The sequence below is a fragment of the Psychrobacillus psychrodurans genome, assembly GCF_050209195.1.
In the GTDB taxonomy this organism is placed as follows: Bacteria; Bacillota; Bacilli; order Bacillales_A; family Planococcaceae; genus Psychrobacillus; species Psychrobacillus psychrodurans.
In genome coordinates this window covers 1-57,671 of record NZ_CP189791.1, presented here as the reverse complement: position 1 = coordinate 57,671, position 57,671 = coordinate 1, and the positions used below count along the sequence as shown (strand labels likewise).

The 57,671-nt window shown below is 38.7% G+C and carries 47 protein-coding genes, 1 tRNA gene, 6 rRNA genes, 1 other RNA gene and 1 other annotated feature (1 of these 56 running past the window's edge); of the genes, 4 read left to right on the top strand and 51 right to left on the bottom strand.

Annotation, left to right across the window (positions count from 1 at the left end):
* From ACQCPR_RS00275 to metG, 14 genes are all read right to left on the bottom strand, one after another.
* Nucleotides 1-145, bottom strand: the start of a protein-coding gene (locus tag ACQCPR_RS00275) for a 50S ribosomal protein L25/general stress protein Ctc (protein ID WP_241600581.1). 455 nt of this gene lie to the left of the window's left edge; only the first 145 of its 600 coding nucleotides appear in the window; the start codon lies at nt 143-145; the stop codon falls past the left edge of the window.
* A gap of 76 nt (nt 146-221) precedes the next feature.
* Nucleotides 222-1,181: a ribose-phosphate diphosphokinase gene (locus ACQCPR_RS00270; RefSeq protein WP_093496472.1), complete on the bottom strand. Its 960-nt coding sequence runs from the start codon at nt 1,179-1,181 to the stop codon at nt 222-224.
* 22 nt (nt 1,182-1,203) lie between these two features.
* Nucleotides 1,204-2,574, bottom strand: coding sequence for a bifunctional UDP-N-acetylglucosamine diphosphorylase/glucosamine-1-phosphate N-acetyltransferase GlmU (glmU, locus tag ACQCPR_RS00265; RefSeq protein WP_427137892.1), 1,371 nt, complete (start codon nt 2,572-2,574; stop codon nt 1,204-1,206).
* A gap of 285 nt (nt 2,575-2,859) precedes the next feature.
* A complete protein-coding gene (gene spoVG, locus ACQCPR_RS00260; RefSeq protein WP_427137891.1) occupies nt 2,860-3,147 on the bottom strand; it encodes a septation regulator SpoVG in 288 nt (95 codons plus the stop codon).
* A gap of 178 nt (nt 3,148-3,325) precedes the next feature.
* Nucleotides 3,326-3,697, bottom strand: coding sequence for a RidA family protein (locus ACQCPR_RS00255; RefSeq protein WP_427137890.1), 372 nt, complete (start codon nt 3,695-3,697; stop codon nt 3,326-3,328).
* The gene (purR, locus tag ACQCPR_RS00250) at nt 3,675-4,526 is read right to left on the bottom strand and encodes a pur operon repressor (protein ID WP_090570782.1); all 852 of its coding nucleotides are present in this window, start codon (nt 4,524-4,526) and stop codon (nt 3,675-3,677) included. Before purR ends, ACQCPR_RS00255 begins: the two co-directional genes overlap by 23 nt.
* Nucleotides 4,527-4,581: 55 nt before the next feature.
* Nucleotides 4,582-5,448, bottom strand: a complete 867-nt coding sequence (gene ispE / locus ACQCPR_RS00245; RefSeq protein WP_427138883.1) for a 4-(cytidine 5'-diphospho)-2-C-methyl-D-erythritol kinase — start codon at nt 5,446-5,448, stop codon at nt 4,582-4,584.
* Nucleotides 5,449-5,919: 471 nt separating this feature from the next.
* Nucleotides 5,920-6,093 carry a small, acid-soluble spore protein, alpha/beta type gene (locus tag ACQCPR_RS00240; protein WP_090570780.1) on the bottom strand — a complete coding sequence of 58 codons (174 nt, stop codon included), beginning with the start codon at nt 6,091-6,093 and terminating at the stop codon, nt 5,920-5,922.
* Between the two features lie 131 nt (nt 6,094-6,224).
* Nucleotides 6,225-6,488, bottom strand: coding sequence for a biofilm formation stimulator Veg (gene veg / locus ACQCPR_RS00235; protein WP_090570777.1), 264 nt, complete (start codon nt 6,486-6,488; stop codon nt 6,225-6,227).
* Nucleotides 6,489-6,641: 153 nt separating this feature from the next.
* Nucleotides 6,642-7,520, bottom strand: coding sequence for a 16S rRNA (adenine(1518)-N(6)/adenine(1519)-N(6))-dimethyltransferase RsmA (rsmA, locus tag ACQCPR_RS00230; protein WP_090570774.1), 879 nt, complete (start codon nt 7,518-7,520; stop codon nt 6,642-6,644).
* Entirely contained in the window at nt 7,505-8,083 is a 579-nt protein-coding gene (gene rnmV / locus ACQCPR_RS00225) for a ribonuclease M5 (protein ID WP_090570771.1), read from the bottom strand. The genes rsmA and rnmV overlap by 16 nt, the downstream gene beginning before the upstream one ends.
* A gap of 89 nt (nt 8,084-8,172) precedes the next feature.
* Nucleotides 8,173-9,384, bottom strand: a complete 1,212-nt coding sequence (locus ACQCPR_RS00220) for a ubiquitin-like domain-containing protein (protein WP_427137889.1) — start codon at nt 9,382-9,384, stop codon at nt 8,173-8,175.
* Between the two features lie 118 nt (nt 9,385-9,502).
* A complete protein-coding gene (locus ACQCPR_RS00215; RefSeq protein WP_427137888.1) occupies nt 9,503-10,273 on the bottom strand; it encodes a TatD family hydrolase in 771 nt (256 codons plus the stop codon).
* Between the two features lie 184 nt (nt 10,274-10,457).
* The gene (metG, locus tag ACQCPR_RS00210; RefSeq protein WP_427137887.1) at nt 10,458-12,404 is read right to left on the bottom strand and encodes a methionine--tRNA ligase; all 1,947 of its coding nucleotides are present in this window, start codon (nt 12,402-12,404) and stop codon (nt 10,458-10,460) included.
* A 342-nt stretch (nt 12,405-12,746) separates the two neighbouring features.
* Between metG and ACQCPR_RS00205 the strand changes: the two genes are divergently transcribed.
* The gene (locus ACQCPR_RS00205; RefSeq protein WP_090570759.1) at nt 12,747-13,022 is read left to right on the top strand and encodes an AbrB/MazE/SpoVT family DNA-binding domain-containing protein; all 276 of its coding nucleotides are present in this window, start codon (nt 12,747-12,749) and stop codon (nt 13,020-13,022) included.
* A 40-nt stretch (nt 13,023-13,062) separates the two neighbouring features.
* On the opposite strand, the gene rsmI is transcribed toward ACQCPR_RS00205, so the two are convergent.
* From rsmI to ffs, 19 genes are all read right to left on the bottom strand, one after another.
* On the bottom strand, nt 13,063-13,941 hold the full coding sequence (gene rsmI / locus ACQCPR_RS00200) for a 16S rRNA (cytidine(1402)-2'-O)-methyltransferase (RefSeq protein ID WP_090570886.1): 879 nt from the start codon (nt 13,939-13,941) through the stop codon (nt 13,063-13,065).
* On the bottom strand, nt 13,941-14,204 hold the full coding sequence (locus ACQCPR_RS00195) for a GIY-YIG nuclease family protein (protein WP_427137886.1): 264 nt from the start codon (nt 14,202-14,204) through the stop codon (nt 13,941-13,943). The genes rsmI and ACQCPR_RS00195 overlap by 1 nt, the downstream gene beginning before the upstream one ends.
* Nucleotides 14,191-14,937 carry a tRNA1(Val) (adenine(37)-N6)-methyltransferase gene (locus tag ACQCPR_RS00190; protein WP_241600585.1) on the bottom strand — a complete coding sequence of 249 codons (747 nt, stop codon included), beginning with the start codon at nt 14,935-14,937 and terminating at the stop codon, nt 14,191-14,193. Before ACQCPR_RS00190 ends, ACQCPR_RS00195 begins: the two co-directional genes overlap by 14 nt.
* Before the next feature lie 63 nt (nt 14,938-15,000).
* On the bottom strand, nt 15,001-15,354 hold the full coding sequence (yabA, locus tag ACQCPR_RS00185; RefSeq protein WP_241600587.1) for a DNA replication initiation control protein YabA: 354 nt from the start codon (nt 15,352-15,354) through the stop codon (nt 15,001-15,003).
* A gap of 12 nt (nt 15,355-15,366) precedes the next feature.
* A complete protein-coding gene (locus ACQCPR_RS00180; RefSeq protein ID WP_090570747.1) occupies nt 15,367-16,197 on the bottom strand; it encodes a PSP1 domain-containing protein in 831 nt (276 codons plus the stop codon).
* A complete protein-coding gene (gene holB, locus ACQCPR_RS00175) occupies nt 16,190-17,197 on the bottom strand; it encodes a DNA polymerase III subunit delta' (RefSeq protein WP_093496465.1) in 1,008 nt (335 codons plus the stop codon). Before holB ends, ACQCPR_RS00180 begins: the two co-directional genes overlap by 8 nt.
* Nucleotides 17,198-17,318: 121 nt before the next feature.
* Entirely contained in the window at nt 17,319-17,759 is a 441-nt protein-coding gene (locus tag ACQCPR_RS00170) for a YaaR family protein (protein WP_090570741.1), read from the bottom strand.
* A gap of 24 nt (nt 17,760-17,783) precedes the next feature.
* Nucleotides 17,784-18,113 carry a cyclic-di-AMP receptor gene (locus tag ACQCPR_RS00165; RefSeq protein WP_090570738.1) on the bottom strand — a complete coding sequence of 110 codons (330 nt, stop codon included), beginning with the start codon at nt 18,111-18,113 and terminating at the stop codon, nt 17,784-17,786.
* A gap of 45 nt (nt 18,114-18,158) precedes the next feature.
* Complete coding sequence (gene tmk, locus ACQCPR_RS00160) at nt 18,159-18,800, bottom strand: dTMP kinase (RefSeq protein ID WP_090570736.1); 642 nt, start codon at nt 18,798-18,800, stop codon at nt 18,159-18,161.
* A 2-nt stretch (nt 18,801-18,802) separates the two neighbouring features.
* Nucleotides 18,803-20,224 carry an aminotransferase class I/II-fold pyridoxal phosphate-dependent enzyme gene (locus ACQCPR_RS00155; RefSeq protein ID WP_427137885.1) on the bottom strand — a complete coding sequence of 474 codons (1,422 nt, stop codon included), beginning with the start codon at nt 20,222-20,224 and terminating at the stop codon, nt 18,803-18,805.
* 1,250 nt (nt 20,225-21,474) lie between these two features.
* Nucleotides 21,475-21,590: ribosomal RNA gene (gene rrf, locus ACQCPR_RS00150) — 5S ribosomal RNA — on the bottom strand.
* A gap of 185 nt (nt 21,591-21,775) precedes the next feature.
* Nucleotides 21,776-24,704, bottom strand: a 23S ribosomal RNA gene (locus tag ACQCPR_RS00145).
* Between the two features lie 234 nt (nt 24,705-24,938).
* Nucleotides 24,939-26,493 (bottom strand): 16S ribosomal RNA (locus ACQCPR_RS00140).
* Together the 16S, 23S and 5S rRNA genes form the textbook arrangement of a ribosomal RNA operon.
* A gap of 223 nt (nt 26,494-26,716) precedes the next feature.
* Nucleotides 26,717-26,974 (bottom strand): pro-sigmaK processing inhibitor BofA family protein, encoded by a 258-nt coding sequence (locus ACQCPR_RS00135; RefSeq protein ID WP_090571073.1) that lies wholly within the window; start codon nt 26,972-26,974, stop codon nt 26,717-26,719.
* Nucleotides 26,975-27,033: 59 nt separating this feature from the next.
* A complete protein-coding gene (locus ACQCPR_RS00130; RefSeq protein WP_090571071.1) occupies nt 27,034-27,249 on the bottom strand; it encodes a YaaL family protein in 216 nt (71 codons plus the stop codon).
* 14 nt (nt 27,250-27,263) lie between these two features.
* Nucleotides 27,264-27,860, bottom strand: a complete 597-nt coding sequence (gene recR, locus ACQCPR_RS00125; RefSeq protein WP_090571068.1) for a recombination mediator RecR — start codon at nt 27,858-27,860, stop codon at nt 27,264-27,266.
* A gap of 12 nt (nt 27,861-27,872) precedes the next feature.
* On the bottom strand, nt 27,873-28,193 hold the full coding sequence (locus ACQCPR_RS00120) for a YbaB/EbfC family nucleoid-associated protein (RefSeq protein ID WP_090571065.1): 321 nt from the start codon (nt 28,191-28,193) through the stop codon (nt 27,873-27,875).
* A 14-nt stretch (nt 28,194-28,207) separates the two neighbouring features.
* On the bottom strand, nt 28,208-29,956 hold the full coding sequence (gene dnaX / locus ACQCPR_RS00115) for a DNA polymerase III subunit gamma/tau (RefSeq protein ID WP_090571062.1): 1,749 nt from the start codon (nt 29,954-29,956) through the stop codon (nt 28,208-28,210).
* 150 nt (nt 29,957-30,106) lie between these two features.
* An RNA gene (ffs, locus tag ACQCPR_RS00110) (signal recognition particle sRNA large type) lies at nt 30,107-30,374 on the bottom strand.
* Nucleotides 30,375-30,598: 224 nt separating this feature from the next.
* On the opposite strand from ffs, the gene ACQCPR_RS00105 reads away from it, so the two are divergent.
* A tRNA-Ser gene (locus ACQCPR_RS00105) sits at nt 30,599-30,691 on the top strand.
* Between the two features lie 179 nt (nt 30,692-30,870).
* Here ACQCPR_RS00105 and ACQCPR_RS00100 read toward each other — a convergent pair.
* The 3 genes from ACQCPR_RS00100 to ACQCPR_RS00090 form a co-directional block, all read right to left on the bottom strand.
* Complete coding sequence (locus tag ACQCPR_RS00100; RefSeq protein ID WP_090571059.1) at nt 30,871-31,539, bottom strand: deoxynucleoside kinase; 669 nt, start codon at nt 31,537-31,539, stop codon at nt 30,871-30,873.
* A 3-nt stretch (nt 31,540-31,542) separates the two neighbouring features.
* Nucleotides 31,543-32,175, bottom strand: coding sequence for a deoxynucleoside kinase (locus ACQCPR_RS00095; RefSeq protein ID WP_090571056.1), 633 nt, complete (start codon nt 32,173-32,175; stop codon nt 31,543-31,545).
* A 105-nt stretch (nt 32,176-32,280) separates the two neighbouring features.
* Nucleotides 32,281-33,417, bottom strand: a complete 1,137-nt coding sequence (locus tag ACQCPR_RS00090; RefSeq protein ID WP_090571053.1) for a glycosyl hydrolase family 18 protein — start codon at nt 33,415-33,417, stop codon at nt 32,281-32,283.
* A gap of 91 nt (nt 33,418-33,508) precedes the next feature.
* Between ACQCPR_RS00090 and tadA the strand changes: the two genes are divergently transcribed.
* Complete coding sequence (gene tadA / locus ACQCPR_RS00085) at nt 33,509-33,967, top strand: tRNA adenosine(34) deaminase TadA (protein WP_427137884.1); 459 nt, start codon at nt 33,509-33,511, stop codon at nt 33,965-33,967.
* Between the two features lie 22 nt (nt 33,968-33,989).
* On the opposite strand, the gene serS is transcribed toward tadA, so the two are convergent.
* From serS to pdxS, 3 genes are all read right to left on the bottom strand, one after another.
* On the bottom strand, nt 33,990-35,264 hold the full coding sequence (serS, locus tag ACQCPR_RS00080; RefSeq protein ID WP_093496792.1) for a serine--tRNA ligase: 1,275 nt from the start codon (nt 35,262-35,264) through the stop codon (nt 33,990-33,992).
* Nucleotides 35,265-35,319: 55 nt separating this feature from the next.
* Nucleotides 35,320-35,538, bottom strand: a binding site (T-box leader).
* A 23-nt stretch (nt 35,539-35,561) separates the two neighbouring features.
* Nucleotides 35,562-36,155: a pyridoxal 5'-phosphate synthase glutaminase subunit PdxT gene (gene pdxT, locus ACQCPR_RS00075; protein ID WP_427137883.1), complete on the bottom strand. Its 594-nt coding sequence runs from the start codon at nt 36,153-36,155 to the stop codon at nt 35,562-35,564.
* Between the two features lies 1 nt (nt 36,156).
* On the bottom strand, nt 36,157-37,050 hold the full coding sequence (gene pdxS, locus ACQCPR_RS00070; protein ID WP_427137882.1) for a pyridoxal 5'-phosphate synthase lyase subunit PdxS: 894 nt from the start codon (nt 37,048-37,050) through the stop codon (nt 36,157-36,159).
* Nucleotides 37,051-37,151: 101 nt separating this feature from the next.
* On the opposite strand from pdxS, the gene ACQCPR_RS00065 reads away from it, so the two are divergent.
* Nucleotides 37,152-38,564, top strand: a complete 1,413-nt coding sequence (locus ACQCPR_RS00065) for a PLP-dependent aminotransferase family protein (RefSeq protein ID WP_427137881.1) — start codon at nt 37,152-37,154, stop codon at nt 38,562-38,564.
* A gap of 30 nt (nt 38,565-38,594) precedes the next feature.
* Here ACQCPR_RS00065 and ACQCPR_RS00060 read toward each other — a convergent pair whose 3' ends face one another.
* The 12 genes from ACQCPR_RS00060 to dnaA all read right to left on the bottom strand — a co-directional run bounded on the left by ACQCPR_RS00060 (nt 38,595) and on the right by dnaA (nt 57,671).
* The gene (locus ACQCPR_RS00060) at nt 38,595-39,929 is read right to left on the bottom strand and encodes a serine hydrolase (RefSeq protein WP_090571036.1); all 1,335 of its coding nucleotides are present in this window, start codon (nt 39,927-39,929) and stop codon (nt 38,595-38,597) included.
* A 142-nt stretch (nt 39,930-40,071) separates the two neighbouring features.
* Nucleotides 40,072-41,538, bottom strand: a complete 1,467-nt coding sequence (gene guaB, locus ACQCPR_RS00055; protein ID WP_090571033.1) for an IMP dehydrogenase — start codon at nt 41,536-41,538, stop codon at nt 40,072-40,074.
* A 660-nt stretch (nt 41,539-42,198) separates the two neighbouring features.
* Nucleotides 42,199-42,314: ribosomal RNA gene (rrf, locus tag ACQCPR_RS00050) — 5S ribosomal RNA — on the bottom strand.
* Between the two features lie 185 nt (nt 42,315-42,499).
* Nucleotides 42,500-45,428, bottom strand: a 23S ribosomal RNA gene (locus tag ACQCPR_RS00045).
* Nucleotides 45,429-45,662: 234 nt separating this feature from the next.
* Nucleotides 45,663-47,217: ribosomal RNA gene (locus ACQCPR_RS00040) — 16S ribosomal RNA — on the bottom strand.
* A 264-nt stretch (nt 47,218-47,481) separates the two neighbouring features.
* The gene (locus ACQCPR_RS00035; protein WP_427137880.1) at nt 47,482-48,588 is read right to left on the bottom strand and encodes an HD-GYP domain-containing protein; all 1,107 of its coding nucleotides are present in this window, start codon (nt 48,586-48,588) and stop codon (nt 47,482-47,484) included.
* 133 nt (nt 48,589-48,721) lie between these two features.
* Nucleotides 48,722-51,247, bottom strand: coding sequence for a DNA gyrase subunit A (gene gyrA, locus ACQCPR_RS00030; RefSeq protein WP_427137879.1), 2,526 nt, complete (start codon nt 51,245-51,247; stop codon nt 48,722-48,724).
* Between the two features lie 28 nt (nt 51,248-51,275).
* Complete coding sequence (gene gyrB, locus ACQCPR_RS00025) at nt 51,276-53,198, bottom strand: DNA topoisomerase (ATP-hydrolyzing) subunit B (protein WP_241598651.1); 1,923 nt, start codon at nt 53,196-53,198, stop codon at nt 51,276-51,278.
* Nucleotides 53,199-53,290: 92 nt separating this feature from the next.
* On the bottom strand, nt 53,291-54,406 hold the full coding sequence (gene recF, locus ACQCPR_RS00020; protein WP_427138970.1) for a DNA replication/repair protein RecF: 1,116 nt from the start codon (nt 54,404-54,406) through the stop codon (nt 53,291-53,293).
* Between the two features lies 1 nt (nt 54,407).
* A complete protein-coding gene (gene yaaA / locus ACQCPR_RS00015; protein ID WP_427138969.1) occupies nt 54,408-54,635 on the bottom strand; it encodes a S4 domain-containing protein YaaA in 228 nt (75 codons plus the stop codon).
* Nucleotides 54,636-55,016: 381 nt separating this feature from the next.
* On the bottom strand, nt 55,017-56,153 hold the full coding sequence (dnaN, locus tag ACQCPR_RS00010) for a DNA polymerase III subunit beta (protein WP_090567291.1): 1,137 nt from the start codon (nt 56,151-56,153) through the stop codon (nt 55,017-55,019).
* A gap of 174 nt (nt 56,154-56,327) precedes the next feature.
* The gene (dnaA, locus tag ACQCPR_RS00005) at nt 56,328-57,671 is read right to left on the bottom strand and encodes a chromosomal replication initiator protein DnaA (RefSeq protein ID WP_090567294.1); all 1,344 of its coding nucleotides are present in this window, start codon (nt 57,669-57,671) and stop codon (nt 56,328-56,330) included.

Sequence of the window (57,671 nt, the reverse complement as noted above, 5' to 3'; positions counted from 1 at the left end):
GTGTTTTTACGAAGTCTTTTTCATTAACTGCAATGGACTGGGATTCTAGTTCAAAGCCGTATACAATCGCTGGGATAAATCCACTGTTTCGAAGCTTTGCATTCTCTTTTTTATCACGCTTTTGTGTTTTTACAACTGTACTCATAATATTCTCAATCCTCCCGAAGTGTGTTCTATAAATATAAATACCCATCTTCGGCAAAATTCAAACATTTCTGAGATCAATCAAATAACGTGCTAACTGATTTCTCTTCGAAAACTCTTACAATTGCATCGCCCAATAATTTAGCAACAGACAATTCTTTAATCTTTGGTGACATTTTATCATCCGCTAATTGAATAGAGTTTGTAATTACTAGCTCTTTAATAACTGAGTTATCGATACGTTCAATAGCCGGTCCAGATAAAACCGGGTGTGTACAGCAAGCATAAACTTCTTTTGCTCCGCTTTCCATCAATGCAGCAGCTGCGATAGAGATTGTTCCAGCTGTGTCAATAATATCATCGATTAAAATAGCCGTTTTTCCTTCTACATTACCTACAATATTCATAACCTCTGCCACGTTTGGTCGTGGACGACGTTTATCAATAATCGCGATCGGTGCCTTTAAACGATCTGCCATTTTACGGGCACGCGTTACTCCACCATGATCAGGAGAAACAATTACTAACTCCGCTGGATCAAAGTTCTTACCTAAGAAGTAATCGGATAATATTGGAGCAGCAACTAAATGATCTATCGGAATATTAAAGAATCCTTGAATTTGAGGAGCATGTAAATCAAGAACGATCGCACGAGTTGCACCTGCAGTTGTTAGTAGATCCGCTACAAGTTTAGCTGTAATTGGTTCACGAGCACGTGCCTTTCTGTCTTGGCGTGCATATCCATAGTAAGGGATTACCACACTAATTGTGCGAGCTGAAGCTCGTTTTAGTGCATCAAGCATAATTAATAATTCCATTAAATGCTCATTAACAGGACCTGAAGTTGATTGAACAATGAATACATCACATCCGCGGATACTTTCTTCGATATTAATCTGTACTTCACCATCACTAAATCTAGTTACTGTACTTTTACCTAGAGGTACTCCTACTTCTTTTGCGATTTCTTCTGCTAATTCCTTATTGGAATTTAGTGTAAAAATTTTCAACTTCGAATTTGCATATTGTTCTGGCATGATAATCCTCCTGGATAATGGGTTATTTTAGATTTAGTTTGTTAACGTAACCATCTTTGTTTTCCTGTCGTGCTCTACCAATTGCAAGTGCTTCACCAGGTACATCCTTTGTAATAGTTGAGCCTGCAGCTATATATGCTTTTTTACCAATCGTTACTGGTGCTACTAAGTTAGAATTACAACCAATAAAGGCATCGTCTTCAATCTTTGTGATAAATTTATTTTTTCCATCATAATTCACTGTAATAGTTCCACAACCAACATTGACGTTTGCTCCAATCGAAGCATCTCCCATGTAGCTTAAATGAGAAATTTTACTTCCATTGCCTACTGTGGACTTTTTCACTTCTACAAAGTTACCAATCTTCACATCATCTCCAACATCGGATTGAGGACGAATATGGGCAAACGGACCAATAGAGGTATGGGCTCCAACTTCACTAGATAATACAACTGATGAGTGTATCGTTGTTTCATCACCAATTACACTTGATACGATATGGCTATTCGGACCAATCGTACAGTTCATGCCAATCGTTGTTTTTCCTTCAATGATAACTCCAGGTTGAATAACTGTATCTGCTCCAATAACAGCTTCACTACTGATGTATGTATTTCTCGGGTCGATGATTGTGACGCCTTCACGCATATGATGCCTTGCAATACGTAAACGCATAGTCTCTTCTGCTTGAGATAAAGCAATGCGATCATTTACGCCTAGAATTTCCTCGAAGTCCCTTGCAGCATATGCTGAAATAATTTCATTTTCTTTTTGTAAGATTTCAATTACATCTGGTAAGTAATATTCACCTTGTGCATTATTATTATTAACTAACTTTAATGATTTAAATAGTGCTTCATTGTCAAAACAATACGTCCCTGAATTAATCTCACGTACAAGCTGTTCCTCTGTAGTAGCATCTTTTTGTTCAACAATACTTTGAACATTTCCATCCACAGAACGAATAACTCTACCGTAACCATTTGGGTTTTCTGCAATTGCTGTTAAAATAGTTGCTTTTGCTCCAGTTGCGTTATGATGTTCTAACAAATCATTCATTGTTTTTGCCGTGATAAGTGGCGTATCTCCACAGATAACAATAGTTGTTCCTGTTAGATTTTTTAGGACTTCTTCAGCCTGTAAAACAGCATGTGCTGTTCCTAGCTGTTCTTCTTGAAGAGCATATTCACTTCTCGTCCCTAGTCCACGTTGCACTTCTTCCGCTCCGTGTCCTACGATTGTTACGATTTTTTCCACACCAAGCTGTTCCATATTTGCTACAACATGTTCTACCATTGGCTTCCCACATACAGGATGTAATACTTTATACAAACTAGACTTCATACGTGTACCTTTACCGGCAGCTAATACAACCGCATAAGTATTTGTCATTTTTCAAGTTCCCTCCCGTGGGCTAATTTACTCTTTTGACTATAGCCGAAATGAGGAAAGATTTCAAGGAAATATCTCTTGACAAATACATGACAAAACAAGTACTATAGTTGAATTTCTTGAAGAATCGTCTAAATTATACTTGTTTTTTTAAAGTTCTAGAAAAACCCAGCTTTTTTGGTGTTATAATTTTTATTTTTATTAAATAATTTGACAACAAAAAAAACCATCCCTTTTAAAGAAATGGTTTTTACTTTTCCTTTTCCTTTTCCTTTTCCTTTTCCTTTATACAGTAGCTTCTCCGACTTTTTCTTCAACCTCACTACTTAAATGATAGGCATATAGAATAGCTTCTTGAATTTTCGTGCGTGTTCCAACATTAATCGGGTGAGCGATATCTCTAAATTCACCTTCTGTCGTTCTTTTACTCGGCATCGCTACAAACAAACCATTATTTCCATCTATTACTCGAATATCATGCACAACAAATTCGTTGTCCAACGTAATGGAAGCGATAGCCCTCATACGGCCATCAGTCACTACTTTACGTAATCTTACGTCCGTTACTTCCATTCTCTCACCACCCTTTTTCAAAGTTACAAATATCTCTATCTATTTGTTATTCCACAAAAACTTCTTAATTCCTTCTTTTAAATAAGAATATTTTTAATATTTTAAATAATTTATTCTTGCTTGTTAAGTAGACAAATAAAAAAGGCGTTCTCCGAGGAAAACACCTTTAAGCTAATCTTTACACTTCTGCGATTACTTCGATTTCTACCTTAACATCTTTCGGTAGTCTTGCAACTTCTACCGCAGAGCGTGCGGGTTTGTGACCTGCAAAATGTTTTTCATAAGCGTCGTTAAATTCAGCGAAATCATTCATATCTTTTAAAAACACCAAAGTTTTTACTACTTGATTTAAAGACGAGCCAGCTTCTGTCAGTACTGCCTCTAAATTAGCAAAAACCTGCGCAGTCTGTTCTGTAATAGAGCCTTCCACCACTTGTCCTGCTGGAGTTAATGGGATCTGACCTGAACTGTAGAATATTCCATTCACAATCATTCCTTGTACGTACGGACCAATTGCTGCAGGTGCATTAGTTGTTGATACTGCTTTCATCTAAGTTACCACCTTTCTCAAAATAATTCCCTTGTGTTAAAGCAATTGTACCATCTTTTTCATTGACCTCGTGAAGCTTAACTAGAGATAAATGATCATTTACCAATTGTTCCCCTTGATGCTCTGCTTCTACCAGCACAGCAATTCCAGCTAACTCACAATTAAATTCCTCTAATAAACTTTTCATCCCATTAATCGTTCCTCCAACTTTCATGAAGTCGTCAGTGATTAAAACACGTTGTCCCTTCTCCATACTTCTTTTAGAAAGAACCATCGTTTGGATGCGGCGTGCCGAGCCTGATACGTAATTTATACTAACTGTCGGTCCCTCTGTTACTTTACTATCTCTTCGCACAATGACTACAGGAACATTTAAATGTCTCGCTATTGCATGTGCTATTGGTATACCTTTAGTAGCTACCGTCATAATCGCATCAATTTTTGCATTAGCAAATGCAGATGCGAATACTTTACCGATTTTATTCATCAGCGATGGATTTCCTAATAGGTCCGTCATATATAAATACCCACCAGGTAATAAGCGATCCACTTTTGAAAGCTGTTCCATCAATTCTTGCGCTATTTCTACGATATCTTCTTCTGTCATTGTTGGTATAAACTTGACTCCACCTGCGGCTCCGGGAACAGTAACAAGTAAACCTCTGCCTCTCTCTTCAAAAGTTTCCTTTACAATAGTTAAATCCTCACTTATCGAAGATTTAGCAGATTGATATAAAGAAGCAAAGAATGTCAAAGGGATTAATTTATGCGGATGCTCCATAAGATATTGAGTCATATCTACAAGCCGTTCACTTCTTTTCCATTTCATAGTTTCACCTCCAAATACGAATGTTTTATAGAAAACTTACCACAAACATCCGGATTTAAGCAAGTGGTTCTCTATCACCCATTAAGCGAACTGCATATACCTCGTCGCAAAATCCACGAAGACCATTATATATTCTTTGGACTCTTGTCTCATGATCGACTATCCCAAACACAGTTGGACCGCTTCCACTCATCAATACAGCGTCCGCACCAAATTTTTTCATTTGGTCTTTTAAACCTGCCACCTCTGGATATAGTTTTAGAGTTACATCTTCCAATACGTTTCCGACAGAAGAACACATTAGATCAAAGTCTTTCTGTTGAATAGATTCAACCATTAGAGCAGTGTTTGGATGTTTTATTTCATTTATTTTTAGATTTCCATAGATGTCTGCAGTTGATACCCCAAGTGTCGGCTTCGCAAGGACTATCCAACAATTAGCTGGAGAAGGGAGTTCTTGTATCTTCTCTCCTCTTCCTGTTGCTAAAGCAGTTCCTCCGTACACACAAAACGGTACGTCCGAACCTATTTTAGAACCTATTTCAGCAAGTTCATCTAAAGAAAGCCCTAACTCCCAAATTACATTTAATCCTTTTAACGTGGCTGCTGCGTCACTGCTACCTCCAGCTAGCCCAGCCGCTACGGGAATGTTCTTTTCGATTGTAATAGAAACTCCTTGTTTCACTCGATAGATGTCTTTTAGAATCTTAGCGGCCTGATACGCTAGATTCCGATGATCATTTGGAACAAAGCGATCCACAGATAAAATATGTATAGCTCCATCTTCTCTTACCTCTAATCCTATACGGTCTGCTAAATCCACAGTAGTCATAATCATTTCTACTTCATGGTAACCGTCCGGACGTTTATGTAGTACATCTAGTGTTAGATTTATTTTAGCAGGTGCTTTTACGTAATACATTCCATCTGCTCCTTTTCCCAAATATGTTGTCCCCTATTTTAACACAGTGCATCAGGTATGCGGAAGTGAGATTCAGCTTCCCTAACTGGTAAAATAATTGAACAATTACAGAGATAAAGCATAGCTTATTAATAATCTATAATAGTAGTCTATATTATTAATCTATAAGATTACCTCTCCATAGCCTTCTACAACTTTCAGAAACTGGTCAGGACCTTAAAAAAGTAAGTAGAGAAGAGATAATCTTGAAAACAGAAGTAAAAATTTGTTCCGCCTTAAAATAATTAATTATGGCGATAAGCTATGCTAGATTTTATTAGGTTACTACACATTATATGGATCCAAATTCCACGCACAAATATTTAAAAAAGAGAAGACGGATTGCTCCGTCTTTTCTTTGTGCTAGTTGTTCTTTAGTTTTGTCTCTCGTGTGCATTAGTACATCAATGAATAATTATGGTATATGCTTCTTTACTTTGGTGATTTCATTTGCTGTTCAGCCATTTCAATTGCTCGTTTTACCATATTACCTGCATCACGTGATTTAATTCCTCCCCAGCCCTCGGTTTTGACTACCTCATAAAATCCAAGATCTTTGGCTATCTCTTCTTTTAATTCTTTAGACATTATCCCTTTTCTAGACATAGGTGAATCCTCCTTTGGAACAACTAGCTTTTTTAGTATGTCCGCAATCCAAAAGAAAACCCCTATTCTAATAAAAAATTAGAAAAGAGGTTTTTAAAATTATAAAAATAAGAAATAAAAGTTCTAAAAAATCATTTTACAACTATCAAATTATTTGCTTCATCAAAAATAGTGATTTCTACTGCTTCGGTCAAAACATCTGCATAACTATAAGATACACGTTCAAAAGAGTTTTCATCTTGATCCAAATCGATAACAAATACTGCATGATATGTCTCTCTAAGTACACCTGCACGCTCTATTGTTTTCTTCCGTCCTCCGTTTGCTTTTAATTGCAAACGTTTGCCTAAATGATGATCTAATGACTTCTTAATATCAGCTAAAGTTTTTGGCATTTCGCATACACCTCACTGATTACTATCTTACCACCGTTTTTAAATTTTGTCAAACAAAATATTTTATCAATCATTCTATACAGTTGTCAACGTTTTTATTTAATAGCTATGCTCACTTTTTTATAAATATTACTTATTTTGTAACAAGTAAAATTAATGGAATTCTTCATATAGTTCATTAGATAATTTTCCGAACTCTTCTATACTTAATGTTTCTCCACGTCTTGTTGGATCAACGCCTACTTTTCCTAAAGCTTGTATGATAATATCTTTTTTCGCTTTCCCGTTAGGTAGTGATGATTGTAGATTATTAATAATTGTTTTTCTTCTTTGAACAAAAGAACCACGAGAAACTTTAAATAGGAATTCTTCATCGATTACTTGAATTGGCGGTACTTCACGGCGAGTAAGTTTAATAACAGCTGAATCTACGTTTGGTTGTGGCATAAACACTGCTTTAGGAACAATCATTGCTATTTCTGCCTCCATATAGTACTGAATAGCAATAGACAAAGAACCATATGCTTTAGTTCCGGGGGATGCAGTGATTCGGTCTGCCACCTCTTTTTGCATCATAACAACCATACCACGTATAGGTAGACGATCCATCAACAGTTTCAACAATATCGGTGTCGTTACGTAGTATGGTAAATTTGCAACTACCATAACATCCTTATAGTTTTGAAGCTGACTTTCAAACATTTGTTGAACATCCACTTCTAAAATATCCGCATGAATAATTTCTACGTTGTCGTAAGGTGATAAAGTATCTGCTAAAACAGGTAACAGTCTTTGATCAATTTCAAAGGCTACTACTTTTCCTGCGGTTCTCGCTAAATGCTCCGTTAATGCTCCAATACCAGGTCCAATTTCAATTGCAGCAGATTCTACCGTAAGTTCCGCATGGCTTACAATATTACGTAAGATATTCGGGTCAATTAAGAAGTTTTGCCCTAAGCTTTTTTTGAATGAGAACCCGTATTTCTTTAGTATCTCTTGTGTACGTATTGGTGTTGCTATATCTTTTTGCATATATTATTTTCCTCCAAATTGAGTTGTGCAATTGCTTCTTCCACTTGTTGTTGACTAATTTGAAAAATAGATAGTCTTTTCTGTAGCTGTTTTCCATTGGTATATCCAATTTTCAATAGTTCTCCCAATCTTGTTCGTCTTTCCTTCGAATGGGGATGGCCAATTAATTGCCCATCAACTAATATCGAAAGAGGTATTTCGATAAACGTTTCTTTGTCTGATTTTGGGGTATAAACATTAGAAAGAGCAGCGCGAATATCTTCGTCCTTTGCGTGTTCGATTCCTAATCCTTTTCCATTTTTTGCTATTGTTTTTTCTTTGGACAAAAATGCGTGTTTCACACCCGGAACCTGCTCTTCAATAATAGCGCGAATTCGTCTTCCTGGGTAATCTGGATCAGTAAATACAATGACACCACGTTTATCTTGAGCATGTTGGATTTTTATAAGTGTTTCTTTAGATATAGCTGAACCATTCGTTTCAATAGTATCTGCTTCTACAGAACGTTTTATAGCTGTTGTATCATCTTTTCCTTCAACAACTATTATTTCTTTTATTTGCAACTGGTTTTCCTCTTTTCCGTTTTTCCACCACTATATCTATAATAACGCAAAAAAGCTTTCCCAATCAACGAAAGGGAAAGCTATTAAAGTTAGTTTAAAACTTTCACGCGTACTTTTTGACGACCAAAGTCATATGCCTTCGATTTAGAGGGCATAAATACGTCAATCTTATTTCCTTTGATAGCTCCACCAGTATCTCCAGCTACCGCATAACCATAGCCTTCTACCCATACTTTTGACCCCAGTGGAATAACACCAGGATCTACTGCAATAATCTTCAAATTTGGATTAGATTTCAAGTTAACCCCTGTTGCAGTTACGCCAGAACAACCGTTACAACTAGCAGTATAAGCAGTTGCTGTGACATAAAATTCTTTCCCTGTGGATGGAGTTGCTGACGAATTTGCTCCACGTGAAACACTAGCAGTCACGACTTTCGTTCCGACTGCCACCACTTTTTTGGTTGGCTCTTTAATAATCTTTTCGTTCACCATATTACGAGAGACCTCTTTACCGTTTTCTTTCACTACTTCATAAGTCCGTGAAACAGTTCCATTTACACCATCTTGTACTACTTTTTCTTTCCCTTTTAGTAGTGAGTCTTCTTTTTTCGTTTCTACCGCAAATTTTGTTTCTTCCTCAACTACATCGGTGACCTTTTCTACTCGCACTACTTGTATTTCAGAATTCGGGACTACTAATTCATCCATTTTCTGTTTTACTCGGTCGAATTCACTCAATTGAATGTTATATAGTTTTAAAAAGTCAGCGACCGTAGTCGAAGTGGACCATACCTTCTTCTCTTCATTACCATCTAAAAGCGTTACTTCAAATGCTTTTTCAATAGCAATTTTGTTTTTAGGTCCAACCTCTGCATCTGCAGCAGGTGTTATCGCATCATGTTCAGTAACTGAAACATTTGCCTTTGCGAGTATTTCTGAAACTAAGTCATCAGTAGTTGTAAGTGTTTGAATTTCACCATCTACTGTGATTTCTATTTGTCTTGCCTGCTCCCACTCAATCGACAAATTATTTTCGATTGATGTGTTCACTGAGGGATGTAAAAAGTCTTCCTTGGCTACTACTATTTGATGACTATCTAATAATTCACCAACTGTATTTGCATGCGTTAATATATCTTGTTGTTCACCATTAACTGTTAAAGCAACAGTTTTCTTTGTTCCTTCGAATAAAACGAAAGAAACTACTGCAAGAAACAATAGTAAAGATACTACAGTTACTATGGTTTGCTTGCTCCTCAATGAATGAAAGAACAGGTTTTTCATGGAATTATTTGACATGAAAAACGCCTCCTTGTTCACTGAAGTGATTATATAGAGTCCCAAAGAGGTTGTCAACAGTTAAGGTTTTTTTTGAAATTTAGGACATATAAAATATCTTCTTAATATTAGTACTTTTTTATTCCGTTATACCAAAGAATAATTCCGCATTTTTAGTAGTTACTTCTGCCACCTCTTCAATTGAAATTCCTTTTAGACGTGCTATTTCTTCCGCAACTAGTGTCACAAGAGCTGGTTCATTTCTTTTTCCTCGATAAGGTTGCGGAGTTAAATAAGGTGCATCTGTTTCAATTAGTAAATTTTCTAATGGAATTTTTGTTGCTACCTCTTTTGGTTTCTTTGCATTTTTAAAAGTTACCGGTCCACCAAGGGAAATCATAAAATTCATCTCTATACATTGCTTTGCCGTTTCAACACTCCCTCCATAACAATGCATGATACCACCTGTAATATGTGCTTCTTCTTCTTGTAGAATACGAATCACATCTTCAGTTGCATCACGATTATGGATAATAATCGGTAATTTTACTTTTTGGGCTAACCGTATTTGTTTTCGAAACAATATCTGTTGAACATCTTTAGGAGATTTGTCCCAATGATAATCTAGGCCCATTTCCCCTATACCAACAACCTTTTCGTGTGCTGCAAGTTCTTCAATCCATTTTAAGTCCTCTTCTGTACAATCAATTGCATCCACAGGATGCCATCCCACTACAGCATAGATAAAAGAATACTGCTCTACTAACTTCATAGCTCTTTCAATCGTGATACGATCAAAACCAATAACGACCATTTTTTTTACATTAGCTTCTAGTGCACGATTAATCACTTCTTGCAAATCTTCCTCGTACTGATCTGCATTTAAATGTACATGTGTATCAATAAACATTTTATCTTCCCCTTACCTATTAGTGGTTATTTTATATTCTTTGCAATACTATTAAAAGAATACCTATTTGAATTTATTCAACTTTGATAAGGTTTAGTTTTATAAATGACCTCTAAAATAGTATTTGAAAATATTATTTTAAATCAAAAGACCTGTCTGTAATACGACAGGTCTATTTTAACGATTATTTCACTTGAGCACCATTTTCAAGTTTTTCATCCACTGTAGCAAGTGTCAAATATCCATCTTTTTCACCTGCAAGAATCATTCCTTGAGATAACTCTCCTCTTAACTTCACAGGTTTTAAATTTGCTACTACAATTACTTTTTTACCAATAACGTCTTCAGGCTTGTAATGTTGGGCAATCCCAGAAATTACTTGACGCTTTTCATATCCCATATCTAGTTGCAGCTTTAGTAATTTATCTGCTTTAGGTACGGCCTCACACGATAAAACAGTTGCAACGCGTAAGTCCACCTTGAAAAAGTCATCGATTGAAATTTCTTCTGTTTGAGATTCTTCCTCTTCCTGAGGTGTTTGAACAGAGCCCCTCATTTGTTCACGAATATAAGCAACTTCTACATCTACATCTAACCGTGGGAAAATAGGAATTCCTGTTTTTATTACTGAAGTACCATCTTTAATAACATTAAATGAACCTAAATAGTCCCATTGCAAATAATCTACTGTAAAACCAACTTGCTCTGCAATTTGTTTCGGACTATTCGTCATAAATGGTTGGGCAAGAGTTGCAATTTGTCGAAGACTTTCTGCTAAATGTGTCATAACTGAAGCCAGTTGCCCTTTAGTTGCTTCGTCTTTTGCAAGTACCCATGGTTGAGTTTCATCAATATACTTATTTGTACGTGATACTAAAGCCCATAAATCCCCAAGCACTAAACTAAACTGCATTTTTTCCATATTTGCTTCATATTTATCAATTGTTTCCTTTGTAAATCCCTGTAACGTTTCATCAAACTCTGTCGGTTCACTTTGACTTACTGGAATTTTACCATCGAAATATTTATTAATCATAGAAACAGTTCTATTCAACAAATTCCCTAAATCATTTGCAAGGTCAAAGTTTGTTCTCTCTACGAACGATTCAGGGGAAAATACTCCATCTTGACCAAAAGGAAGTTCACGCAGTAGGAAATAACGTGTTGCATCTATTCCATAACGTTCTACTAACATTTCTGGGTATACAACGTTTCCTTTCGATTTAGACATTTTACCGTCTTTCATCATGATAAATCCATGAGCAAAAACCTTCTTAGGCAATGGTAAATCTAATGCCATTAGGAATATAGGCCAATAAATTGTATGGAAACGGACGATGTCTTTCCCTACTACATGGACATCTGCAGGCCAAAACTTTTGGAATAGAGAATCATCATCTGATAAATAACCAAGTGAGGTAATATAATTAGTCAAGGCATCCACCCATACATAGATTACATGCTTAGGATCTCCTGGAACTTTGATACCCCAATCAAAGGACGTTCTTGATACTGACAAATCTTCTAAGCCCGGTTTAATGAAGTTATTGACCATTTCATTTTTTCTAGATTCTGGCTCTATAAATTCCACGTTTTGCTCATAATATGCCAATAAACGGTCCGCATATTTTTTCATATTAAAGAAGTATGATTCTTCCTTCACTTTTTGAACAGGACGACCACAGTCTGGACAGTTTCCTTCTATTAACTGCGTTTCAGTAAAGAAAGACTCACAAGGTGTACAATACCACCCTTCATATTCTCCCTTATAAATGTCCCCATTATCCAAGAATTTCTGGAATATTTTCTCTACTATTTTTGTATGACGTTCTTCTGTAGTTTGGATAAAATCATCATAAGAAATATCCATTAAAGCCCATACCTTTTTGGCCGCTTCTGCAATTTCATTTACATAAATTTGAGGCTCTTTTCCTGCCTCCTGTGCTTTTTCTTGAATTTTTTGACCGTGCTCGTCCATTCCTGTTAGGAAACGAACTTCATATCCCCTAAGTCTTTTATATCTGGCCATTGCATCGGAAGCAACGGTTGTATACGCGGTTCCAATGTGAAATTTTCCACTCGGATAATAAATAGGCGTTGTTAAATAGAATGTTTTCTGTTGATCTTTCAATGTAAAGATGCCTCCAATGTTGATTCTCTTTATTCTTTATTCTATCGAAATGAAGAGTTTGTTTCAATCAATTCATTTATTCATGTTTGTCGAATGAAAATTACCAAACAGCAAACTTCAAAAAACTAGATAATATATCAAAATAATTCCTATTTTCCTTTAAAAGAATGGATTTTTTATTAAAAACTAATTTAAATATCAAAATAATATTATATTACTCTCTTTCGCTAAAGCATTAATTATTGACGAAAATGGCAGTACTTGGTATGATATATTACATAAAAGAGGTTTATGTCGAATCTTGGCGAAAAATATGCACTCTTGAGGGGAGAATAATTTTTTATGAAATCTACAGGTATTGTACGTAAAGTTGATGAATTAGGTCGTGTAGTTATTCCAATTGAATTACGTCGCACGCTGGGTATTGCTGAAAAAGATGCATTAGAAATTTATGTAGATGATGATAAAATCATCCTAAAAAAATATATGCCAAATATGACTTGTGCTGTAACTGGTGAAGTATCAGATGACAACCTACGTCTAGTTGGCGGAAAACTGATTCTAAGTGCAGAAGGTGCAGAATTACTAATTAAAGAGATTCAAAGTAACTTAAAATAATTAGAAAAAAAACCGTAAACTTTATAAGTTTACGGTTTTTTTACTCTACATGATAATTTTGATAAACTTCTCTTTTAGATAAACCTCTTTGGATGGCTACTTCTTTAATAGCTTCCTTTGACGTACACTGTTTTTCTTCTATTAAATGGTCCACATGTTCTTCTAGTGTTAGTTCTGACCACCATGGTGTTTCTTCATTCGATTCTACCGCATCTTCGTTTCCTTCTAATACTATACAGAATTCTCCCCGAATCTCAGCCTGCTCCACCCACTCTACAGCTTCGTCAATCGTACCTCTTAAAAACTCTTCAAATCTCTTTGTTATCTCACGTGCTAGTACAATTTTACGTGTCCCTTCAATAATAGATTGTAAATCACGTAATGATTCCTTTAAGCGATGTGGTGACTCATATAAAATAATGGACTCCTGTCTATTTTGAAGTTTTTCAATTTCCAGTTTTCTTTCTTTTTTATTGCGACTTAAAAAGCCGTAAAAGAAAAATGGCTGTGTTGAAAGTCCAGATGCAATTAGAGCACTTAGTGCAGCGTTTGCTCCAGGGATCGGTACAATCGCAAATCCTTCTTTTACTGCTTTAGCAGCAATATCTGCACCAGGATCAGATATACAAGGGAGACCCGCATCACTTACTAATGCTATTTGTTTACCCTCTCTTAACAATTCCATCAGCTTTTCTCCGCCTGACTGCAGGTTATGATCATGATAACTAATAAGAGGGGTAGAAATCTCGAAGTAGTTACACAATTTTTTTGTATTTCTTGTATCTTCTGCTGCAATAATATCAACTTCTTTTAGTATTCGAATAGCCCTCATCGTCATATCTTCTAGATTCCCAATGGGCGTTGCAACTAAATACAAGCAGCTGCTTTGTTCATGCTCAATTGATTTCTGAGATTTCATCATTTACTTGTCCCCATATAATTTATTTTTTGTTTTCTTGTTAGCTGTTTAAAAGCGTACTCTGCTTGCATTGCCTCTTGCTTTGTTTCGTACAGTTCACTATATATACAATTAACTGGTCGCTTGGCACGTGTATACTTTGCTCCCTTTCCTGCATTATGTACATTTATTCTTTTAACTAAATCATTCGTATAACCCGCGTAATAGGACCCATCCTTACATTCTAACACGTAAAAAGTATGCTGTTTTTCATTCTTTTCCATACAACATCTCTTTTACTTCTTGTGTATATTTACCATCATCTCCGTACACATATAAAGGAGGTAATATCTTCAAGTCTGGCTTTCCATCTTTTATACCTTCAATCAGCAATGTATTTGCTTCCTTTCCTTCTTTTGGATAGACAAAACGAATTCTTTTAGGCTCTAAACGATTAGCCCTCATCGAAGTTACAATATCAAGAAGTCTACCAGGACGATGAACAAAGGAAGCCTTTCCACCTTGTTTTAATAATTCGCTAGCAGATTGAACTGCCTCCTCCAAGGTAAGATGAATTTCATGTCGAGCAATTGCCAAATGCTCTTTTAAATTTTTCTCACTTGCCTCATGAGCTGGAAAATAGGGCGGGTTACAAGTAACAACATCAAATTTTTCAGAACCAAGCTTTTTAGCAATACCCTTTACATCCGCTGTCATCATTGTAATTTGTTCTACAAGGTTATTGAACTGAACACTTCTTGTAGCCATATCTGCTAGCCTTTCTTGTAATTCAACACCTATGATTTCGGCTTTTGTCCGAGCACTTAGAAATAATGGAATTGCTCCATTTCCTGAGCACATATCTACAATTTTCCCTTTTTTAATCGGGACATATGTAAATCTTGATAGCAATACTGCATCCAAAGAAAAAGAGAAGACAGAAGGACTTTGTATGATACGTAAATCTTCTGCCAATAAATAATCAAGTCGTTCGTCATCCTTTAACCATAGTTCCATAATTGTTACCCCCAAGGAAAACAAAAGACTGACCCCACTTATGGAGTGGCATCAGTCAATTGTTTATGTGTTTTGTTTGTTTAAAAACGATAGACAAAATAGACAATCTTCTTCTTTACGAGAACTTCCAAAGTGAACATGACACACATGGTAGCCTTCTTGATAGAGACGAGCGAGATTATCATGGCCCTCTCCTACATCCAACTTGTTCAATTTCTCATCTCGCAATTTTTCAATCATTAATTCTTTTTCATGCATTTCATCGAGTCGTTGTCTTAAATGATTATTCTCTTGTTGTAGCGCTTCACGTTCTTCAACCATTATCGCCACAAATTCTTTTAAAGCGCGAAATTGCAGCTGCGTGGACTCTAATTGTTTTTCAAAATCTATAATTGTATCAAAAAAATTGCGGTCCATCACACATTCACCTCATTGCCCCGACCATTGCACCTGATTTGTTGCATGGTTTGTAATTTCTTCTAAAGTATAATCTAGAACACGTTGTGGATCAGGTAATTCTATACGTAAAATTCGCTCCAAAATATTCATACTTACTACTCTACCTAGCCCATCAGGTGTTTCAACTTTATCACCAATATCCGGCATTTGTTCTCTAGCAGTTTCATATTCATCGTTCTCATACTTTAAGCAGCACATAAGTCGGCCACAAAGTCCAGAAATTTTAGATGGATTCAACGATAAATTTTGATCTTTTGCCATTTTTATAGAAACTGGCTCAAAATCACCTAGAAATGTAGAACAACAAAGCATACGACCACAAGGACCTATACCACCTAACATTTTAGCTTCATCACGAACTCCAATTTGTCTAAGTTCAATTCGAGTTCTAAATACTGACGCTAAATCTTTCACCAAATCTCGAAAGTCTACACGACCTTCTGCAGTAAAATAAAAAATAATTTTGTTTCGGTCGAATGTATATTCAACGTCAACTAACTTCATTTCAAGATTTCTTTCGATAATCTTGTCAGTCCCAAGTGCAAGAGCTTGAGCTGATTCTAATCTATTTTCCTCTACTTGAATACGATCTTTATCCGTAGAAGGTCTTACTACTTGTTTTAAAGGAAGTACAACGTCATGTTCCTCAACTTGCTTGATCGGAACTACTACTTTACCGTACTCCACTCCTCTTGCTGTTTCGACGATTACATAATCATCTTTCTCTAAAGCAAAATCCACTGGATCAAAATAATATATTTTACCCGCTTTTTTAAAGCGGACTCCTACCACATTATACAAAAGTAAATCCCTCCTGCAGGTTAAGCATTAACTGCTCCATCATCAGTGTTCGATTCATATTTTTATGCAAGTTTTGTTTTGCATGTAAAATCATTTCTAATTGCTTCGATAATTGCTCATACGTTGTTTGTAGGGCAACCTGTTTCCAATAAGAATTCATATCTGGAAAAGTACAATCTGCGATGGGACTTGCTTTTATAGCTACTATATCACGATATGCGAATAGTAGTAAATCTAACGCTTGTTCTGCCTGCTCTTTCTCTTTGAGCAAAGTTCCAAAATCTTCATGTATACACATCAATGCATCTTGAACACTTCTTCCATTTGCTTCAACCAATTTTAACACTGATTTCCTTACAAGTCCAAACTGCTCATCTTTCGCTAAATTAATTGCTTCTTCTACTTGATTCGTCATTTTACAAACAGTAGAAGCCATAGATTCAGTGATTCCCTCTTCTATTAACTTCTGCTTTAAAATAGCAGTTGGCATTGGAGATAAAGTTAAGTGCTGACATCTGGATCGAATGGTTGGAAGTAAAGCATGCATTCTATCGGTTAATAGTATGGCCGTAATCTCACTTTGAGGTTCTTCTAAAAACTTCAATAACGTATTTGCAGCACTGGCATTTAATTGGTCTGCATGATGTATTACATATATTTTTCGTTGTTTTTCAATAGTAGTTTTACTTAACGTATGAACCAATTCATCTACTTGTCCCTTTTTTATAAACTGACCATCAGGTTCCAGTTGCATAAAATTAAGGTGATTGAAGGACTTTAATCTTTTACATGATCGACATGTTTCACATGGAACATTATTTACTGGATTTTCACAATATATGAGCTGAACAAAAAATTGCATAACTTTCTTTTTTCCAGTTCCTTTAGCTCCTTCTAGAATATAGGCATGTCCGATTCGATTTTTAGATACAATTGTTTGAATTTGTTTAAATACGTTCGGTTGTAATTTTTCTACGCCTTCAATCGACCAGTTTTCCATCTCCTTCACCTCTTTCTAAGAAAAGTACAAGCATTTAGTCAGTGCAAAAATGATACTGAGTTATAATATATGCTTTTTTTGAAAAATCCCGCGTTTCGCATTATGCGAAAACACGGGAAACTTACGTGTATAAGTTAATAAGTAAGCCTTTTATCTCTCCAATTTTATCTAACAAGTCTATAGAACTTTTTTCTTGATTTAAAATTTCTTCTGCTAATTCAACTAATTTTTCATCAATTGTTTCTACTAGTTTCAACTTTCTTCCTTCACCAAAACGGTTCCATGTATGAGATTGTTTTAATCCCATTCCAAAATCGACAGCTTCGTGTAAGAACTTTCGAATTAGCATTTTAAACTTTGCCATGTCACGTAAGTTTCGTGATCGCGCCAGACGATCCCCTGCTGTAGAAATATCTCCGAGAAGTCGTGTCATCACATCTGTCTGCATGCGCTGTTCCTGTTTTGTAATCATCTGACCAAATTTAACAGACTGATTTCCATTCTGCATAGAGTCTTTTCGAATATTATCTATACCAACGCGCATATCTTGATTTATCTTCAATAGTTACTACTCCTTCCTTCATTTTTAAAAATGATGGAATTGTTCAATTGGAAGTACAAATACAGTAGCTCCTCCTACCTCAACCTCCACTGGATAAGGAATATAAGAATCTGCATTTCCACCCATTGGAGATACTGGTGCTACCATTTGCTCTCTTGCTCTACAATTATCTCTTATTAATTCCAAAGCAGAAGCTACTAGAGCATCATCAGTACCGATTAGAAATGTAGTATTTCCGGAACGTAAAAAACCACCTGTACTTGCCAGTTTTGTTGCTCTAAACTTTGCCTTTGTTAATGCATTAGACAACCGATTACTATCCTGATCCTGCACTACCGCTACTATCAATTTCATCGATACTCACCCCTATTAGTATTTTTTCTTTTATTATACCATGAATTATCTAATAATTTCTAACTCCCGTTTGATGACTCTGTATGTTTCTTCTAATACCTTTTCTAATGGCTGAGAGGCATCTATTACTTGTATACGTTCTGGGTATTTTTCAACTAAAGATAAATAACCAGCTCGTACTTTTTGATGAAACGCTAAATTTTCCACATCTAATCGATTTTTTTCTCTATCCTTATGTGCATTAATTCTTGATAGACCTACTTCAGGATCAACATCAAATAGGACTGTTTTTTCCGGCATCGTTTCACCAATCGCAAACTTGTTAATAGCCCATATTTCCTCTACACCAATACCACGAGCAAAACCTTGGTATGCCAATGAGCTATCAATAAATCTATCGCAAATCACAATTTTCCCAGCTTCTAACGCAGGTAGAATCTTCTCTACTAAATGTTGTCTTCTAGCAGCTGCATATAATAACGCTTCAGTACGGCTTTCCATCATTGTATGCTCGTTATTTAAAATTATGTTACGAATCTTTTCGGAAATCATAATACCTCCGGGTTCTCTTGTCATAACGACATCGTAGCCCTCTTCGATTAGTTGTTCTCCTAATAAATTCATAACAGTTGTTTTCCCAGCACCTTCTGGACCCTCGCTTGTTATAAAGTACCCTCTTTTTTGCACAGTTACTCCTCCACCACATATATTAACTTTTCTTCTAGTCGATGTTCTCCTTGAAACAATGCACCTTTTTCAATCCACTCTTCTAATTCCGTAAGAATGGGAACCGTAATTTTCTCCCCTGGTAAGATTAGCGGAATACCAGGAGGGTAAGGAATAATCATCCCTTTAGCTATCCTTCCAATTGTCCGTACATAAGGAATCCATTCCCCTTGTTTCTCACTCAGTTGCTCCATGCTCATCTGTAAGGTAGAAATAGATCTTTGTTCCATATGAAATACATTATTCTTTAAATCTGGGCTTTCTTTTTTTAATTTATCTACGGCATGTTTTATTCGCTTTCTAATCTCTGCAAATGCATATTCATGCTCCACTTTTAGCAATGGGAGAATTAGTAAGACTTGGTGTGGATCCGCTAGCTCCACATATATATTTTGTTTCTCAAAAGCTTGCTGAACCTGAAACCCAGAATACTTACCAACTCGTATTAATAGTTTTAAATGATCGTCTACTTGAACTACTTTAATTAATGGAATAGTTTCTAAAGCTTGTATAAACACTTCTCTTCTATCCATCAACTGTTTAAAATCCATTGGACTATATCTTTCCACATAACTTCTTGCATCATCAAGAGAAGCTAAAATTAAATAAGAAGGACTACTCGATTGCAACATTCTTAAGTATTTATTTACCTTTTTGCTATCAATAAATTGAGAACGAATATGTAAAAATGAACCCATTGTTAACGCTGGTAACGTTTTATGTGCTGATTGTACGACGATATCAGCCCCATACAATAACGCTGACTTTGGAAATCCTTTATGTGTTTGAAAATGTGCACCATGTGCTTCATCTACTAACACAGGCATTTGTAGTTTATGACATAGTCTAATGATATTCTCTAAATCCGGAGAAGAAACTCCATAATAGTTTGGATAGGTTAAGACAACCGCTTTGACAAAAGGAAATTGTTGAATTGCTTCTTCAATTACCTCTAATGATACATAGGACGCCGTTTTGGATTGTTCATCCCATTTAGGGGATACAAAAATAGGCTCTGCACCAACCAATTCAATAGCGTGAAAAATAGATTTATGAGCATTCCGTTGTACTATAATTTGCTCTCCATACTGGCAGGTTGCATAAATCATAGCAAGGTTTCCAATAGTCGTGCCATTCACTAAAAAGAAACTTTCGTCAGTGTTATATAGTTTGGTCAGTAATTGCTCTGCTTCCTTTATCGCTTCCTCTGGATGATGGTAATCATCCAACCCATTTAATTCTGTCAAATCGTATTGCATTGAATCTCTTATTAGTTCTGGTAAATTCGATAAAAGTCCATTTTTATGTCCAGGTACATGAAAAGAAATAGGGCTATTTTTATGAAATTTTTCTAATGCCTCAACCAACGGTCTTTTCTCTTGCATTATATTACCTCACTATACGTTCTAATATCTTTCTTCTATTATACATGAATAGTATCAAGTACAGGGAGATAGGCAACTTATTTCTGTCTGGTTTTCCTTGAAACTAGAAGTATCTCCTATACAATGGTTGTACAATTTCATCTATGAATGAGCAATTCTAATTTACTGCTAATCAAGGTTTTTAACAAACAATAATCAAAAAACTATATTAAGAAAAACCTCAAAAAAATGCCCGGTCCTTTAAGTTCAAAACCTGTCTCTATAGTTTTCGGAAGGGCTTTGGACAGACTTTTCGCTATATTATTACCGAGTGAATTTTTGGTGATATTATGGCATTTGTCTGTCCGTCGCCCTCTATAACTTTTAGAAACAAGTTAGTGCATTTTGGATAACTAGGGAAAAGATGCTTTCTTATTCATATGGGAAGCCCCCGAAGATACAAGGGGGCTCTAACGCTACTCTTACGATAGAGACCAGCTATTTTTATATCGTATCCTTTTTTACTAGTTGAAGAAATACTTAAGAAATGCCCTTTTAAGATGCTGATAACAAATCCAGAGTCTCTACTTTGCATGCAATATCATAAAGTACCAGGAACACTGACTTTGTGTACGTCAGAAGCATATACATTCCTATCTGTTATGAATGATTTGCCACTATTTTATCTTTACTTGCTCTAACCTATTGATTACTTGCTTCCATCTTTGGCTTACTTGCGGTCATGAATGATTTACTTGCTCTAAGTCTATATTTACTTGCGGTGTATTGCCTTTTACTTGCGAAAAGGATAATTTTCCCAAATCGCTTTATTCTTTCAAAACCTTATTGTGTAGAATTGAATTACTACTATGTTTTCTACTCCTGGGTCGACCGCAATGGATAGTGTCTATAGAAGGTCCTGCATATTCATCTTTCAAAAAAGTCGCTACCGATTAAACTCAGTAACGACTTTTTCTTTGGTGCCCAGCGACGTCCTACTCTCACAGGGGGAGACCCCTAACTACCATCGGCGCAAGAGCTTTACTTTCGTGTCCGGGGCTGCGAAAGCAGATAGGCGGCAGATTTCTTCCTCAGCTGCACTCGTTCAATTCTCGCGTATGTTATACGCTCCGAGTCTCTCTCTCTTGCTTCCTCGAACTCTTTGCCCCTCTACTTTCTCGCATACTTTCTTATAGAGATAGACTGCCTACGGCTTTTATCTAAATACAAAAAAGCCGCTACCAATTGCTCGGTAACGACTTTTCTTTAGTGCCCAGCGACGTCCTACTCTCACAGGGGGAGACCCCCAACTACCATCGGCGCTGAAGAGCTTAACTTCCGTGTTCGGTATGGGAACGGGTGTGACCTCTTCGCCATCATCACTAGACTCATTCGGCTTTCAATATACGGCGCATTGCGTTGTCAACTTCATTCGATCTGTCAGTCACGTACGTTAGTACGTTCCTTCCTTCTCTCACTTGTTTCCTAGCACTACTTGTATCTTGAAACCCTCATATATAGAGTGTTTGTTCACTCAAAACTGGATAAACGACATTGTTACGTTAAACAAATTTGGTTAAGTCCTCGATCGATTAGTATTCGTCAGCTGCACGTGTCGCCACGCTTCCACCCCGAACCTATCTACCTCATCGTCTTTGAGGGATCTTACTTACTTGCGTAATGGGAAATCTCATCTTGAGGGGGGCTTCGTGCTTAGATGCTTTCAGCACTTATCCCGTCCACACATAGCTACCCAGCGATGCTCTTGGCAGAACAACTGGTACACCAGCGGTGTGTCCATCCCGGTCCTCTCGTACTAAGGACAGCTCCTCTCAAATTTCCTACGCCCACGACGGATAGGGACCGAACTGTCTCACGACGTTCTGAACCCAGCTCGCGTACCGCTTTAATGGGCGAACAGCCCAACCCTTGGGACCGACTACAGCCCCAGGATGCGATGAGCCGACATCGAGGTGCCAAACCTCCCCGTCGATGTGGACTCTTGGGGGAGATAAGCCTGTTATCCCCGGGGTAGCTTTTATCCGTTGAGCGATGGCCCTTCCATGCGGAACCACCGGATCACTAAGCCCGTCTTTCGACCCTGCTCGACTTGTAGGTCTCGCAGTCAAGCTCCCTTCTGCCTTTACACTCTTCGAATGATTTCCAACCATTCTGAGGGAACCTTTGGGCGCCTCCGTTACACTTTAGGAGGCGACCGCCCCAGTCAAACTACCCGCCTGACACTGTCTCCTACCCGGGTTACGGGTATGGGTTAGAATTTCAATACAACCAGGGCAGTATCCCACCGACGCCTCCTCCGAAGCTGGCGCTCCGGGCTCTAAGGCTCCTGCCTATCCTGTACAAGTTGCACCAAAATTCAATATCAAGCTATAGTAAAGCTCCACGGGGTCTTTCCGTCCTGTCGCGGGTAACCTGCATCTTCACAGGTACTATAATTTCACCGAGTCTCTCGTTGAGACAGTGCCCAGATCGTTACGCCTTTCGTGCGGGTCGGAACTTACCCGACAAGGAATTTCGCTACCTTAGGACCGTTATAGTTACGGCCGCCGTTTACTGGGGCTTCAATTCGCACCTTCGCTTGCGCTAAGCACTCCTCTTAACCTTCCAGCACCGGGCAGGCGTCAGCCCCTATACTTCACCTTACGGTTTTGCAGAGACCTGTGTTTTTGCTAAACAGTCGCCTGGGCCTATTCACTGCGGCTCTTCTAGGCTATGCACCCAAAAGAGCACCCCTTCTCCCGAAGTTACGGGGTCATTTTGCCGAGTTCCTTAACGAGAGTTCTCTCGCTCACCTTAGGATTCTCTCCTCGACTACCTGTGTCGGTTTGCGGTACGGGCACCTATCACCTCGCTAGAGGCTTTTCTTGGCAGTGTGAAATCAGGAACTCCGGACATACGTCCTCGCCATCACAGCTCAATGTTATAGAATGCGGATTTGCCTACATTCACACCTTACTGCTTGGACATGCATAACCAACAGCATGCTTACCCTATCCTTCTGCGTCCCCCCATTACTCAAACGGTGGTTTGGTGGTACAGGAATATCAACCTGTTATCCATCGCCTACGCCTATCGGCCTCGGCTTAGGTCCCGACTAACCCTGAGCGGACGAGCCTTCCTCAGGAAACCTTAGTCATACGGTGGACGGGATTCTCACCCGTCTTTCGCTACTCATACCGGCATTCTCACTTCTAAGCGCTCCACCAGTCCTTCCGGTCTGACTTCAACGCCCTTAGAACGCTCTCCTACCACTGATACCAAAGGTATCAATCCACAGCTTCGGTGATTTGTTTAGCCCCGATACATTTTCGGCGCAGCGTCACTCGACCAGTGAGCTATTACGCACTCTTTAAATGATGGCTGCTTCTAAGCCAACATCCTGGTTGTCTAAGCAACGCCACATCCTTTTCCACTTAACAAATACTTTGGGACCTTAGCTGGTGGTCTGGGCTGTTTCCCTCTTGACTACGGATCTTATCACTCGCAGTCTGACTCCCAAACATAAATCATTGGCATTCGGAGTTTGTCTGAATTCGGTAACCCGGGATGGGCCCCTAGTCCAAACAGTGCTCTACCTCCAAGATTCTAACGTTTGAGGCTAGCCCTAAAGCTATTTCGGAGAGAACCAGCTATCTCCAGGTTCGATTGGAATTTCTCCGCTACCCACACCTCATCCCCGCACTTTTCAACGTGCGTGGGTTCGGACCTCCAGTAAGTGTTACCTTACCTTCATCCTGGACATGGGTAGATCACCTGGTTTCGGGTCTACGACCACATACTCATTCGCCCTATTCAGACTCGCTTTCGCTGCGGCTCCGTCTTCTCAACTTAACCTTGCATGTAATCGTAACTCGCCGGTTCATTCTACAAAAGGCACGCTATCACCCATTAACGGGCTCTAACTACTTGTAGGCACACGGTTTCAGGATCTATTTCACTCCCCTTCCGGGGTGCTTTTCACCTTTCCCTCACGGTACTGGTTCACTATCGGTCACTAGGTAGTATTTAGCCTTGGGAGATGGTCCTCCCGGATTCCGACGGAATTTCACGTGTTCCGCCGTACTCAGGATACACTCAAGAGAGAATGAATTTTGGACTACGGGGCTTTTACCCTATCCTGCGGACCTTTCCAGATCGCTTCGTCTAACTCATTCCTTTGTAACTCTATGTAGAGTGTCCTACAACCCCAAGAGGCAAGCCTCTTGGTTTGGGCTATTCCCGTTTCGCTCGCCGCTACTCAGGGAATCGATTTTTCTTTCTCTTCCTCCAGGTACTTAGATGTTTCAGTTCCCTGGGTGTGTCTCAGATGCGCTATGTATTCACGCAAATGTACTGCTCCATTACGAACAGTGGGTTTCCCCATTCGGAAATCTCCGGATCAAAGCTCACTTACAGCTCCCCGAAGCATATCGGTGTTAGTGCCGTCCTTCGTCGACTCCTAGTGCCAAGGCATTCACCGTGCGCCCTTATTAACTTAACCTAAAAGTTAAAAAGTCTTACACGTCATGATTACGTAAATAATCACAACAGAATTTCTTGTTGTTTATTGTTTCAATGTCGTTTTATCCAGTTTTCAAAGAACAAAGGTTTGCTCACTTTGCGACGAATAATCGCAGGAGCAAGTATCGAATCTTCATATAAAAATGAACATTCAAAACTGAACTGCAAAACGTTAAGATACGAATAAAGATTCGTATTCCGATATTATCCTTAGAAAGGAGGTGATCCAGCCGCACCTTCCGATACGGCTACCTTGTTACGACTTCACCCCAATCATCTGTCCCACCTTCGGCGGCTGGCTCCCGTAAGGGTTACCCCACCGACTTCGGGTGTTACAAACTCTCGTGGTGTGACGGGCGGTGTGTACAAGGCCCGGGAACGTATTCACCGTGGCATGCTGATCCACGATTACTAGCGATTCCGGCTTCATGTAGGCGAGTTGCAGCCTACAATCCGAACTGAGAACGGTTTTATGGGATTTGCTCACCCTCGCGGGGTTGCGACCCTCTGTACCGTCCATTGTAGCACGTGTGTAGCCCAGGTCATAAGGGGCATGATGATTTGACGTCATCCCCACCTTCCTCCGGTTTATCACCGGCAGTCACCTTAGAGTGCCCAACTGAATGCTGGCAACTAAGATCAAGGGTTGCGCTCGTTGCGGGACTTAACCCAACATCTCACGACACGAGCTGACGACAACCATGCACCACCTGTCACCGCTGTCCCCGAAGGGAAAAGCCTATCTCTAGGCCGGTCAGCGGGATGTCAAGACCTGGTAAGGTTCTTCGCGTTGCTTCGAATTAAACCACATGCTCCACCGCTTGTGCGGGCCCCCGTCAATTCCTTTGAGTTTCAGTCTTGCGACCGTACTCCCCAGGCGGAGTGCTTAATGCGTTAGCTGCAGCACTAAGGGGCGGAAACCCCCTAACACTTAGCACTCATCGTTTACGGCGTGGACTACCAGGGTATCTAATCCTGTTTGCTCCCCACGCTTTCGCGCCTCAGCGTCAGTTACAGACCAGAAAGCCGCCTTCGCCACTGGTGTTCCTCCAAATCTCTACGCATTTCACCGCTACACTTGGAATTCCGCTTTCCTCTTCTGTACTCAAGTCCCCCAGTTTCCAATGACCTTCCACGGTTGAGCCGTGGGATTTCACATCAGACTTAAAGGACCGCCTGCGCGCGCTTTACGCCCAATAATTCCGGACAACGCTTGCCACCTACGTATTACCGCGGCTGCTGGCACGTAGTTAGCCGTGGCTTTCTAATGAGGTACCGTCAAGGTACGAGCAGTTACTCTCGTACTTGTTCTTCCCTCACAACAGAGTTTTACGATCCGAAAACCTTCTTCACTCACGCGGCATTGCTCCATCAGACTTTCGTCCATTGTGGAAGATTCCCTACTGCTGCCTCCCGTAGGAGTCTGGGCCGTGTCTCAGTCCCAGTGTGGCCGATCACCCTCTCAGGTCGGCTACGCATCGTCGCCTTGGTGAGCCGTTACCTCACCAACTAGCTAATGCGCCGCGGGCCCATCCTGTAGTGACAGCGAGATGCCGTCTTTTAACATCTCCCCATGTGAGGAAATGGATTATTCGGTATTAGCCCCGGTTTCCCGGAGTTATCCCAATCTACAGGGCAGGTTGCCCACGTGTTACTCACCCGTCCGCCGCTAAATCAGAAGAAGCAAGCTTCTTCGTCATTCGCTCGACTTGCATGTATTAGGCATGCCGCCAGCGTTCGTCCTGAGCCAGGATCAAACTCTCCATAATAGAGAACTTAAAAAGCTCATTTGTTTTGCTGGCATCATATTAAATGATGTCAAAATTGTTTTGCTATCATACTAACAAAGTTAGTTGATAAGCTGTATGTCTTAACGTTTTGCATGTTCAGTTTTCAATGTTCATGTTGTCTGCCAGAATACTTTACCTCTTGGCGACTTCTACAATATTACTCTCTTTATATTATAAAGTCAACACATTTTAAAAACTTTTTTTATACTAATATAGAAATTGCCACAATGGAGATTACTCCAGGTATACCTAATGCTGCTGCGACGGCACCTGTGAACAGATTTACAGGGATCGCATAACCCATTGAACCAAGTAATAAATGCACTCCGTATAACAAAAGTACAGAAAAACCTAAACGAAATAACAAAATAGATACACCCTCAAAAAACTTAGGAAATGAATTTCGAAATAATAAAAAAGATAAAAGCACTAGCGAACATATAATGATAATAAACTTCATGAGTTATTCCCTCCGTAAAATCATATCTATCATTATATGTGGCTAGGACATCTATTATGCTATTTTAGAACGACATTTCGAATCCTTGCCTCTTTATATAAATAGAAGTGGATACTTTCTGCTATTTTCCTTTTAGCAACTGCTTCTAAATCATAGTCGTTTAAATAATCTTCTATTAATTGAGCTTGTTGCCAATTTTCTTTGGTTTCTATCATGAGTTTTACAAATTGATCATCGAATTCTTTTTTTAATTTTCCTTTTTTAGAAAACATCACACTAACCTATCCCCCTATAACTCTCGGCGACCTTCTAGCGCTTTAGACAGAGTTACTTCATCTGCATACTCTAGGTCTCCGCCTACAGGTAATCCATGAGCAATTCTAGTTGTTTTAATACCAGACGGTTTTACAAGGCGTGAAATATACATCGCCGTTGCTTCTCCTTCTATTGTAGGATTAGTAGCTAGTATTAGTTCTTCTATTTCTGTATCTTGTAATCTTTTTAAAAGCGAAGGTACATTAATATCTTCCGGACCAATTCCATCCATTGGGGAAATTGCACCGTGAAGTACGTGGTACCGTCCATTGTAATCTCTCATCTTTTCCAAGGCAATTACATCTTTTGTGTCTTGAACCACGCAGATTAAAGAGGCATCTCTTTGTTGATCCTGACATATATGGCAAGGATCAATATCTGTTATATGCCCGCACACAGAACAAAAACTTAAATTACGTTTGGCGTCTACTAAAGCCTTCGCAAAGTCTAAAACAGTATCTTCTTTCATGGTTAAGACAAAAAAAGCCAGACGGGCCGCTGTTTTCGGCCCTATTCCCGGCAATTTCATAAAACTATCTATTAGTTTTGATATCGGTTCAGGATAATGCATCTAATATTCCCCCTAGAACATGCCAGGAAGGTTCAATCCCTTCGTGAATTGACCCATTGTGGAGTTCGCTGTATCTTCTGCTTTTTTTATAGCTTCGTTTGTAGCAATAACGATTAAATCTTGAAGCATTTCAATATCATCTGGATCTATAACAGCTGGATCTAGTTCTACTTCAAGCACTTCTTTTTGGCCAGAAACTACAACTTTCACCATTCCACCGCCAGCTATTGCTTCAAAACGTTGAGTAGCTAACTCTTCTTGAGCCTCAGCCATCTTCTTTTGCATTTTTTGCATTTGTTTCATCATACCTTGCATATTTCCCATTCCACGCATAATTATTTTCCTCCTCAGTCATCTTGTACTTCTACAAATTCTTTTCCAAACAATTTCTCAGCTTCCACTACCAACGGATCCTCTGATACCTGTTCAATCGTTTGTAATAGTTCCATCGATTCTGTTGGTTCTGAAGGATTTTCTTCCTCAGTATCCGTATTACCTTGTTTCAAACCATTTTGCCGAATGAACTCTTCTCGGATCTTCAACCAATTTTCCTCTGGTACGTATAAAACTTCATACATCATCCCTGTCAGGTTAGCAATTAACTGGGGAAATGAAGTGGAAAATGTTTTATTCTCCATAGCCATTTGGCAATGTATATCATACTTGAATTTTAACACAAATGCATTAGAAGATGCTGCTACTGGCTCAGCATCATTTAATAATGCAGCATGTGATTTCTGTAATTGTTGTAAAATATTTGCCCACTGAGATTTAATCGTTAGGATATCAGTTTTCGTGGCTGTTTTTAGGATTTCTTGTATTCGACCACTTGACACTTTAACGCCACCAGATGATTTTTGTCGTTGACGTTTCGGTTGATCTTGTGTTCCAGTGTTTGCCTGCGGTATCATTCCTTGACTTAATTGTTGTTGCAACTGTTGTAGTTGAGATTCTAATACTCTTACCTTTGTTTCTAACTCCGAGTTACTCTCATTTGATAATGTTCCTTCTATTGGCACATGTGCCAATCGGATTATCGCCGTTTCTAGATACACTTTTGCATGATTAGAAAAACGCATTTCTTGTTGTGTATTCGTCAAGATGGAGATCCCTCTATATAAGGTATCTACTTGAAACTTAGAAGCAAGTTCTAAAAACGTAGAATCCCCCGTCGCTATTTCCAACAAATCAGTTTGTTCTGGAGCAACAAGTAAAACTAGTAAGTCCCTATAGAATGTAATAAAGTCCTCCGTTAACCGAACTGGATCCTTGCCATCTTCTATTAACTTTTCTATGCACGCTAGTGCTCTTGCTATATCTTTCTCTATCAAAGCATCTGCTAATTGAAAAAAGACATCCTGTCCAATCGAACCAGTTACAAGTAATGCATCTTCAATCGTCATTTTATCTTCACTAAACGACACAACTTGATCTAGCATACTAAGTGCATCACGCATACCACCCGCAGCGGCTTGTGCAATAATTTTCAGTACGTTTTCATCGTATTCAATTTTAGCATCTGTTAAAACTTCTTCCATACGAGAAACGATATCAGAAGATGTTATTCGTTTAAAATCAAAACGCTGGCACCTAGAGATAATAGTAAGTGGAATTTTATGTGGCTCCGTTGTTGCCAATATGAACACTGCATGTGCAGGCGGTTCTTCTAATGTTTTCAATAACGCGTTGAATGCACTCGTTGATAGCATATGCACTTCATCAATAATATACACTTTATATTTAGCGTTAGAAGGTGCAAATCGGACTTTTTCAATAATATCACGCATTTCTTCTACACGAGAGTTAGAAGCTGCATCAAATTCAATCACATCAGTATTTGAGCCTTCAGTTACACTTTTACAAGTTTCACATGTATTGCAAGGTTCTTTTGCTGGTCCATTTTCACAGTTCAAAGCCTTCGCAAAGATTTTTGCTGCACTTGTTTTACCTGTTCCACGTGGCCCTGAAAATAAATACGCGTGTGTTGTTTTGTTATAAAGGAGGGCATTTTGAAGGGTTTGCTTGATATGAGTTTGCCCGGACATTTCCGCAAACGATTGTGGCCGATAAGCACGGTAAAAAGCTTGATACGACACAAATTTCCCTCCTTCTGATTTCTGTCTGTTATGATTCCTATTATATCATAAAGCAAAATAGACTTCGCTTATTTATGTATAGTAAATATTTTTTCCAAATAAAAAACTCACCTGTCTATTAGACAAATGAGTTGAAATTAAAAATTAATACCGTGCACCCTCCTTCGATTGAAACACATAAGCGGCACCTTTGTCGTTAACTCGGTTTAGGCGACCCCGCGGCACATGAGTAAACACCACTTAATGCTGCTTCCTTCCGGACCTGACATGGTTCATGGGTACCCATTGCGCAGGACCCAAACGTCAACATCACGTGCAAATACCAGACCCTACATGTATTCAACCTCAGAGAAGGAGTTCAGTCTCGCTAGAGCGGATTGCGAGTTACAAGACACCGCTACCTTCCCACCTAGCACGGCATTTATTAGTATACTTTTTTTATAGACAAAAATCAATGATAACGCGCATTTAAATTTTATCTGAGTTACTAAATTATAGAAACTTGCAAGGTGAAGTTTTAAATTTTTGCCCTCTTTATCAAGAGAGTTTGTAATACCATCACATAAAAAATTATATAATTGAAAATTATTATAAATATGTTGACTTTCATTTTTATCCATGATAAATTAGTTCTTGTACTTCGGAGGAATACCCAAGTCTGGCTGAAGGGATCGGTCTTGAAAACCGACAGGCGGGTCATACCGCGCGGGGGTTCGAATCCCTCTTCCTCCTCCATTTTATATACACACACGCATAAATTTGAGATTGAATTCGTTGCATTGGTAACGAATTTTTCTTACACTATTGTGTTCAGAATATTAAGAAGGTAACGAATTCCGCTACCTTCTTTTTTTATTTTCACGGAATACTCCTTACATAAAAATCCTCCTGAATAACATACAGGAGGATTTTATTTATTTACGAATAATAGCTGTTTGTTCCATGAAATGTCCAATACGTTCTAAAATTGCTTCAACATCATCTGGGTTTGCTATAATATCATAATCATTAATATTTAAACGAAGGACTGGGCAACCATTAAATGCGTCAATCCATTTTTCATAACGTCCATGCATTTCTTCCCAATAAGATATAGGTGTTTGTTGCTCCATTGGGCGACCTCTATCATGAATTCGATCAATAATGTCATCCATTGATCCCTCTAAATAAATAAGTAAGTTTGGATGTGGGAAATATGGTGTCATTACCATTGCTTCAAACAAACTTGTATATGTCTCATGATCTACGGGATCCATCGTGCCTTTCTCTTTATGCATTTGTGCAAAAATTCCAGTATCCTCGTAGATAGAACGGTCTTGTATAAATCCTCCACCATACTCAAACATTCTTTTTTGTTCTTTAAAGCGCTCCGCTAGGAAGTATATTTGTAAGTGGAAGCTCCATTTAGAAAAATCCTCGTAGAAACGATCTAAATAAGGGTTTGTATCTACTTTTTCAAAAGACGTTTTAAAATTTAAAGCTTCTGCTAATGCTTTAGTCATAGTTGATTTCCCTACGCCTACAGTTCCTGCAATCGTAATAACTGCACTAGAAGGAATGCCATACTTCTCTCTTAAACTCATTATTTAATAACTCCCTTTATGTAATGTTTCATCTACTTTTTCTAAAATTATTTGTAAGTCCTGTCCATTTTGAACAAAATCTATTTCATCACCATTAAATCGAAGAATGGGTACTTCTGGATGCTTTTTCTCGAAGTTATCGATAAACATACGATAATCGACTGAGAGCTGCTCCAAATATTCAGAGCTGATTTTTTTTTCGAAATCTCTTCCCCGCTTATCAATTCGAGCGAGAAGTACATCTATACTTGCATCTAAATATATGACCATATTAGGAACGGGCATATCTTTTGTCAAAATTTGATAGATCGATTCATATTTTTCATATTCTATTTCACTCAATGTACGTTTCGCGAAAATTAGATTTTTGAAAATATGATAATCTGCAACAACTGGATTTTCTTTCGATATATATTTTTTCTCTATATCACTTAACTGTTTATAACGATTACAAAGAAAAAACATCTCGGTTTGGAAGCTCCATTCTGCTATATCCTCGTAAAACTTATTTAAAAAAGGATTTTCATCCACAATTTCTTTTAATAATTCAAATTGATATTTAGTCGCAATAGCTTTGGCCAAGGAAGTCTTTCCAACCCCGATTGGACCTTCTACAGTTATAAATGGAATGGACATAAGTTTAACCTCACTCTAAGATTTCAAGTCGTACCTTCTATTTTAGCACACGCTGAAAATGAAAAATAGAGCAAATCCACCTTTCCAAGGAAAGGCTAATTTGCTCTATATTTTCTTCACCTGGAACATTTCGTGAAGTAAGTACCAATTTTGAGGGAAATCAAAACCACTGTGCCAATATGCAATTCCTAGTAACTGCAATTCCTTCAAAAGCTTGAACTTAGCTTGAATAGATCGTGCATCTTCAAACCAAACCTCATGTTCAATACCATCCTGCCAATAGTGAAAAAAAGGAGCCTGTGCATTTTGATCATACTCAATTGCTGCGTTTCTATCCTTTGCTAGTTGAATAGCCTGTTGTGGACTTAATGCTTTAGCAATCGGGTTTCCTACTTTATATGGTAAAGTCCAATCATATCCATACAAGTTCTGCCCCATCAAAATTTTACTTGGCGGTATCTCTGTTTTTGCATATTCTAATACTCTGCGGACAGGTCCGATAGGAGAAACTGCCATCGGAGGTCCCCCACTATATCCCCATTCATAAGTCATAATGACAACAAAATCTGCCACTTCTCCTATCGCCTTATAATCAAAAGCTTCATACCATCTTCCTGGTTGATTAGCACTCGTTTTAGGAGGAAGTGTTACGGAGATAATATATCCTTTTGCAAATTCTTTAAATTCCCTTATAAAGTTCACATAGTTTTCTCTGTCACTAGCATCCATATACTCAAAATCTATATGAATATGATTCGTTCCTCTTTTTTCTGCCTCTGCCACCGCTTGTTCAAACAAATTCCTCTTAACTACTTCATCCGTTAAAATAGTATGAGCTAGTGAACTATTAAACGCATAATCCTCAATATTTGCTATCACAATAACTGTTTCTACTTGTTGCTCTTTAGCTATTTCACTTAACGTTCCCCAATTCATCTCCGTTAATGATCCATCTCGCAACACTTCATACGAAAAAGGCATCATATACGTTAAATTTGAAGCCACCTTCTCTACTTGCTCCAACACTCGTTCGGAAGGTACTTCTGTATACCATTCAACATATAAATTCGTTTCAATAGTAGGTCTATTTGGACTTGGGCTAGATGGTAGAACTATGGCCTGCCCTATTACTAATACATCCGGATCAGGAATTTCATTTATAGAAACTATACTTTCTACTGTTGTTCCGAACCTTTTGGCGATTGCATATAAACTATCTCCCTGTTTAACTATATGGATCAATGCATCACTCCTTCATCATAGAATATGCAAGTTGATAAAAAAACATGCTACACTATGCAAAAAGGAGTTGATTTAGGTGGATGAACATTATATGAATTTAGCCATAGAAGAAGCTAAGAAAGCTGCCGCCATTGGTGAAGTTCCAATAGGGGCTGTTATAGTACATAATGATAAAGTTATCGCAACCGGTTACAACTTAAGAGAAACAACCTTAAATGCTACTACACATGCGGAACTACTTGCTATTCAAGAGGCATGTAAAACTTTAAATAATTGGAGATTAGAAGAAACTACTCTATATGTTACTTTAGAACCTTGCCCCATGTGTGCAGGAGCTATTTTACAATCCCGTATCCCCCGAGTCGTCTACGGGGCAAGAGATGCCAAAGCAGGCTGTGTAGATTCCCTTTACCGACTATTAAATGATGAACGTTTTAATCACTGCTGTGAAGTGACAGAAGGTGTTTTAGCAGAAGAATGTGGCAATATACTCACTCAGTTTTTTCGTAATATTCGCGAAAAAAAGAAGAACCAGAAACGCGGTTTATAGCGAATCTGGTTCTTCTTTTTAATTATTTTATAACTGTTTTTCCACCCATATAAGGAACAAGAACCTCTGGAACTAATACTGTTCCATCTGCTTGTTGGTAATTTTCTAATATAGCTGCCACTGTACGTCCTAGTGCTAATCCACTACCATTTAATGTATGCACGTACTCTGGTTTTCCTCCAGCTTCACGGCGGAAACGAATCCCTGAACGTCTAGCCTGGAAGTCTTCAAAGTTACTGCAAGAAGAAATTTCTTTATATTCACCATAGCTTGGTAACCATACCTCTAAATCATATTTCTTCGCAGCTGTAAATCCTAAATCTGCTGTACACATATGAAGTTTACGATATGGAAGACCTAACAGTTGTAATACTTTCTCTGCATGACCAGTTAAAAGTTCTAACTGCTCATAAGAATCTTCAGGCTTCACAAAGCGAACTAACTCTACTTTGTTAAATTGATGCTGACGTATTAAACCACGTGTATCGCGACCTGCAGATCCTGCTTCTGAACGGAAGCAAGCGCTATAAGCAGTGAACGCCTGCGGAAGTTCTGCCCCATCTAATATTTCATCTCTATAAAAATTCGTTACAGGTACTTCCGCTGTTGGTATTAAGAAGTAATCCTCTTCTCCAATTAAAAATGCATCCTCTTCAAACTTCGGAAGTTGCCCCGTACCTGTTAAACTTGTACGGTTTGCTAAATATGGTGGAAGCATTTCTTCATAGCCATGCTCTTCTGCATGCAAATCCATCATAAAATTTAACAATCCACGTTCTAATCTAGCCCCTAATCCACGGTAAAATGCAAAACGACTTCCTGTCACTTTTGCAGCACGTTCAAAATCTACTAATTTTAATTCTGTCGCAATGTCCCAATGTGCTTTCGTTTCAAAATCAAATGAAGGAACTTCTCCCCATTTAAGTATTTCTACATTATCATCCTCAGAGTCACCGATTGGTACACTATCGTGTGGAACATTAGGGATACGCATCATCATATATTCAAACTTTTCTTCAACATCTCGTAACTCATCATCTAATGCTTTTATTTCATCGCCTACTTCACGCATACGTGCAATAAGATCATCCGCATTTTCTTTATTTCGTTTCATCAAAGAGATTTTTTGAGAAAACTCATTTCTTTCAGCCTTTAATACTTCCGTTTTTGCTATCAACTCCCGACGCTTTTGGTCTAAAGGTTGGAATTGGTCAAACTCTGAAATATCTTCTCCTCGCTTAGCAAGTTTTGCTTTTACTGTTTCATAATTATCTCGTACAAATTTTACATCTAACATATATAATTCCTCCTTTAATTTTCCTAAAAACGACAAAAAAGCCCCCATCCCATGAAAAAGGGACGAGAGCATACCCGCGTTGCCACCCTGATTGATCCAGTCATAAACAGAATCCACTTACTTGTACTGTAACGGCTTTTCAACCGGCACGACTTACTAATCATTCAGCCGCACAACTCAAAGGACGGATTCACAAGTGTTTATATCAGCTTGCACCACCCGCTGACTCTCTATAAAAAACGTGCTTGTTACTGCTTCCTATCATCGTTTTTGATTCATGAAATTACTCATACTTTACTATACGTGCAACTCATTTGCAAGACTTTCCTTCACCATCTCGATAAAATATGCCGTTATTCGTTGATCAGTAGTTAACTCGGGATGAAAAGAGCATCCTAACAAATAACCTTGTCTTACCATTACGATTCTATCTCTATACGTTGCAAGTATTTCAACATTTTCCCCGACATTTACGATATGAGGTGCTCGTATAAATACCGCTGGAAAATCCTCTGCAACACCTTTAATATATAAACTTACTTCGAAGCTATCGACCTGTCGACCGTAAAAATTACGTTCAATAGTAGCGTCAAGAGCACCTATATGTGAATAATCGTATCCAACTAATTCTTTTGCAAGTAGGATTAAGCCTGCACAAGTTCCAAACATTGGTTTACCATTCAATGCAAATTGTCTTAGTGGTTCTAAAATTTCAAATCGATCAATCAGCTTTCGCATAGTTGTACTTTCTCCTCCAGGGAGTATTAAACCATCCACTAAAGCTAAATCATTTATATTTTTTACCATCAGGGCATCTGCTCCACTATTTTCAATGGATCGAATATGCTCGCTAACTGCTCCCTGGAGTGCTAAAACACCTATTTTAACCATATTACCAACCTCTATCTTGCATACGTTCAACTGCAGATAACCGAGAAATTTCAATTCCTTTCATAGGAATTCCTAATTCCTTTGAAATCTCTACCAGTAATTTATAATCCCGGAAATGTGTTGTAGCTTCCACAATAGCTTTTGCGTATCTCTCAGGATTTTCTGATTTGAAAATACCAGATCCTACAAACACACCATCTGCTCCAAGCTCCATCATTAGAGCTGCATCTGCTGGTGTTGCTACCCCGCCTGCTGCAAAGTTCACAACTGGTAATTTCCCGGCATGCTTAATTTGCAATAAAACATCATAAGGTGCACCTAAAACTTTTGCTTCTGTCATTAATTCATCTTCACTCATATGTACTATTTTGCTAACCTGTCCATTTACTTTACGCATATGACGTACTGCTTCTACAATGTTCCCTGTTCCTGGCTCTCCTTTTGTACGAAGCATCGAAGCTCCTTCACCAATTCTTCGTGCTGCTTCTCCAAGATCTTTACAACCACATACAAAAGGTACTATAAATTCATTTTTACGTAAATGATACTCTTCATCTGCGGGAGTTAGCACTTCTGATTCATCAATATAATCTACACCCATTGCCTCTAAAATGCGTGCTTCAGTAATATGACCGATACGTGCTTTCGCCATCACTGGAATTGTTACCGCTCCCATTACCTCTTCCATAATATGTGGGTCCGCCATACGAGCTACTCCCCCAGCTGCGCGGATATCGGAGGGTACACGTTCTAATGCCATCACCGCAACTGCACCTGCTGCTTCTGCAATTCTTGCTTGCTCTGCATTAATAACATCCATAATAACTCCGCCCTTTTGCATTTCAGCCATTCCTCTTTTTACTCGATCTGTCCCAATTGAACTTGTAGGTATCATTATTTTCCCTCCATTATCTTTATTAAGTTTAGTATAATAAAATATGACCTTATGAAAAGTATCAGAAACAAATTAAATAAAGTGGTCAGATTGGAGAGACTATGGATTTTTTAATGTTTCAGCTTGTACAAGAATCGAAAACTCCACTGTATGAACAACTATATCGTGCTATAAAAGAAGCAATTATAAACGGTACAATTGAAGAGGGTATTAAGCTTCCTTCTAAAAGAAAATTGGCTGATTATTTAGCTGTCAGTCAAACAACTATTGAATTTGCTTATAGCCAATTAGTTGCTGAAGGGTTTATCTCCTCTGAACCCAGACGTGGATATTTCGTTCAAAACTTAGAGGAATTAGCTATTATCGAACAGGACACTTCCTTCATAACACAGGAAGCAAACAACACAGCTAACTTTTCTGTGGATTTTTCACCCGGGAAAATTGATACAGATTCTTTTCCTTTTGCAATCTGGAGAAAGTATGCAAAGGACATTGTACACGATGAACATAAAGACTTACTTCAGTTAGGACATCCTCAAGGAGATTATGAGTTGAGACAGCAAATCTCTTCTTACTTGTTCCAATCAAGAGGAGTGAAAAGTACTCCTGAACAAATTATTTTAGGCTCAGGTACTGAGCAAATTATGCCACTTATTATTCAGTTACTTGGAGATAAAACTGTGTATGGATTTGAAAATCCCGGGTATCCTCTTACGCATCATTTATTTTTTAAAGATAGTAGGATGTCAGTACCTATACCAGTAGATAACGAAGGGGTCATAATTGCTAAATTAGAACAGACCTTTGCAAATGTCATGTATGTAACTCCCTCCCACCAATTCCCAACAGGGGCGGTACTATCCGCAACCCGGCGAAGCCAGCTACTCGCATGGGCATATCAGCAAGATAACCGATATATTATTGAAGATGATTACGATAGTGAGTTTAGGTATACAGGTAAGCCTATTCCTTCATTACAGGGTATAGATCAAAATGAACGTGTCATCTATTTGAGCACATTTTCTAAATCATTAATGCCTTCTTTGCGCATAGCCTATGCAGTATTACCAAAGTCACTAATCCTGCAGTATAAAAAGAGGTTTTCCTATTATTCTGCTACAGTTCCTAGAATGGATCAGCATATTCTAGCAAACTTTATGGAAGAAGGATACTTCGCTAAACATTTAAATAGAATGAGAAAGATTTATAAGCGAAAACTAGAAATTATTACGAAAACTATTATGGAATACGAACCAACTGTTACTATATCTGGGGAACAAGCAGGTATGCATATACTATTGACAATTCGTACAACTAAAACAGAGACTGAACTAGTAAAACTTGCAGAGCAATCAAATATTCGAATATACGGTCTTCTGGAATATACCTCAGCAGAACTAGATGAGAAAATGAATCCAAGGTTAGTATTAGGATTTGGAGGTTTAAAAACAGAGCAGGTTGCTTCCTCCATTCATCAATTAATGCATGCATTAGAAATAACAAAAGCACCGTAACTCAAATGAGCTACGGTGCTTTTGCCTATTTTAAAATAATCCACCTATAAAGTCTGTTGTGCTATTCCATAAGTTTCCGAAAAACTTTCCAATACCTTGGAACATTAAACTAAACCAGCTAGCACGTTCTACAGCCTCGGTAGTCACTACTTCCGTTTCTGCTGCTTTATCAATTATATAGCCATAATCAGTTCCTTCGGATTTTTCTAAATGAACTTTACCAACAACTGTATCTTTTTTAATATCTGCTTCAAGCTTCTCTTTGTTTTCTGTAAATACAGGCTTGTACAATTCTTTTTCATTTGTCTTAATGACCATAGAAATAGGGTCCTTCACAGCTATTGCTACTGTGTCCTCTTTCCCTTTTTCAACTTCTAATGTCTCATGTTTTGGAATTTTATATCCTGCTGGTACAATTTCTTCTTTAGAAAATTGGGAGAACCCATAATCTAATAATGCTCTTGTTGCATCAAAACGTGCTTTGTACGAACCATTTCCATCTGCATCAACTGCTTTCATTACGACAGAAATAACACGCATTCCGTTCTTTTGAGCAGTTGCAGTAAATGAATGACCTGCAAATTCTGTTGTTCCAGTTTTTAACCCATCTACGCCTTCGTATTCATATATTAATCCTGGTAACATCCAGTTCCAGTTACTCATCTCTATTGCATCAGAGGTCCCTTTGCGGAATGTTTTTTTAGGAATCTTCGTTGTTTCTAAAACCTCTGGAAAATCTTTCATTAAATAATATGCAAGAATTGCTACCGATTTTGCGGGCATTACGTTTTCATCAGAAGCATTAGTACTTGCTGGATGCATTCCTTGTAAGTCTCCATTGTTTAGTCCAGAAGAATTGACAAATTTATATCCCTCTAATCCCATTTCAGCTGCTTTTTCATTCATCAGCTTAATAAAATTATCTTCGGTTCCTGCAATTGTTTCAGCAATGGCAATAGTTGCTGCATTTGCTGAGTATATAGCCATTGCTTCATAAAGCTCTTGAATAGAATAGCTACCATCTTCACGTAGTGGTACATTACTTAAACGACGATCTTGAGAAATTTTGTATGTATATTCAGTTACATTGTATTGTTGATCCCATTTTACTTTGCCTTCTTCTATTGCTTCAAATAACAAATACTCCGTCATCATTTTTGTCATACTTGCTATACCTAGTGCTGTCTCAGAATTCTCTTCATATAGAATTTTCCCTGTCTCTGCATCAATTAGAATTGCTGCATCTACATTTAAATTCAAACTTTCCTCTGCTTTTGTTGCAGCAGGCATACCACATACTACTGACACAAGAAACATCGGAAGTACTAGCCACTTTATCATTGATGTCATCCAAACCTTCTTCACTATCGTACCTCCACCTTTTGTTATTATCATTGCTCATTTTATCACACTTTAGCATGCTAGGACACTTGTAGACAAAAAAGCACCCATTCGACCTAGTTTAAGACGTCGAATGAGTGCAAAAGTTTCTAAATAACGCAGTTACTTATGATAGAGAATAGTTAGGAGCTTCTTTCGTGATTTGAACATCATGAGGATGACTTTCACGTAATCCTGCACCCGTCATACGGATAAACTGTGCATTTTCTCGTAGATCTTCAAGTGTTCCAGTTCCACAATACCCCATGCCTGCACGAACACCACCTAGTAATTGGTGAACAGTATCAGAAAGTGGTCCCTTATATGGAAGACGACCTTCAATGCCCTCTGGTACTAATTTTTTTGCATCCTCTTGGAAGTAACGATCTTTTGAACCTTTTTCCATAGCTGCAATAGATCCCATTCCACGGTAAGTTTTAAAACGTCTACCTTGGAAAATTTCTGTTTCTCCGGGACTTTCTGTTGTACCAGCTAGTAAGCTACCTAACATAACTACATGTCCGCCGGCAGCTAATGCTTTTACGATATCACCAGAATACTTAATACCACCATCTGCAATGATTGTTTTACCAGCTTTGCGAGCCTCTGTTGCACAATCGTAAATAGCTGTAATTTGAGGAACCCCAACACCTGCCACCACACGAGTTGTACAAATAGAACCTGGTCCAATACCAACTTTAACTACATCTGCACCTGCTTCAAATAAAGCTTTTGTTGCTTCACCAGTTGCAACATTACCTGCGACAATATCTAATTCTGGATAAGCATTACGAATATCTTTTACCGTATCCATAACACCTTGAGAATGGCCATGTGCAGTATCAATAACAATCACATCTACTTGTGCTTCTACAAGTTTCTGTACTCTTAGCATCGTATCTTTTGTAACTCCTACTGCAGCACCTACTAACAATCTTCCAAGATGATCTTTGGCAGCATTCGGGAATTCAATCACTTTTTCAATATCTTTAATAGTGATTAAACCTTTTAGCATTCCATTTTCATCAACAATCGGTAACTTTTCAATTTTATATTGTTGAAGGATTTTCTCAGCATCCTCAAGAGTTGTTCCAACTGCAGCAGTAACTAATTGTTCCTTGGTCATAACATCATCAATTTTTAAAGAGTAATCTTGAATAAAGCGTAGATCACGGTTAGTGATAATGCCAACTAATTGTAAATCTTCTTCGTTATTTACAATAGGGACACCGGAAATTCTATATTTTCCCATCAAGTGTTCAGCATCATATACCTGATGTTCTGGAGTTAAAAAGAATGGATCCGTTATAACACCATTTTCGGAACGTTTAACTGTTTGAACCTGCTCAGATTGTTCCTCAATACTCATATTTTTATGAATAATACCAAGTCCACCCTGACGTGCCATCGCAATAGCCATTTTTGCTTCCGTTACTGTATCCATACCAGCACTAATCATTGGGATATTTAATTTTACTTTAGACGTCAATTGCACCGATAAATTGATATCCTTTGGTAATACTTCTGATTGAGCTGGAACTAATAAAACATCATCAAATGTTAAGCCTTCTTTTTTAAATTTAGATTCCCACATTTTGCTGAATTCCTCCTCGTTAAATGAATATTATTACAAGGTTATCAGCGCTTCTTGTAAGTGTCAAGATTCCTTAAATAGTATGTTTATTCCGACTTTTCTAATGTAATAAGATATATCCAATCCTATGTTTAATTTGACTTGTCTAATATTAGTATAATTTATTAAGTTAATAGGATAATAAGACCATACAAATTCATTCATAAACAGGTAAACAATGAAAGTAGATCTCTATTATCAGAATTAGATTGAAGTAACCTTAATTAATATTTGAATCTTTATAGACTGCAGATTAATAGATAATGCTTTATTATTTAAAACCATACAAAAAAAGTCGTTACCAATTACTCGGTAACGACTTTTTCTTTGGTGTCCAAAGACGTCCTACTCTCACAGGGGGAGACCCCTAACTACCATCGGCGCAAGAGCTTTACTTTCGTGTCCGGGGCTGCGAAAGCAGATAGGCGGCAGATTTCTTCCTCAGCTGCACTCGTTCAATTCTCGCGTATGTTATACGCTCCGAGTCTCTCTCTCTTGCTTCCTCGAACTCTTTGCCCCTCTACTTTCTCGCATACTTTCTTATAGAGATAGACTGCCTACGGCTTTTATCTAAATACAAAAAAGCCGCTACCAATTGCTCGGTAACGACTTTTCTTTAGTGCCCAGCGACGTCCTACTCTCACAGGGGGAGACCCCCAACTACCATCGGCGCTGAAGAGCTTAACTTCCGTGTTCGGTATGGGAACGGGTGTGACCTCTTCGCCATCATCACTAGACTCATTCGGCTTTCAATATACGGCGCATTGCGTTGTCAACTTCATTCGATCTGTCAGTCACGTACGTTAGTACGTTCCTTCCTTCTCTCACTTGTTTCCTAGCACTGCTTGTATCTTGAAACCCTCATATATAGAGTGTTTGTTCACTCAAAACTGGATAAACGACATTGTTACGTTAAACAAATTTGGTTAAGTCCTCGATCGATTAGTATTCGTCAGCTGCACGTGTCGCCACGCTTCCACCCCGAACCTATCTACCTCATCGTCTTTGAGGGATCTTACTTACTTGCGTAATGGGAAATCTCATCTTGAGGGGGGCTTCGTGCTTAGATGCTTTCAGCACTTATCCCGTCCACACATAGCTACCCAGCGATGCTCTTGGCAGAACAACTGGTACACCAGCGGTGTGTCCATCCCGGTCCTCTCGTACTAAGGACAGCTCCTCTCAAATTTCCTACGCCCACGACGGATAGGGACCGAACTGTCTCACGACGTTCTGAACCCAGCTCGCGTACCGCTTTAATGGGCGAACAGCCCAACCCTTGGGACCGACTACAGCCCCAGGATGCGATGAGCCGACATCGAGGTGCCAAACCTCCCCGTCGATGTGGACTCTTGGGGGAGATAAGCCTGTTATCCCCGGGGTAGCTTTTATCCGTTGAGCGATGGCCCTTCCATGCGGAACCACCGGATCACTAAGCCCGTCTTTCGACCCTGCTCGACTTGTAGGTCTCGCAGTCAAGCTCCCTTCTGCCTTTACACTCTTCGAATGATTTCCAACCATTCTGAGGGAACCTTTGGGCGCCTCCGTTACACTTTAGGAGGCGACCGCCCCAGTCAAACTACCCGCCTGACACTGTCTCCTACCCGGGTTACGGGTATGGGTTAGAATTTCAATACAACCAGGGCAGTATCCCACCGACGCCTCCTCCGAAGCTGGCGCTCCGGGCTCTAAGGCTCCTGCCTATCCTGTACAAGTTGCACCAAAATTCAATATCAAGCTATAGTAAAGCTCCACGGGGTCTTTCCGTCCTGTCGCGGGTAACCTGCATCTTCACAGGTACTATAATTTCACCGAGTCTCTCGTTGAGACAGTGCCCAGATCGTTACGCCTTTCGTGCGGGTCGGAACTTACCCGACAAGGAATTTCGCTACCTTAGGACCGTTATAGTTACGGCCGCCGTTTACTGGGGCTTCAATTCGCACCTTCGCTTGCGCTAAGCACTCCTCTTAACCTTCCAGCACCGGGCAGGCGTCAGCCCCTATACTTCACCTTACGGTTTTGCAGAGACCTGTGTTTTTGCTAAACAGTCGCCTGGGCCTATTCACTGCGGCTCTTCTAGGCTATGCACCCAAAAGAGCACCCCTTCTCCCGAAGTTACGGGGTCATTTTGCCGAGTTCCTTAACGAGAGTTCTCTCGCTCACCTTAGGATTCTCTCCTCGACTACCTGTGTCGGTTTGCGGTACGGGCACCTATCACCTCGCTAGAGGCTTTTCTTGGCAGTGTGAAATCAGGAACTCCGGACATACGTCCTCGCCATCACAGCTCAATGTTACAGAATGCGGATTTGCCTACATTCACTCCTTACTGCTTGGACATGCATAACCAACAGCATGCTTACCCTATCCTTCTGCGTCCCCCCATTACTCAAACGGTGGTTTGGTGGTACAGGAATATCAACCTGTTATCCATCGCCTACGCCTATCGGCCTCGGCTTAGGTCCCGACTAACCCTGAGCGGACGAGCCTTCCTCAGGAAACCTTAGTCATACGGTGGACGGGATTCTCACCCGTCTTTCGCTACTCATACCGGCATTCTCACTTCTAAGCGCTCCACCAGTCCTTCCGGTCTGACTTCAACGCCCTTAGAACGCTCTCCTACCACTGATACCAAAGGTATCAATCCACAGCTTCGGTGATTTGTTTAGCCCCGATACATTTTCGGCGCAGCGTCACTCGACCAGTGAGCTATTACGCACTCTTTAAATGATGGCTGCTTCTAAGCCAACATCCTGGTTGTCTAAGCAACGCCACATCCTTTTCCACTTAACAAATACTTTGGGACCTTAGCTGGTGGTCTGGGCTGTTTCCCTCTTGACTACGGATCTTATCACTCGCAGTCTGACTCCCAAACATAAATCATTGGCATTCGGAGTTTGTCTGAATTCGGTAACCCGGGATGGGCCCCTAGTCCAAACAGTGCTCTACCTCCAAGATTCTAACGTTTGAGGCTAGCCCTAAAGCTATTTCGGAGAGAACCAGCTATCTCCAGGTTCGATTGGAATTTCTCCGCTACCCACACCTCATCCCCGCACTTTTCAACGTGCGTGGGTTCGGACCTCCAGTAAGTGTTACCTTACCTTCATCCTGGACATGGGTAGATCACCTGGTTTCGGGTCTACGACCACATACTCATTCGCCCTATTCAGACTCGCTTTCGCTGCGGCTCCGTCTTCTCAACTTAACCTTGCATGTAATCGTAACTCGCCGGTTCATTCTACAAAAGGCACGCTATCACCCATTAACGGGCTCTAACTACTTGTAGGCACACGGTTTCAGGATCTATTTCACTCCCCTTCCGGGGTGCTTTTCACCTTTCCCTCACGGTACTGGTTCACTATCGGTCACTAGGTAGTATTTAGCCTTGGGAGATGGTCCTCCCGGATTCCGACGGAATTTCACGTGTTCCGCCGTACTCAGGATACACTCAAGAGAGAATGAATTTTGGACTACGGGGCTTTTACCCTATCCTGCGGACCTTTCCAGATCGCTTCGTCTAACTCATTCCTTTGTAACTCTATGTAGAGTGTCCTACAACCCCAAGAGGCAAGCCTCTTGGTTTGGGCTATTCCCGTTTCGCTCGCCGCTACTCAGGGAATCGATTTTTCTTTCTCTTCCTCCAGGTACTTAGATGTTTCAGTTCCCTGGGTGTGTCTCAGATGCGCTATGTATTCACGCAAATGTACTGCTCCATTACGAACAGTGGGTTTCCCCATTCGGAAATCTCCGGATCAAAGCTCACTTACAGCTCCCCGAAGCATATCGGTGTTAGTGCCGTCCTTCGTCGACTCCTAGTGCCAAGGCATTCACCGTGCGCCCTTATTAACTTAACCTAAAAGTTAAAAAGTCTTACACGTTGTGATTACGTAAATAATCACAACAGAATTTCTTGTTGTTTATTGTTTCAATGTCGTTTTATCCAGTTTTCAAAGAACAAAGGTTTGCTCACTTTGCGACGAGTAATCGCAGGAGCAAGAGTTGAATCTTCATATAAAAATGAACATTCAAAACTGAACTGCAAAACGTTAAGATACGAATAAAGATTCGTATTCCGATATTATCCTTAGAAAGGAGGTGATCCAGCCGCACCTTCCGATACGGCTACCTTGTTACGACTTCACCCCAATCATCTGTCCCACCTTCGGCGGCTGGCTCCCGTAAGGGTTACCCCACCGACTTCGGGTGTTACAAACTCTCGTGGTGTGACGGGCGGTGTGTACAAGGCCCGGGAACGTATTCACCGTGGCATGCTGATCCACGATTACTAGCGATTCCGGCTTCATGTAGGCGAGTTGCAGCCTACAATCCGAACTGAGAACGGTTTTATGGGATTTGCTCACCCTCGCGGGGTTGCGACCCTCTGTACCGTCCATTGTAGCACGTGTGTAGCCCAGGTCATAAGGGGCATGATGATTTGACGTCATCCCCACCTTCCTCCGGTTTATCACCGGCAGTCACCTTAGAGTGCCCAACTGAATGCTGGCAACTAAGATCAAGGGTTGCGCTCGTTGCGGGACTTAACCCAACATCTCACGACACGAGCTGACGACAACCATGCACCACCTGTCACCGCTGTCCCCGAAGGGAAAAGCCTATCTCTAGGCCGGTCAGCGGGATGTCAAGACCTGGTAAGGTTCTTCGCGTTGCTTCGAATTAAACCACATGCTCCACCGCTTGTGCGGGCCCCCGTCAATTCCTTTGAGTTTCAGTCTTGCGACCGTACTCCCCAGGCGGAGTGCTTAATGCGTTAGCTGCAGCACTAAGGGGCGGAAACCCCCTAACACTTAGCACTCATCGTTTACGGCGTGGACTACCAGGGTATCTAATCCTGTTTGCTCCCCACGCTTTCGCGCCTCAGCGTCAGTTACAGACCAGAAAGCCGCCTTCGCCACTGGTGTTCCTCCAAATCTCTACGCATTTCACCGCTACACTTGGAATTCCGCTTTCCTCTTCTGTACTCAAGTCCCCCAGTTTCCAATGACCTTCCACGGTTGAGCCGTGGGATTTCACATCAGACTTAAAGGACCGCCTGCGCGCGCTTTACGCCCAATAATTCCGGACAACGCTTGCCACCTACGTATTACCGCGGCTGCTGGCACGTAGTTAGCCGTGGCTTTCTAATGAGGTACCGTCAAGGTACGAGCAGTTACTCTCGTACTTGTTCTTCCCTCACAACAGAGTTTTACGATCCGAAAACCTTCTTCACTCACGCGGCATTGCTCCATCAGACTTTCGTCCATTGTGGAAGATTCCCTACTGCTGCCTCCCGTAGGAGTCTGGGCCGTGTCTCAGTCCCAGTGTGGCCGATCACCCTCTCAGGTCGGCTACGCATCGTCGCCTTGGTGAGCCGTTACCTCACCAACTAGCTAATGCGCCGCGGGCCCATCCTGTAGTGACAGCGAGATGCCGTCTTTTAACATCTCCCCATGTGAGGAAATGGATTATTCGGTATTAGCCCCGGTTTCCCGGAGTTATCCCAATCTACAGGGCAGGTTGCCCACGTGTTACTCACCCGTCCGCCGCTAAATCAGAAGAAGCAAGCTTCTTCGTCATTCGCTCGACTTGCATGTATTAGGCATGCCGCCAGCGTTCGTCCTGAGCCAGGATCAAACTCTCCATAATAGAGAACTTAAAAAGCTCATTTTGTTTTGCTGGCATCATCATTAAATGATGTCAAAATTGTTTTGCTATCAGACTAACAATGTTAGTTGATAAGCTGTATGTCTTAACGTTTTGCATGTTCAGTTTTCAAGGTTCATGGTGTTGTAATGTCATTTTGACGACTTCTATATAATATCAAGTTCTTAGGAATATGTCAACACTTTATCGCAAAATAATATTAAACTCTTTCCCCTACTAATAAAAGAAGAAAGAGTTTTGATTAGTTTACCTGATAACACTTTCTATATAAACTGATCTTTTCGCAGCTAAATCTATTATTTGTCCACTTTCAGTTAACCGAATCATTGGACGCATTGGAGAATCCCTATGTAAGAAAACTACTTCTCCTTTTTCTCCAGTTGATAGAAGAACGCGAGTTGAAATGGGTAAAGACCCTACTAACTCTATTAATTTATTTACTACTTCTATATTATACTTTCCAAACTCTTCTTCTCTAATCATTTCTAAGACTTTAAAAGAAGAACTTTTCGCACGGTAAATACGTTCTGATGTCATCGCGTGGTAAACATCGGCTACTGCTATTATTTGAGAGTAAACAGAAACATCATTCAATTTATCACTTTTTGGATAACCACTTCCATCTAAACGTTCATGATGTTGAAATATCGCTAATTTCATTTCAGGTTTTAGTAAGGGACTGTCTTTAATCATTTGAAAACTATAAATTGTATGTTTTTTTACCTCTGAAAAGTCTAATTCCGTCAGAGTAGACTTTTTATCCCGTATTTTTGGATCCACTTTTGCCATACCAATATCAGACATTAAACCAGCTGTAGCCATTTGCGTTATTTGACCAGAAGGATAGTTTAACTTCTTAGCTATTGCCCCTGAAATAATTCCAACTGCTATAGAATGATGTGCAATATATTTATCCATCTTAGAATACATATTCAACAGAGAAAATACTTGTTTTTCTTCCATTGCCTTTTCTACTAATGGCATAATAATATTCCGTAGTTTTGCGACATCTACTTTTATGCCTGCTTCCCAGCTAATAAATTCTTTATAGAAGCTATCTACAGCCTCTTTATACAGTTGATCAAAACTCGTAGTCACTAGTGATTTTTCTTCTGTTTGAGGAGATTCTGTTTTATTTTCATTTAACTTTTTTATCTCTTCTTCTGATCTATTAAAAATATTTTCTAATATAATAGGTACTTTAGTTATATTAAAAGCACGTAAAACTTGAATAAGTTCCCTCGTTACCTTTGCCTCTTTATGAATAATAGGTGAATTAGTATTAACTAATATATCTTCTGCTATTATTGCACCTAATTTCAATTCTTCTAAATTAATGAGAGTTTGGTTCACTTAATATTCCCCTTTTCCAAACATTTCTTTAATTATACTAAATTCTCATGTTGAAAGTATATGGAAAATATCTAATTAAGTACGTATAAAACACCCTTAAACAGAATAAATCGTTAAAGGGTGTTTACTATTTTTATTCGTTTGGATCTTCAGTTGGCGATGAATCTGTTTCGATTGCAGAATCTTCATCTAGATTAGCTACAATTTCTACACTTTCCTCATCGTCGTCTTCTTCTTTTTCAACTTTAGCTACAGTAGAAATTAGTTCATCCTCTGCTAGCCTCATTAAACGGACGCCTTGTGTACTACGACCTGTTCTAGAAATATCTTTTACATCCATACGGATAAGCATTCCATTAATCGTTATAAGCATCAAGTCTTCTGTGCCATTAACTGCCTTAACAGCTGATAGAGGACCGTTTTTGTCTGTAATTTGACAAGTTTTCACGCCCATACCGCCACGACTTTGCAGACGATATTCCGACTCGGGTGTTCGTTTACCGTATCCGTTTTCTGTAACAACTAGAATTTCTTGTTCAGGTTCAATAATTTCCATGCCAACTACATAGTCATCATCTTTTAAACGAATACCTCTTACTCCTCCAGCCGTTCTACCCATGGAACGTATGTCGATTTCTTCGAATCGAACCAATTTACCTTGACGTGTGCCAATGATAATTTGTTTGTTACCGTCAGTTAAACGAACCGCAATAAGTTCATCTTCTTCGCGCAATGAAATAGCAATTAATCCGTTTGCACGAATATGTGCAAATCCAGTTACAGGAGAACGTTTAGTTACCCCATGCTTCGTTGTAAAGATAAAATAGTTTTCTTCTTCAAACGATGCCATTGGAATCATTGCAGTAATATGCTCATCTTTTTCTATACCCAATAGATTTATAATTGGTAAGCCTTTTGCTGTACGACCGTATTCAGGGATTTCGAATCCTCGTGCTCGGTAAACTTTACCTTTGTTTGTAAAGAAGAGAATTGTATCATGAGTTGATGTGTACAATAGATGTTCGACAAAATCATCTTCATTTGTACCCATACCTTGAACTCCACGACCACCTCTTTTTTGACTCTTATACGTATTAGCAGGTAATCGTTTAATATAGCCTTTGTTTGTTAAAGTAAGTACAGAGTTTTCTATTGGAATCAAATCTTCATCCTCTAAAACTTCTGCTCCTCCAGCAACAATTTCAGTTCGACGTTTATCCGCATAACGATCTTTAATCTCAGAAATTTCTTCTTTAATTATTTCAATTACGCGATACTCATTTGCCAAAATGAATTTTAATTCTTCAATTAGTTTTAGTAAGTTATTGTACTCTTCTTCGATTTTATCGCGCTCTAAACCAGTTAATCGTTGTAAACGCATATCTAAGATAGCCTGTGCTTGTCTTTCAGATAGATTGAATGTTTCCATCAAACCATTTTTTGCTTCTTCACCTGTTTGGGAGGCACGGATTAATTTGATGATTTCATCGATATGATCTAAAGCAATACGTAGTCCCTCTAGAATATGTGCACGATCTTCAGCTTTGTTTAGTTCAAACTGTGTACGACGACGTATTACTACTTTTTGATGTTCTAAGTAATAATAGATCATTTCTTTGATGTTTAAAACCTTTGGTTGGTTGTCTACTAATGCAAGCATATTAACCCCAAAGCTTGATTGTAATGCCGTTTGTTTATATAAATTATTTAATAATACGTGAGAATTTGTATCTTTCCGTACTTCAATAACAATTCGCATTCCATTACGATCAGATTCATCCGCTAAATGGGTAATTCCATCGATTTTTTTATCGCGTACTAATTCAGCAATCTTTTCTATTAATCGAGCTTTATTTACTTGATATGGTAATTCTTTAACAAGAATAACTTCTTTACCACTTGATTTTACTTCAATCTCTACTTTTGCACGAATTAGTATTGAGCCCCTACCTGTTTCATAGGCACGACGGATACCACTGCGTCCTAAAATAATACCACCCGTTGGAAAATCAGGTCCCGGTATAATAGCCATCAATTCTTCAATCGTAATTGCAGGGTTCTCAGCTAATGCTAATACTCCGTCAATTACTTCTCCTAGATTATGTGATGGAATATTCGTAGCCATACCAACAGCAATTCCAGAAGCACCGTTGACAAGTAAGTTAGGATATCTACTAGGTAGTACAACTGGTTCTTTTTCTTGGCCATCATAGTTGTCTTTGTAGTCGATCGTATTTTTATTTATATCTCGCAATAATTCTAAAGCAATTTTAGACATACGTGATTCCGTATAACGCATAGCAGCTGCTCCGTCACCATCGATAGAACCAAAGTTTCCATGTCCGTCTACTAGCATATAACGGTAACTAAAGTCTTGCGCCATACGCACCATTGCTTCATAAATCGAAGAGTCACCATGTGGATGATATTTCCCCATTACGTCTCCTACAATACGAGCTGATTTTTTATGAGGTTTATCTGGCGTATTCCCCAACTCCTGCATACCATATAAAATCCGACGATGCACGGGCTTTAACCCATCACGAACGTCTGGTAAGGCACGGGATACAATAACACTCATCGCATAGTCTAGAAATGAAGTTTTCATCTCTGTACTAATATTTATACCCTTTACGCCTTTATTCGGTATTTCTGACATCCTAAAAGACCTCCAGTCACACACTTTCTTATATATCTAAATTTTTCACGTATACAGCATTTTCTTCGATAAATAGGCGTCTTGGTTCTACTTCTTCACCCATTAATTGTTCAAAGATTTTATCTGCTTCCATCGCATTATCTAAGTTAACTTGTAGTAATGTACGTACTTCTGGATCCATTGTCGTATCCCAAAGTTGATCCGCATCCATTTCTCCTAAACCTTTATAACGTTGAATATTAGGTTTTGAAGTTTTCGGTAATCGATCTAAAATTTCTTTTAACTGTTCATCATTATAACAATATTCGATATGCTTCCCTTGTTTTACTTGATACAAAGGTGGCTGAGCAGCATATACATAACCTGCTTCAATTAAAGGTCTCATAAAGCGGAAGAAGAATGTAAGTAACAATGTTCGGATATGAGCTCCATCAACATCAGCATCTGTCATAATAATAATTTTATGGTAACGTGCTTTTTCTAAAGTAAACTCTTCACCAATACCTGTTCCAAGTGCTGTGATCATAGCACGAATCTCTGCATTTCCTAAAATTCGATCCAAACGGGCTTTTTCTACGTTCAAAATTTTACCACGTAAAGGAAGGATTGCTTGAAAATGACGATCACGACCTGATTTAGCAGAACCTCCTGCAGAATCACCCTCTACGATATAAAGTTCACTTTCTGCTGGAACACGAGAAGAGCAATCTGCTAATTTACCAGGTAGACTTGAAACCTCTAATGCTGATTTACGACGTGTAAATTCTCGTGCTTTTTTAGCAGCTACGCGAGCTCTCGCAGCCATCAAACCTTTCTCCACTATCTTTCTAGAAACTTGAGGATTTTCTAATAAAAATCGATCAAAACCTTCTGCAAACAGACTATTGGTAATAGGACTAACTTCGGAGTTACCTAATTTTGTTTTTGTTTGTCCTTCAAATTGAGGATCTGGATGCTTTATGGAAACAATTGCAGTTAAACCTTCCCGTACATCATCACCGGATAAATTAGTATCTGCCTCTTTTAACAGACCATTTTTTCTTGCATAGTCGTTGATGATACGCGTTAATGCTGTTTTAAAACCAGATTCATGAGTTCCACCTTCGTACGTACTAATATTATTAGCAAAAGATAAAATATTTGAAGAGTAACCAGAATTATATTGCATGGCAATTTCTATTGAAATTCCATCCTTTTCACCTTCAACAAATATTGCTTCTTCTGTTATAGGCTCTTTGGATTCGTTTAAATCTTCTACGTATGACTTAATACCACCCTCGTAGTAATATTTAACCGTTTTTTCTTTTCCTTCTCTTTCATCTGCAATCGTTATAGATAATCCACGGTTTAAATAAGCGAGTTCACGTACACGATGTTCAAGAATCTCGTACTCGTAGACAGTAGTTTCCGTAAATATCTCAGCATCTGCTTTAAATCTAGTAGTTGTTCCAGTAACATCCGTTTCTCCAATAACTTCTAAAGGAGAAGATACTGCCCCGCGTTCAAATTTAATTTGATGAATTTTTTCATCACGTTTAACATATACTTCTGTATATTCGGATAGGGCGTTTACTACTGAAGCACCTACACCATGTAGTCCTCCGGATACTTTATATCCTCCGCCTCCGAATTTACCACCTGCATGTAGAACAGTCATGATTACCTCTACTGCTGGCTTACCCATTTTTTCTTGTGTATCAACTGGTATACCACGACCGTTGTCTTCTACTCGAATCCAATTATCTTTTTCAATTGTAACAATAATATGATCACAGTGTCCTGCTAGTGCTTCATCAATACTGTTATCAACGATTTCCCAAACAAGATGGTGAAGCCCTTTTGAACTTGTCGTACCAATATACATTCCTGGACGCTTTCGGACAGCTTCTAACCCTTCTAATACTTGTATCTGATCAGCATCATAAGATTGATTTATGTCTTTTTCTTCCATTGCCAACTTGCTCACCCACTCTTTCATTCCTTCAATTATGGTGGTTCAATTAAAATTTTCTTTGTTTGAACATTTGCGTTAGTTACATACTTTTATTGGTCTACTATTGCCCCTTGTTCCACATGAAACAATTCTGCCTGTTGGATAGTGTCATGTGCAATTCCTTCAACACTTGTAGTCGTAACAAACGTTTGGACATCTCCTTGAATGGTATTCAACAAGTGAGATTGTCTATAGTCATCTAGTTCGGATAAAACGTCATCCAGTAATAAAACAGGAGATTCACCAACCTCCTGTTTTATTAATTCAATTTCTGCGAGTTTCAAAGACAATGCTGTTGTACGTTGCTGTCCTTGAGATCCATAAGTTTGTACATCGTAATCATTTACGAAAAATTGTAAATCATCACGATGAGGACCGATTAAGGATACTCCACGATAGAGTTCCCTACTCTGACTATCTGTTATTTTTTTTTCTAGGTGATTTTTCATTTCATTTGCTGTCCACTCTGGTTGAATTCCAGTTGAAGAATTATAGGAAATTCTCAATTTTTCTAAGCCTCTAGAAATCCCATAGTGAATTGGTTCCGCCCATTGTTGTAACAATTGCATAAAATGAAATCTCTTTTGAATTACTTTTACGGCTGCATCTATATATTGTTCTGTATAAACATCGAACATCACATCATTTAACATAGACTTACCTTGATGTTGTTTTAAAATATGATTCCGCTGCTTCATTATTTTTTGGAAATGAAGTAAATCATGTAAATAGATAGGGGAAATTTGACCGATTTCCATATCGAGAAATCGTCTTCTCACTTGTGGACTTCCTTTAACTAAATATAAATCTTCAGGTGCAAACATCACTACATTAAGCTGACCGATATAATCACTTAATCGCGTTTGTTCCAGATGGTTTACCTTGGCTTTTTTTCCTTTTTTTGAAAGAATTAATTCCAATGGTAAATGCCCGTACTTCTTTTGTATATCCCCTTTTATTTTACCATAGTCTGCTTCCCAACGTATCAATTCTTTATCGTTAGAAGTTCTATGAGACTTTGCCATGGATAATACATAGAGAGATTCCATTAAATTTGTTTTACCTTGTGCATTTTCACCTATCAACACATTAATCTTAGAGGAAAAGTTCATTTCAATTGAATCGTAATTACGGAAATCTTTTAACTCTAATCGTTCAATATACATATCAATCCCCGTTCTCAGGTCCAACCAATTGAAATCTTCCTACTCCTGGTATGTTCACTATATCACCTTGACGTAATTTACGACCTCGTCTTTGATCCACTTCTCCGTTAACATATACCTCATGCTCACTTAAAAACCATTTGGCCATTCCACCGGAGCTAATCGCATCTGTCATTTTTAACAATTGCCCAAGTGTGATAAATTCTGAGTCAAATCGAATTTCTTCCAACAATAACTCAACCTCTTCTCCTAATCATTATCCCTTTATTTTACCTTAAATTACGAAATAAGCAAAGAAAAGTAGAAGTGGCTAGTTATGTCTAGAAAAGCTTCCTGTGGCTATATACTACAATTTTTGGCTGATTCGGGTGAATGGAACAAAAAAATGACACATACGAAGTAAAAATTAGTTGTTTTTATTCCTAATAAAAACAGGATTGGTTTGAAAAATCACCAAGTGAAGTATTACTCCCTATGGAATGGGTTACTCCAGGGGAATAAGTCCACACGATATGGTGACAGTTTTAGTCCTTGTTCTTTGTAATCGCACGAAAAAGAAATCAACAACAACAAAAAAAAGATAGTCACAACGTGACCATCTTTTGAAATATTAATAAGTTCTTACTGGCAAAATCAGCTGTAGTATTGAATCGTCATGCACAGATTTTAATATAAAAGGTCTCATAGCCCCTGTGAATAAAATCTTTACATCTTGCCCATCAATAGCTTTTAAAGCGTCCATCATATATTTTGCACTAAATGAAATTTTTAACTCTTCGCCATCTATTTCTTCTGCCTGAATCTGTTCTTCTACATTACCTATTTCGGGAGAGTTAGAAGATACTTCTATAAGTCCATTTCCTAAAGTGGAAAAGCGAACTACGTTATTACGTTCTTCACGTGCAAGTAAAGAAGCTCTATCAATTGCTTGCAATAAAGATTTACTGTTTACCAATATAGTTGTTTTACTCTCACTTGGGATTAATCTGGAAGTATCGGGATAATTCCCCTCTAGTAATCGAGAATAAAATAGGACATCACCGGTTTTAAATAGAATTTGTTGTTGAGTCATCACAATTGCTACTTCCGATGATGTTTCCTCTAAAATTTTATTTAATTCATTTAAACTTTTCCCAGGAATTACTATACTGTATTCCTCATTTGGCAAATCTTTAATACCTGTCTTTCTTTTAGCTAATCGATGACTATCAGTAGCTACACAGTGAAGTTCCCCTTCCTTGACCTGCCAATTGACACCTGTTAAAACAGGACGGCTTTCAGAAGTAGATACCGCAAATACAGTTTCTTTAATAATAGATTTAAGCAAATCAGATGGTATAAAGAATTGTCTTTCTTCTTCAATTTCAGGTAATAATGGATATTCAGAGGCATCCAATCCGATTAGATTAAATTCAGATTTTCCTGATCTAATATGAGTTTGAAATTGGTTTGTTACTTCTATTTCTACATCATTTGTTGGTAACTTACGTACAATTTCATTGAATACTCTTGCTTGTAAAACGATAGAGCCTGGTTCTGTGATACTGATAACTTGTTCTCCATTTTTTTCAACAGGTATAAAAGTTTGAATTGTAATATCTGAATCACTACCAGTAATATAAAGTCCTTTATTAGTTACTTCTAGTTTCAATCCAGTGAGGATTGGAACTGTTGTTTTGGAACTTACCGCTTTTATAACATCACTTAATCCCTCTAATAAACTATCTCTCATTACTTCGAATTTCATTCTTATACCTCACTTATATAATTATTATTTATTTAAAAGAATAATAGATATAGTACTAGGGCTTGTGGATATGTTGATAAGCCTTGTTTTACTTACTCTGCGTTACTTGTCCACATGTGCATAAGTTGTGTTTAAGTAAACTAGTAAACTATGCGTTTATCCACAAACTCTTTTTTATCTTCCAAGAATAGATTTAATTTGTTTTAAATCATCTTGAAGATTTGTATCATCTTTTAACATTTTGGAGATTTTTTCGTGTGCATGTATAACTGTTGTATGATCACGTCCCCCAAATTCTTCCCCTATTTTAGGCAATGAAAAATCAGTTAACTCCCTTGAAAGATACATTGCAACTTGTCTTGGAAATGCAATTGACTTTGTGCGCTTTTTAGCAATAAAGTCTTCCAATCTAATGCGAAAATGCTCTCCGACAACTTTTTGGATATCTAAAATAGTAATAATTCTTGGACGAGCATTTGGCAGGATGTCTTTAAGCGCTTCCGCTGCTAAATCGATATTAATATCCTTATTTATAAGAGAAGAATAGGCTACTACTCGAATGAGAGCACCTTCTAGTTCACGTATATTGGAATCTATTTGATTTGCTATATATGCCATTACATCATCTGATATATCTAATCCATCAGCACGAGCTTTTTTGCGTAAAATAGCAATACGAGTTTCTAAATCTGGTGGTGCAATATCTGTTATTAATCCCCATTCAAAGCGAGAGCGTAAACGATCTTCTAAAGTAGGAATTTCCTTTGGTGGACGATCACTTGAAATGACAATTTGCTTGGATTCTTCATGCAGGGCATTAAAAGTATGGAAAAATTCTTCTTGAGTTGATTCTTTTCCTGCAAGGAACTGAATATCATCTATTAGTAGAACATCTACATTTCTATATTTATTACGGAAATTGACTGCTTTATTATCTCGAATGGAGTTTATAAATTCATTTGTAAACTTTTCAGAAGATAAATAAACCACTTTTGCATTTGGATTGTGTTCTTGAACATAATGACCAATCGCATGCATTAAGTGGGTTTTTCCTAGTCCAACTCCTCCGTATATGAAAAGTGGGTTGTACGCTTTAGCAGGGGCTTCGGCTACAGCTAAAGATGCTGCATGAGCGAAACGGTTACCAGATCCAATGACAAATGTATCGAATGTATTTTTAGAATTTAGCATTCCTGGTGAAAAATCTGGTTGATCTCCGTTATTTGGAGGGATTTTTGGTTTAGGAATGTCGAAATCATCCATATCCTGATTTTTTGGTACGACAAATGATATAAGTAATTCATTACCAGTTAACTCAGTTAATATACCAGCTATTAAATGGACATAATGATTTTCTAACCAATCCCTAGCAAAGGAATTGGGTGCAGCTATCGTTACAGTTTCTCCTTGATATGAAAGTAGTTTGGTCGACTTCAGCCAAGTTTCAAAACTCGGTTTAGATGTTTTCTTTTCTACTTCAGAGAGAACTTTAGCCCAAAGTTCTTCTAAATGTTCCAA

Coding starts and splice junctions, on each gene's coding strand:
- ACQCPR_RS00100 (WP_090571059.1), bottom strand. CDS start 31,539: ATGAGTTTAAGAGAGAAGTATGGCATTCCTTCTAGTGCAGTTATTACG.
- glmU (WP_427137892.1), bottom strand. CDS start 2,574: ATGACAAATACTTATGCGGTTGTATTAGCTGCCGGTAAAGGTACACGT.
- ACQCPR_RS00255 (WP_427137890.1), bottom strand. CDS start 3,697: ATGAAAGCAGTATCAACAACTAATGCACCTGCAGCAATTGGTCCGTAC.
- gyrB (WP_241598651.1), bottom strand. CDS start 53,198: ATGGAAGAAAAAGACATAAATCAATCTTATGATGCTGATCAGATACAA.
- holB (WP_093496465.1), bottom strand. CDS start 17,197: ATGGAAAACTGGTCGATTGAAGGCGTAGAAAAATTACAACCGAACGTA.
- ACQCPR_RS00240 (WP_090570780.1), bottom strand. CDS start 6,093: ATGTCTAGAAAAGGGATAATGTCTAAAGAATTAAAAGAAGAGATAGCC.
- pdxS (WP_427137882.1), bottom strand. CDS start 37,050: ATGATACCTACAAGTTCAATTGGGACAGATCGAGTAAAAAGAGGAATG.
- ACQCPR_RS00195 (WP_427137886.1), bottom strand. CDS start 14,204: ATGGAAAAGAATGAAAAACAGCATACTTTTTACGTGTTAGAATGTAAG.
- ACQCPR_RS00155 (WP_427137885.1), bottom strand. CDS start 20,224: ATGCAAGAGAAAAGACCGTTGGTTGAGGCATTAGAAAAATTTCATAAA.
- rsmI (WP_090570886.1), bottom strand. CDS start 13,941: ATGAAATCTCAGAAATCAATTGAGCATGAACAAAGCAGCTGCTTGTAT.
- veg (WP_090570777.1), bottom strand. CDS start 6,488: ATGCCAAAAACTTTAGCTGATATTAAGAAGTCATTAGATCATCATTTA.
- ACQCPR_RS00215 (WP_427137888.1), bottom strand. CDS start 10,273: ATGTTTATTGATACACATGTACATTTAAATGCAGATCAGTACGAGGAA.
- ACQCPR_RS00165 (WP_090570738.1), bottom strand. CDS start 18,113: ATGAAATTGATAGTAGCGGTAGTGCAGGATCAGGATAGTAATCGGTTG.
- dnaN (WP_090567291.1), bottom strand. CDS start 56,153: ATGAAATTCGAAGTAATGAGAGATAGTTTATTAGAGGGATTAAGTGAT.
- guaB (WP_090571033.1), bottom strand. CDS start 41,538: ATGTGGGAATCTAAATTTAAAAAAGAAGGCTTAACATTTGATGATGTT.
- purR (WP_090570782.1), bottom strand. CDS start 4,526: ATGAAATGGAAAAGAAGTGAACGGCTTGTAGATATGACTCAATATCTT.
- pdxT (WP_427137883.1), bottom strand. CDS start 36,155: ATGGTTAAAATAGGTGTTTTAGCACTCCAGGGAGCAGTTAGCGAGCAT.
- ACQCPR_RS00120 (WP_090571065.1), bottom strand. CDS start 28,193: ATGCGTGGAATGGGAAATATGCAAGGTATGATGAAACAAATGCAAAAA.
- tadA (WP_427137884.1), top strand. CDS start 33,509: ATGAATTTAGCCATAGAAGAAGCTAAGAAAGCTGCCGCCATTGGTGAA.
- yabA (WP_241600587.1), bottom strand. CDS start 15,354: ATGGACCGCAATTTTTTTGATACAATTATAGATTTTGAAAAACAATTA.
- ACQCPR_RS00135 (WP_090571073.1), bottom strand. CDS start 26,974: ATGAAGTTTATTATCATTATATGTTCGCTAGTGCTTTTATCTTTTTTA.
- ACQCPR_RS00095 (WP_090571056.1), bottom strand. CDS start 32,175: ATGTCCATTCCATTTATAACTGTAGAAGGTCCAATCGGGGTTGGAAAG.
- ACQCPR_RS00220 (WP_427137889.1), bottom strand. CDS start 9,384: ATGTCAAATAATTCCATGAAAAACCTGTTCTTTCATTCATTGAGGAGC.
- recR (WP_090571068.1), bottom strand. CDS start 27,860: ATGCATTATCCTGAACCGATATCAAAACTAATAGATAGTTTTATGAAA.
- rsmA (WP_090570774.1), bottom strand. CDS start 7,520: ATGCAAAAAGATATAGCAACACCAATACGTACACAAGAGATACTAAAG.
- serS (WP_093496792.1), bottom strand. CDS start 35,264: ATGTTAGATGTAAAATTTGTACGAGATAATTATGAAACAGTAAAAGCA.
- spoVG (WP_427137891.1), bottom strand. CDS start 3,147: ATGGAAGTAACGGACGTAAGATTACGTAAAGTAGTGACTGATGGCCGT.
- ispE (WP_427138883.1), bottom strand. CDS start 5,448: ATGTATTACGTAAAAGCACCTGCTAAAATAAATCTAACACTAGATGTA.
- ACQCPR_RS00270 (WP_093496472.1), bottom strand. CDS start 1,181: ATGCCAGAACAATATGCAAATTCGAAGTTGAAAATTTTTACACTAAAT.
- ACQCPR_RS00065 (WP_427137881.1), top strand. CDS start 37,152: ATGGATTTTTTAATGTTTCAGCTTGTACAAGAATCGAAAACTCCACTG.
- gyrA (WP_427137879.1), bottom strand. CDS start 51,247: ATGTCAGAAATACCGAATAAAGGCGTAAAGGGTATAAATATTAGTACA.
- ACQCPR_RS00205 (WP_090570759.1), top strand. CDS start 12,747: ATGAAATCTACAGGTATTGTACGTAAAGTTGATGAATTAGGTCGTGTA.
- recF (WP_427138970.1), bottom strand. CDS start 54,406: ATGTATATTGAACGATTAGAGTTAAAAGATTTCCGTAATTACGATTCA.
- ACQCPR_RS00190 (WP_241600585.1), bottom strand. CDS start 14,937: ATGGAACTATGGTTAAAGGATGACGAACGACTTGATTATTTATTGGCA.